Annotated in this window: 49 protein-coding genes and 2 riboswitches (1 of these 51 running past the window's edge); of the genes, 22 read left to right on the forward strand and 27 right to left on the reverse strand. The window is 35.6% G+C overall.

Annotation, left to right across the window (positions count from 1 at the left end; translation table 11 throughout):
• Positions 1-957 precede the first annotated feature (957 nt).
• Positions 958-3,081: a heavy metal translocating P-type ATPase gene (locus HMPREF2811_RS06960; RefSeq protein WP_071408760.1), complete on the forward strand. Its 2,124-nt coding sequence runs from the start codon at positions 958-960 to the stop codon at positions 3,079-3,081.
• A 2,001-nt stretch (positions 3,082-5,082) separates the two neighbouring features.
• Here the strand turns inward: HMPREF2811_RS06960 and HMPREF2811_RS06965 are convergent.
• Entirely contained in the window at positions 5,083-6,432 is a 1,350-nt protein-coding gene (locus HMPREF2811_RS06965) for a putative glycoside hydrolase (RefSeq protein WP_071408712.1), read from the reverse strand.
• Between the two features lie 10 nt (positions 6,433-6,442).
• On the reverse strand, positions 6,443-7,084 hold the full coding sequence (locus HMPREF2811_RS06970; RefSeq protein ID WP_071408713.1) for a YkyA family protein: 642 nt from the start codon (positions 7,082-7,084) through the stop codon (positions 6,443-6,445).
• Between the two features lie 117 nt (positions 7,085-7,201).
• Between HMPREF2811_RS06970 and lspA the strand changes: the two genes are divergently transcribed.
• From lspA to HMPREF2811_RS06990, 4 genes are read left to right on the forward strand one after another with little or no spacing between them, the layout of a single operon-like run.
• Entirely contained in the window at positions 7,202-7,675 is a 474-nt protein-coding gene (lspA, locus tag HMPREF2811_RS06975) for a signal peptidase II (protein WP_071408714.1), read from the forward strand.
• Positions 7,656-8,594 carry an RluA family pseudouridine synthase gene (locus tag HMPREF2811_RS06980; protein ID WP_071408715.1) on the forward strand — a complete coding sequence of 313 codons (939 nt, stop codon included), beginning with the start codon at positions 7,656-7,658 and terminating at the stop codon, positions 8,592-8,594. The genes lspA and HMPREF2811_RS06980 overlap by 20 nt, the downstream gene beginning before the upstream one ends.
• Before the next feature lie 12 nt (positions 8,595-8,606).
• Complete coding sequence (locus HMPREF2811_RS06985; RefSeq protein ID WP_071408716.1) at positions 8,607-9,323, forward strand: DUF2786 domain-containing protein; 717 nt, start codon at positions 8,607-8,609, stop codon at positions 9,321-9,323.
• Between the two features lies 1 nt (position 9,324).
• Entirely contained in the window at positions 9,325-9,933 is a 609-nt protein-coding gene (locus HMPREF2811_RS06990) for a hypothetical protein (RefSeq protein WP_071408717.1), read from the forward strand.
• A 246-nt stretch (positions 9,934-10,179) separates the two neighbouring features.
• Here the strand turns inward: HMPREF2811_RS06990 and nth are convergent, their stop codons facing one another.
• From nth to HMPREF2811_RS07020, 6 genes are all read right to left on the reverse strand, one after another.
• Positions 10,180-10,803 carry an endonuclease III gene (gene nth / locus HMPREF2811_RS06995; RefSeq protein WP_071408718.1) on the reverse strand — a complete coding sequence of 208 codons (624 nt, stop codon included), beginning with the start codon at positions 10,801-10,803 and terminating at the stop codon, positions 10,180-10,182.
• A gap of 172 nt (positions 10,804-10,975) precedes the next feature.
• On the reverse strand, positions 10,976-11,950 hold the full coding sequence (locus HMPREF2811_RS07000) for a Gfo/Idh/MocA family protein (protein ID WP_071408719.1): 975 nt from the start codon (positions 11,948-11,950) through the stop codon (positions 10,976-10,978).
• A gap of 247 nt (positions 11,951-12,197) precedes the next feature.
• The gene (locus HMPREF2811_RS07005; RefSeq protein WP_071408720.1) at positions 12,198-13,037 is read right to left on the reverse strand and encodes an SDR family oxidoreductase; all 840 of its coding nucleotides are present in this window, start codon (positions 13,035-13,037) and stop codon (positions 12,198-12,200) included.
• 15 nt (positions 13,038-13,052) lie between these two features.
• Positions 13,053-14,099: a mannonate dehydratase gene (uxuA, locus tag HMPREF2811_RS07010; RefSeq protein ID WP_071408721.1), complete on the reverse strand. Its 1,047-nt coding sequence runs from the start codon at positions 14,097-14,099 to the stop codon at positions 13,053-13,055.
• A 26-nt stretch (positions 14,100-14,125) separates the two neighbouring features.
• Complete coding sequence (locus HMPREF2811_RS07015) at positions 14,126-14,743, reverse strand: bifunctional 4-hydroxy-2-oxoglutarate aldolase/2-dehydro-3-deoxy-phosphogluconate aldolase (protein ID WP_141749278.1); 618 nt, start codon at positions 14,741-14,743, stop codon at positions 14,126-14,128.
• A 128-nt stretch (positions 14,744-14,871) separates the two neighbouring features.
• Positions 14,872-15,546, reverse strand: coding sequence for a FadR/GntR family transcriptional regulator (locus tag HMPREF2811_RS07020; protein ID WP_071408723.1), 675 nt, complete (start codon positions 15,544-15,546; stop codon positions 14,872-14,874).
• Positions 15,547-15,712: 166 nt separating this feature from the next.
• Between HMPREF2811_RS07020 and uxaC the strand changes: the two genes are divergently transcribed.
• On the forward strand, positions 15,713-17,134 hold the full coding sequence (uxaC, locus tag HMPREF2811_RS07025) for a glucuronate isomerase (RefSeq protein WP_071408724.1): 1,422 nt from the start codon (positions 15,713-15,715) through the stop codon (positions 17,132-17,134).
• A gap of 267 nt (positions 17,135-17,401) precedes the next feature.
• On the opposite strand, the gene HMPREF2811_RS07030 is transcribed toward uxaC, so the two are convergent.
• Positions 17,402-18,025, reverse strand: a complete 624-nt coding sequence (locus tag HMPREF2811_RS07030; protein ID WP_071408725.1) for a bifunctional 4-hydroxy-2-oxoglutarate aldolase/2-dehydro-3-deoxy-phosphogluconate aldolase — start codon at positions 18,023-18,025, stop codon at positions 17,402-17,404.
• A gap of 338 nt (positions 18,026-18,363) precedes the next feature.
• On the opposite strand from HMPREF2811_RS07030, the gene HMPREF2811_RS07035 reads away from it, so the two are divergent.
• The 5 genes from HMPREF2811_RS07035 to HMPREF2811_RS07055 all read left to right on the forward strand — a co-directional run bounded on the left by HMPREF2811_RS07035 (position 18,364) and on the right by HMPREF2811_RS07055 (position 23,401).
• Entirely contained in the window at positions 18,364-19,680 is a 1,317-nt protein-coding gene (locus tag HMPREF2811_RS07035; RefSeq protein WP_071408726.1) for an ABC transporter substrate-binding protein, read from the forward strand.
• Positions 19,681-19,769: 89 nt separating this feature from the next.
• Positions 19,770-20,654, forward strand: a complete 885-nt coding sequence (locus HMPREF2811_RS07040) for a carbohydrate ABC transporter permease (RefSeq protein WP_066126070.1) — start codon at positions 19,770-19,772, stop codon at positions 20,652-20,654.
• Positions 20,655-20,657: 3 nt separating this feature from the next.
• Complete coding sequence (locus HMPREF2811_RS07045; protein WP_084802039.1) at positions 20,658-21,512, forward strand: carbohydrate ABC transporter permease; 855 nt, start codon at positions 20,658-20,660, stop codon at positions 21,510-21,512.
• Positions 21,513-21,530: 18 nt separating this feature from the next.
• Positions 21,531-22,661, forward strand: a complete 1,131-nt coding sequence (locus HMPREF2811_RS07050) for an ABC transporter ATP-binding protein (RefSeq protein WP_071408727.1) — start codon at positions 21,531-21,533, stop codon at positions 22,659-22,661.
• A gap of 2 nt (positions 22,662-22,663) precedes the next feature.
• Positions 22,664-23,401, forward strand: a complete 738-nt coding sequence (locus HMPREF2811_RS07055; protein ID WP_071408728.1) for a glycerophosphodiester phosphodiesterase — start codon at positions 22,664-22,666, stop codon at positions 23,399-23,401.
• Between the two features lie 404 nt (positions 23,402-23,805).
• Here HMPREF2811_RS07055 and HMPREF2811_RS07060 read toward each other — a convergent pair whose 3' ends face one another.
• Positions 23,806-24,585, reverse strand: a complete 780-nt coding sequence (locus HMPREF2811_RS07060; RefSeq protein ID WP_071408729.1) for a DeoR/GlpR family DNA-binding transcription regulator — start codon at positions 24,583-24,585, stop codon at positions 23,806-23,808.
• Positions 24,586-24,781: 196 nt separating this feature from the next.
• Here HMPREF2811_RS07060 and ulaG point away from each other — a divergent pair, with 196 nt between their 5' ends.
• The 9 genes from ulaG to HMPREF2811_RS07105 all read left to right on the forward strand — a co-directional run bounded on the left by ulaG (position 24,782) and on the right by HMPREF2811_RS07105 (position 31,963).
• Positions 24,782-25,846, forward strand: coding sequence for an L-ascorbate 6-phosphate lactonase (gene ulaG / locus HMPREF2811_RS07065; RefSeq protein ID WP_071408730.1), 1,065 nt, complete (start codon positions 24,782-24,784; stop codon positions 25,844-25,846).
• A gap of 27 nt (positions 25,847-25,873) precedes the next feature.
• Positions 25,874-26,314 (forward strand): PTS sugar transporter subunit IIA, encoded by a 441-nt coding sequence (locus HMPREF2811_RS07070; RefSeq protein WP_071408731.1) that lies wholly within the window; start codon positions 25,874-25,876, stop codon positions 26,312-26,314.
• 7 nt (positions 26,315-26,321) lie between these two features.
• The gene (locus tag HMPREF2811_RS07075; protein ID WP_071408732.1) at positions 26,322-27,785 is read left to right on the forward strand and encodes a PTS ascorbate transporter subunit IIC; all 1,464 of its coding nucleotides are present in this window, start codon (positions 26,322-26,324) and stop codon (positions 27,783-27,785) included.
• 50 nt (positions 27,786-27,835) lie between these two features.
• Entirely contained in the window at positions 27,836-28,126 is a 291-nt protein-coding gene (locus HMPREF2811_RS07080) for a PTS sugar transporter subunit IIB (RefSeq protein WP_071408733.1), read from the forward strand.
• 66 nt (positions 28,127-28,192) lie between these two features.
• On the forward strand, positions 28,193-28,831 hold the full coding sequence (locus HMPREF2811_RS07085; RefSeq protein ID WP_071408734.1) for a 3-keto-L-gulonate-6-phosphate decarboxylase UlaD: 639 nt from the start codon (positions 28,193-28,195) through the stop codon (positions 28,829-28,831).
• A gap of 5 nt (positions 28,832-28,836) precedes the next feature.
• Positions 28,837-29,697 (forward strand): L-ribulose-5-phosphate 3-epimerase, encoded by an 861-nt coding sequence (locus HMPREF2811_RS07090; protein WP_071408735.1) that lies wholly within the window; start codon positions 28,837-28,839, stop codon positions 29,695-29,697.
• Entirely contained in the window at positions 29,687-30,397 is a 711-nt protein-coding gene (locus HMPREF2811_RS07095) for an L-ribulose-5-phosphate 4-epimerase (protein ID WP_141749277.1), read from the forward strand. The genes HMPREF2811_RS07090 and HMPREF2811_RS07095 overlap by 11 nt, the downstream gene beginning before the upstream one ends.
• A gap of 203 nt (positions 30,398-30,600) precedes the next feature.
• Positions 30,601-31,260 carry a nitroreductase family protein gene (locus HMPREF2811_RS07100; RefSeq protein ID WP_071408736.1) on the forward strand — a complete coding sequence of 220 codons (660 nt, stop codon included), beginning with the start codon at positions 30,601-30,603 and terminating at the stop codon, positions 31,258-31,260.
• A gap of 139 nt (positions 31,261-31,399) precedes the next feature.
• Positions 31,400-31,963 carry a DUF3267 domain-containing protein gene (locus HMPREF2811_RS07105; protein WP_071408737.1) on the forward strand — a complete coding sequence of 188 codons (564 nt, stop codon included), beginning with the start codon at positions 31,400-31,402 and terminating at the stop codon, positions 31,961-31,963.
• A gap of 863 nt (positions 31,964-32,826) precedes the next feature.
• Here the strand turns inward: HMPREF2811_RS07105 and HMPREF2811_RS07110 are convergent.
• From HMPREF2811_RS07110 to HMPREF2811_RS07130, 5 genes are all read right to left on the reverse strand, one after another.
• Positions 32,827-33,015, reverse strand: coding sequence for a hypothetical protein (locus tag HMPREF2811_RS07110; RefSeq protein ID WP_071408738.1), 189 nt, complete (start codon positions 33,013-33,015; stop codon positions 32,827-32,829).
• Positions 33,016-33,646: 631 nt separating this feature from the next.
• Positions 33,647-34,432 (reverse strand): ABC transporter ATP-binding protein, encoded by a 786-nt coding sequence (locus HMPREF2811_RS07115; protein WP_071408739.1) that lies wholly within the window; start codon positions 34,430-34,432, stop codon positions 33,647-33,649.
• Positions 34,432-36,324: an ABC transporter substrate binding protein gene (locus HMPREF2811_RS07120; protein WP_071408740.1), complete on the reverse strand. Its 1,893-nt coding sequence runs from the start codon at positions 36,322-36,324 to the stop codon at positions 34,432-34,434. The genes HMPREF2811_RS07115 and HMPREF2811_RS07120 overlap by 1 nt, the downstream gene beginning before the upstream one ends.
• Positions 36,325-36,732: 408 nt before the next feature.
• On the reverse strand, positions 36,733-38,613 hold the full coding sequence (locus tag HMPREF2811_RS07125; RefSeq protein WP_071408741.1) for an acyltransferase family protein: 1,881 nt from the start codon (positions 38,611-38,613) through the stop codon (positions 36,733-36,735).
• A gap of 142 nt (positions 38,614-38,755) precedes the next feature.
• The gene (locus tag HMPREF2811_RS07130; protein WP_071408742.1) at positions 38,756-39,379 is read right to left on the reverse strand and encodes a LysM peptidoglycan-binding domain-containing protein; all 624 of its coding nucleotides are present in this window, start codon (positions 39,377-39,379) and stop codon (positions 38,756-38,758) included.
• A 169-nt stretch (positions 39,380-39,548) separates the two neighbouring features.
• Between HMPREF2811_RS07130 and HMPREF2811_RS07135 the strand changes: the two genes are divergently transcribed.
• A complete protein-coding gene (locus HMPREF2811_RS07135; RefSeq protein WP_066125282.1) occupies positions 39,549-39,749 on the forward strand; it encodes a ferredoxin in 201 nt (66 codons plus the stop codon).
• Here the strand turns inward: HMPREF2811_RS07135 and HMPREF2811_RS07140 are convergent.
• Complete coding sequence (locus HMPREF2811_RS07140) at positions 39,724-40,341, reverse strand: ECF transporter S component (RefSeq protein WP_071408743.1); 618 nt, start codon at positions 40,339-40,341, stop codon at positions 39,724-39,726. The two genes, HMPREF2811_RS07135 and HMPREF2811_RS07140, sit on opposite strands and share 26 nt — an antisense overlap.
• Before the next feature lie 135 nt (positions 40,342-40,476).
• Positions 40,477-40,598: riboswitch (FMN riboswitch) on the reverse strand.
• Between the two features lie 100 nt (positions 40,599-40,698).
• Positions 40,699-42,141, reverse strand: coding sequence for an FAD/NAD(P)-binding protein (locus HMPREF2811_RS07145; RefSeq protein WP_071408744.1), 1,443 nt, complete (start codon positions 42,139-42,141; stop codon positions 40,699-40,701).
• A gap of 183 nt (positions 42,142-42,324) precedes the next feature.
• A riboswitch (glycine riboswitch) is annotated at positions 42,325-42,411 on the forward strand.
• A gap of 132 nt (positions 42,412-42,543) precedes the next feature.
• Between HMPREF2811_RS07145 and HMPREF2811_RS07150 the strand changes: the two genes are divergently transcribed.
• The gene (locus HMPREF2811_RS07150) at positions 42,544-43,917 is read left to right on the forward strand and encodes an alanine/glycine:cation symporter family protein (protein WP_071408745.1); all 1,374 of its coding nucleotides are present in this window, start codon (positions 42,544-42,546) and stop codon (positions 43,915-43,917) included.
• Positions 43,918-44,091: 174 nt separating this feature from the next.
• Here HMPREF2811_RS07150 and clpB read toward each other — a convergent pair whose 3' ends face one another.
• The 10 genes from clpB to pip form a co-directional block, all read right to left on the reverse strand.
• A complete protein-coding gene (gene clpB, locus HMPREF2811_RS07155; protein WP_071408746.1) occupies positions 44,092-46,701 on the reverse strand; it encodes an ATP-dependent chaperone ClpB in 2,610 nt (869 codons plus the stop codon).
• Positions 46,702-46,904: 203 nt separating this feature from the next.
• Positions 46,905-47,858 (reverse strand): ABC transporter permease, encoded by a 954-nt coding sequence (locus tag HMPREF2811_RS07160; RefSeq protein WP_071408747.1) that lies wholly within the window; start codon positions 47,856-47,858, stop codon positions 46,905-46,907.
• A 13-nt stretch (positions 47,859-47,871) separates the two neighbouring features.
• Positions 47,872-48,918 carry an ABC transporter permease gene (locus HMPREF2811_RS07165; RefSeq protein WP_071408748.1) on the reverse strand — a complete coding sequence of 349 codons (1,047 nt, stop codon included), beginning with the start codon at positions 48,916-48,918 and terminating at the stop codon, positions 47,872-47,874.
• Complete coding sequence (locus tag HMPREF2811_RS07170; protein ID WP_071408749.1) at positions 48,902-50,476, reverse strand: ABC transporter ATP-binding protein; 1,575 nt, start codon at positions 50,474-50,476, stop codon at positions 48,902-48,904. Before HMPREF2811_RS07170 ends, HMPREF2811_RS07165 begins: the two co-directional genes overlap by 17 nt.
• Before the next feature lie 184 nt (positions 50,477-50,660).
• Positions 50,661-51,794: a BMP family lipoprotein gene (locus HMPREF2811_RS07175; protein ID WP_084802048.1), complete on the reverse strand. Its 1,134-nt coding sequence runs from the start codon at positions 51,792-51,794 to the stop codon at positions 50,661-50,663.
• A 622-nt stretch (positions 51,795-52,416) separates the two neighbouring features.
• The gene (gene pepT / locus HMPREF2811_RS07180; protein ID WP_071408750.1) at positions 52,417-53,652 is read right to left on the reverse strand and encodes a peptidase T; all 1,236 of its coding nucleotides are present in this window, start codon (positions 53,650-53,652) and stop codon (positions 52,417-52,419) included.
• 13 nt (positions 53,653-53,665) lie between these two features.
• Positions 53,666-54,472, reverse strand: a complete 807-nt coding sequence (locus tag HMPREF2811_RS07185; RefSeq protein ID WP_071408751.1) for a Nif3-like dinuclear metal center hexameric protein — start codon at positions 54,470-54,472, stop codon at positions 53,666-53,668.
• A 1-nt stretch (position 54,473) separates the two neighbouring features.
• Complete coding sequence (locus HMPREF2811_RS07190; protein WP_071408752.1) at positions 54,474-55,184, reverse strand: tRNA (adenine(22)-N(1))-methyltransferase; 711 nt, start codon at positions 55,182-55,184, stop codon at positions 54,474-54,476.
• Positions 55,185-55,367: 183 nt separating this feature from the next.
• Positions 55,368-56,204 (reverse strand): VOC family protein, encoded by an 837-nt coding sequence (locus HMPREF2811_RS07195; protein ID WP_071408753.1) that lies wholly within the window; start codon positions 56,202-56,204, stop codon positions 55,368-55,370.
• 543 nt (positions 56,205-56,747) lie between these two features.
• Positions 56,748-57,671, reverse strand: the 3' portion of a protein-coding gene (gene pip / locus HMPREF2811_RS07200) for a prolyl aminopeptidase (RefSeq protein WP_071408754.1). 12 nt of this gene lie beyond the right edge of the window; 924 of the gene's 936 nt are visible here — the last part of the coding sequence; its start codon lies beyond the right edge, outside the window — the gene reads right to left on this strand; it ends in the stop codon at positions 56,748-56,750.

Genomic DNA, 57,671 nt, shown 5'->3' on the forward strand with positions numbered 1-57,671 from the left:
CCTTTCTTTTTACACAATTATATGGACTTTATATTTTAAAGCCTCAAAATATTTCAGCAACACTAGTATAATTGAAAATAATATTAACGGTTTACAAGTTCTACAGGAACTGAAATCCCTTGTTGCAAATGAATGATCAAATTTTTAAATCTTTAAGTTCTTTAATAATTGCAATGAGTGAAAAAACTTGACACTATCAGTTTACAATTGTAAACTAGAATTATATCTTGAAACGTAATAAAAATGAATGGCTCAAAATCAGTTCCAATTAATTCTTCTAAAGGGAAAAATAAGCGAGGTTCTGGATTTCAGGAAAACAATGAGTACAGTAAATAGATTATTATAAATAATATAATTAAATGGAAGCCAAGTATATTCAAAATTTTAATTGCCGCATAATCAAAATAGACATAGGTGAGAATATATATTTCTCTACGACATGAAAAAGAGAGTATTAATGAAGTGGCAATGAATTTATTCTAGCATATTTGCTACATAAAAGTAGGAATAACATTATCGAATATCATTGAAGAAGCCAAAACTAATCAAGCAGTTCTTAAAAATATATAAAAGATATTAAATGAAATGAAAACAGTGAGTTTGTCGTTGAAAAACTAAAAACGTTTTTGTTTCAGTCATCATATTTATTAGAGATAAAAATTTTACTGCACTATTGATTAGCTAAACAAGCAATTATTGATTCTGTATTAAGCGGAATATTATTTGACGATATAGCAGCTAAAAGGGAAAAACTACAAGAAAAGTTAAGAAACAACATTGGTAGGGGGTGGCATTAAGACCTATTATTTAGGAATATGACATAATAACCAAGCAATGAGATTAATATTCGGGGTTTTTAATGAACTTCCCGATAGTCAAAAAGATCTTTAAATATATATTATATGGAGGATTAACATGAAAAATAACCAACAACATCATCATAATCACAAAGAACACATGGGACACAATTTTAACGAACATGAACCACGTCATAAGCATGAAGAATATGATAATCATGCTCACCATGGTCATCATGAAGTGCCAGTAGAAGAGGGATTGCATGCTCACCATGGTCATCATGAAGTGCAAGTAGAAGAAGGATTGCATGCTCACCATGGTCATCATGACCATAGTGGGGGTGGACATGAACACCACCATCATGGAAATTTCAAAGAGCTCTTTTTAAAATCATTACCATTGGGAATTATTATTCTGATGCTGTCGCCTATGATGGGAGTTACGCTCCCATTTCAGTTCACTTTTCCATATTCAGATATTATTGTTTCTATATTATCCTCTATCTTGTTAATTTATGGCGGAAGACCATTTTATCAAGGTGCGTTAGAAGAATTTAAGCAAAAAGCACCCGGAATGATGTCACTGGTTTCTTTAGGGATATCTGTCTCCTATTTGTACAGTATTTACGCAGTAGTCGCTAAATATTTGACAGGGGAACACGTCATGGACTTTTTCTTTGAATTTGCGTCATTAATTTTGATTATGCTACTTGGACACTGGATTGAGATGAAAGCCATTGGGGAAGCTGGAGATGCTCAACAAGCACTTGCTGAATTATTACCAAAAGATGCGCACGTCGTACTTGACGATGACTCAATTGATACTCGGCCCGTTTCCGAATTAAAAGTAGGAGATATTGTTCGCGTACAGGCAGGGGAAAATGTGCCAGCAGACGGCATTATTAAGAGAGGAGAGTCCCGAGTTAATGAAGCTCTATTAACGGGAGAATCTAAGCCTATTGAAAAAAATGTGGGTGAAGAAGTTATAGGGGGCTCTACCAATGGTGAAGGTGTTTTATATGTAGAAGTACAGGAAACAGGAGATAAATCATTTATTTCTCAGGTTCAAGCGCTAATTGGACAAGCACAGAATCAACCTTCACGAGCTGAGAATATTGCCAACAAAGTGGCTGGTTGGTTATTTTACATTGCGGTCATTGCTGCAGTAATTGCTTTTATATATTGGATATTGACAACCGATGTACAAACTGCCATCATTTTTATGGTTACAACATTAGTGATCGCCTGTCCGCACGCTTTAGGTTTAGCGATTCCTTTGGTCGTTGCACGAAGCACTAGTTTAGGAGCTAGCCGAGGTTTGCTAGTTAAAGACCGAGAAGCATTGGAATTAGCTACAAACGCAGACGTTATGATTTTAGACAAAACCGGTACATTAACATCCGGTGAATTTAAAGTATTGAATGTTGACTTGTTAAGTGAGCATTATACTAAAGAGGAAGTTATAGCTCTTATGGCCGGAATCGAAGGCGGATCGAGTCATCCAATTGCTCAATCCATTATTAGACATGCCGAGCAACAAGGTGTAACACCTGTAGCGTTTGATTCCATTGATGTTATCTCAGGTGCTGGTGTGAAAGGTGAGGCCAATGGTCATCGCTATGAATTAATTAGTCAAAAAGCATTCGGGCAAAACTTAGATATTGATGTTCCTAAAGGGGCGACACTTAGTATATTGGTTGATAACGGACAAGCTATCGGTGCAGTAGCTTTGGGAGACGAATTGAAACCTTCGAGCAAGGAGCTCATTCAAGTCTTGAAAGAACAAGGAATTACCCCTCTGATGGCTACTGGCGATAATGAAAAAGCAGCGCAAGGAGCTGCTGAAGCTCTAGGAATTGAATATAAAGCGAATCAATCTCCACAAGATAAGTATGAATTGGTAGACAAATTTAAAAGACAAGGACAAACCGTTATTATGGTTGGTGATGGAGTTAACGATGCACCATCTCTTGCATTAGCAGATGTGGGAATCGCTGTTGGAGCTGGAACACAAGTAGCACTGGATTCAGCTGATGTTGTTCTAATGCAGTCAGACCCTGGCGATATCGAGTCATTTATTGAATTAGCTAATAATACAACTAGCAAAATGAAGCAAAACCTGGTTTGGGGAGCCGGCTATAACTTTCTTGCAATACCTATTGCAGCGGGTATCCTTGCACCATTTGGCATTACTCTAAGCCCAGCAGTCGGAGCAGTTTTGATGTCCTTGTCAACAGTTATCGTTGCAATTAATGCTATGACTTTAAAACTAGATAAAAAATAATTTTTATCAAGTGAAGTATGACTAAATAGTTACATCTTTAATAAGGAATAAAACTTTCTATAATTTTTAAGTAAAAAGCAGATGGGCTGGTATACATTCGATAAGGTTTGAATGTATATCAGCCCGTTTTGTTTCACATACTGATTAAAATGAATTAATTTCATGTCCAAAACATTGTATAAAATTAACAAGTACAATATTAACTTCATATTTTATCCTAATTACTTACTATTTGTGAAAGGTTCTTTCAAGGGAACAGTAAAGATCACACATCACTTTCAAAATATTATTGCTTGTAAAAGATTTTTTGAGGACTTAGATTTAATCTTAGATTGGTAAGTACTAGGTTACAAAGAATAAGAATCTTGGCTAGAAAAATCAAAGACCACCCAAGATAATTTCAACAAACAAGTTATTTAAAAGGTAGAAATCATTTAAAAGGTGAATTATTAAAAGCTTTAGAACAAGATTATAATAACGTGGACCTGGCATTTTCAATTGATATTATTGATTCATAACAATTCTGTGTAAATATCAATTTTATCTAAATATTATTCATGTTGCTTGTGAAATGAAATAAAGATTATAATTCAAAAAGGAATTTTATTCTGATTATTTTCATTCACATACCGTGTCTCGTTTTGAGACATTTCTTGGCTAATTATTAAGATTTTATCAAGATTTACGATTATTATTTCAAAATTTTATGAAAATGAAAATAACACTCAAAAAGGGCCGTTTTCGTGTCTCATTTTGAGACACCGTGAAAATTTATGAAAACAAAAAGTTGTCAATATTTATCACTTTTAGTACTTTTGTTATGTTTGGAATGCTTACATTGTTCACTTCCATTTCATATGAAAATATCTAGACTCATTTTGAAAAATGAAACTTTGTGAAAAAACTATTCAAAAACCACGTCACCTTTGTAAGCAGAGATTTTTATTTTATCTTCTGTTTCATACATGCGATTTGAAAGTGCCGTGCCATCCAAGTAAATCACGACCATCTCATTTTCTTTCACAATGGTGATTTTATGTTCATCAGTATGACGATTAATAGGAATCGCATTAACTGCATTATTATAGCTATCAACACCTAAAGCTCGATAAGTATAATGGCATATTTGGACTCAAAATCTAAGACAATATGATTATCTTTCGAAAAACTTACTGTGACTAATTTTGTATTATCATCTCACTAAGGGGGAAGCGATATAATGAATGTATAAAGGCCATATTTATCAAAATTATTTTTCTTACAATATGCTGTTCATGATCAAATCGAACCAAATCTGAATTGTCTATTGTCTCAGAAGCGAGATTATTAGGGCGTAGACAAGAGTAGACAATTCGATTATTTCGCACATCGTCTAATCCAACAATAACGAATAAAAACACCTTGTTTGATTGTTTTTTTCGTTTGAGCCAACGGGTATGGTGAACAAGTTATCAAAATAATCTCTAATTCGCAGTTGAATGTCACTCAGCCATTTGATTTATATCTAGGCCAAACCATTGTCTAATGTCTCAATTAAAAGCAGATGCTCAAGGAGGAAATCATATAAACGCTGATTCTTTTTTTAATCGTTTAATTTATATCACGGTATTTTTGATCTTAGGTCTGTTGGTTAGAAAACCAGCCGATTAACATACAACACCTTGGGTTAGAACGCTTAGTCGTATAATCGTTTTAGCTTTTTATGCGATAGGTATTATTTCGCTTCTAATATTCGCTATCTTTGCAAGCGAAGTTGATTTATTAAAAAGGTTATTAGCGCTGATATTCGCTAGCATTGTACTTTGGAATACTCTTAATACCTTAAGAAGTTTCAAAAATTAATTTTTTACCGATTGTCTTTCCATTGAGATAACATAAAACGCAAAAAAGACAATCTATTTACCTATATTTTAGCTAATACCATTCAATCTTTCCATACAAAATAAAAGAAGCTTTAGAAGAATAACAAAATCTTCTAGAGCTTCTTTTAACTATTCATTATTATTGTGGTTGACTCGTGGTGTCAGTGCTTTCTGTTTGTTCTGGCGCAGTAATTTCAGGTGCATAATCGACATTTTCGATATAGTCACCGGAAGCATTCCATAATAAGTACTCATAAACACCATTATCAGCTAAAGCATTAATTTGCGCTTGTACTTCTGCATCACCATAGAAAGAGTGGTCAGAGAAGTTTTGTAACCATGGTCGAGTCGTAACAGGGTTATTTACATGTTCTAATAATTGTTTTTCCGACAACATATACTCATTAATCAAGTCATACGGTTGTAGGTCAGGGTTTTCTAAACCAAAGAAACCGACATCCCAGTGTGAAGGGTAAACCATTGAAGAAATAACATCCACTTGGTCAGCAATTCCCGCAAAGTTTTGCCCGATCCCACGAACATCTTCCGAGTTATTAGCAATCGCCGTATAACCAAAGACGTCGGCACTGACATCCACACCATAGGGTGCTAATTTTTCTTTTGCATACGCCAGAAACTCTGTAATGGCCGCAATTCGTTCTTCACCTTTATCGTTTGGATCTTCGGAAATATAATTTTCAAAGCGTCCTTTAGGATAAGTTAGGTATTCTTCTTCATACATAAAGGCATCAGAGAAACGAACGTAGTCAAATTGAACCTCTTTAAAGCCCATTTTGGCGGCTTCAATCGCGACGGCCACGTTATAATCCCATGTTTCTTGTAAGAAAGGATTAGTAAAGTAATCTTCACCGTCCGGGGTCCAAATTTCACCATCTTCCGTTTGGAATGATAGTTCTGGATGTGAAGAAGCTAAAAAGTTGTCTTTAAAGGTTACAATACGAGCAATCGGATAAATATTATTTTGTTCAAAAGTTTTAAGCACTTCCTTATAATCGGCTAAACCGACGACGTTTTCATTAACCATCGGATTATCGGATTCTATGATTGGTAGAATTTGACCAGAGTCATCTTTAAAGTCTAACACCGCACTGTTTAATGCTGTCGAATTTAATTTATCGATGCTTTCTTGGAAATACTCAGTATTGACCACACAATCAATGGGCAAATAAATACCTTTAACGCCTTCTTTAGGATAGCTAATATTAATGCCACTATCATAGAAAAGCGAAGAGGGCAGGTCATCGGGACGTGTTAAAATATTGCTTTTATTAATAACGAGACCTTCATAACGATTTCCCTGATTTTGTTTACGGCGACTACTAAAGTCACTAATGGTCTGGGCGTCTAATTTACTTTCAACTGTCGGTAACTCTGTATAGGTCGGGGTTGATGTTTGATTTTGTACTTGATTACAACCACTTGCTAGAAGGATGGTCGCTGTAATGCTTAATAATCGTTTTGTATTCATGTTAACACCTCTATTTCGCTTCCTGTAAAGTAACAATCTTTACTTTAGTGTCGACTAATAATCCATTCAACGGCTCAAAGTGTTTCAATAAGGCATCTAAATAATAGAGATTGTCTTGTGACAAGGTATTAATATTATCAAATACTTTAAAGAAAGAATTATAATCCACATTAGGATTACCGATTGATTGAAACGTTTGGGCTTCTAAATCAAGATTAGGAAGATAATTATCCGTGTAAGTCGTTAAATCTGTTTGCAGATTGGTAATCATCGTTGCTAATTTATCAAAGTCACCAGCCGGCAAGTTCTGATTTTTTTTCGTACTTTCCAATTCCGGTACCAAGCTGTTTAACTCTTTCATCGCATCATTCATATTGTTTAAATGAGTCTTACGTTCAGAAATATTTTGCATCACCAAGATGTCATCTTGATTAAAATACTCTAAATTATTGTTGGCATTGGCTAAATCTTCTTCAAAATCGGATTGAAGGTTGTTTTCTAAATTTTGAACTTCATAAAGTTCATTTACGATTTTTGTCACTTGGTCTTGCATTAATCCAATTGTGTTACTCGCTCTTTCAAGAGAATTGTCACAGCCAGCCACAAATAGCGTTAAAACGACCGTTAGTAGAAAAGGTTTTATCTTCTTCATAAAGTCTCCTTAATAAAAAGTCTTAAATACATGACTTTTCACCTAAAATTAAGTATAATAAACGTTGTATGCTTATTATTATACCAAATATAAAAGCATTTTCACAAGGAGGATACCATGATAATTGGACTTTGCATTGCATTTTTTATTGTTATTATTGACCAATTAGTTAAATATTGGACAATCAACCAAATTGATTTACACAGTTCATTACCAGGGATACCCAAAGTATTTGATTTTTATTACTTACGTAACACAGGTGCGGGTTGGGGAATACTTTCTGGAAAAATGAATTTATTCTACGTTGCCACCATCTTAATCCTAATATATTTAGTATATTTACTTTATAAGACTACACCACAACAACGACTTAGTCAAATAGCATACGGTTTGTTGATTGGTGGTGCCTTAGGTAATTTTATCGATCGCTTATTAAATGGCTATGTCGTCGACATGTTCCGTTTATTATTTATTGATTTCCCTGTATTCAATGTCGCAGATATGGCATTGACATTTGGTGTCATCATTTTAATGATTGTTATTTTATTTGAATTAGAAAAAGAAGGAGCGCATGATGTCACAAACATTTAATTTACAAGGGGAAACAGGACGTTTAGATAAAGTCTTGACGGCCTTATTACCGAGCGAAAGCCGCTCAACGATTCAAAAACTAATTAAACAAGATTTAGTCCAAGTCAATGGGGAAATTGCGAAAGCTAATCTTAAATTAGAAGGTCACGAGACCATTACCATTGTCATCCCTGAAGTTGAAGAACCAGAGGAAGAAACGTTAAAAGCAGAAGACATTCCCTTAGATATTGTTTATGAAGATGAAGACTTAGTCGTCATTAATAAAGCAGCTGGTATGGTGGTTCATCCTTCAAAAGGGCATCATTCAGGCACGCTTGTTAATGCTTTACTATATTATTTGGGGCATAATTTAGCCTATCCAGATGATACTACACGTCCTGGATTAGTGCATCGCATTGATAAAGATACTTCTGGTTTAATAGTAGTCGCTAAAAACAATGCAGCGCATCATTTACTAAGTGAGCAATTAGCGGATCATTCAATGGGAAGAACCTATTATGCATTGGTTCATGGCACCATTAAAGAACCCGAAGGTACGATTGAAGTGCCCTTGAGACGTGATCCGAGTAATCGATTAAGATGGTCTGTTCAACCAGATGGCAAGTACGCTTTAACCCATTTTAAAGTTTTACAACGTTATACCGATTCAACACTCGTTGAATTACAGTTAGCAACAGGACGTACTCATCAAATTAGAGTTCATATGGAATATATTGGGCACCCATTAGTAGGGGACCCTGTTTACCGCATCGGTGTCGGTCAAATGCGAGGGGCGTTGACACGATTAACCGATGGACAATTATTACATGCCAAAGAAATTCATTTTAAACATCCTATTAGCGATCAATCAATGAGTTTTGAAGTTCCGTTGCCAGAGCATTTCGAAGACATATTAAGAACATTAACGCCCCTAGAGTAAGGAGGTATCGTTATGATTGCTAATGATAAGATTTTAGAAAAAATCCGCAATCTACTCGAATTAGCCGAAGATGGCGGCAATGACGAGGAAAGTCAGACGGCTTTGATTATGGCGCAAAAATTAATGCTGAAGCATAAGATTTCGCAAAATGAATTAAGCAAGTCAGACAAGCAAGAAATCGTCCTACGTTCATTATCGGTTTATAAGCGTTTATATTGGTGGGAAAAGTCATTAGCGATGGTCATTGCTGATAATTTTAGAGTGATGTTATACGTTCAAAGTAATCGTCTCCCTCACCAAGCTTCAACCGTACGTAAAATTGTCTTTATGGGGTTTCCAGAAGATACTGATTTAGCTTATGAAATATTTCATTTAGCGGCTGATAGCATGCGTTATCATGCGAGTAATCATTTAAAAGCGATTCAAAAGGAAAATAAAAATGTCGCTCTAGTAGAGTTGCGTAAAGCTTATTACAAAGGATTTATCGATGGTTTAGAAGAAAAATTTGCGGCCCAACGTGAAGAAATGCAAACTGAAAATGATGCCTATGCACTCGTGATTCAAGTGCCAGATGAAGTAAAAAAAGCCTTTCGCAACCAAGTAGGAGGCCAAAAATTATCTTATAAAGCGCCACGCTACACGAGAGCAGATGCCGCCTATTCGGAAGGGTATATTAAAGGGAATACCGTGAGTTTAAACCGCCAATATTTGGAGAATCATGAGTCATAATATGGATAATCATCAAATAGATGCCCGCCTAGGGATTCAGACTCATCAACTAATTGAACAAGAATTTGGCGATCACTTTTGGCACTATCATCGAACAGAATCAACCGATTATTATGTACTTGATCATCTCTTTCGTGAGTTTAAGTTTAGCGCAACCGATCAATTAGTGGATATGGGTAGTGGCACCGGTCGTGTATTGATTTATTCGACTTATAAATTGGAAATTCCAGTTGTGGGGGTTGAATTCATACCAGCTGCTTTTGATATTGCTCAGCGCAATATTTTGGCCTTTAATGAAAAAATGGGTCAACAATATCCCATCACGATTTTGAATCAACCGGTGGAAGAATATCAAATCTCAAGTCGTGATACAGTCTTTTACTTTTTCAATCCTTTTCAATTGGTCATTATGCGCCCGGTTATCTATGGTATTATGCAATCAGGAGTGGCCTTTCCAAGAAAAATAACCCTGATATATTATTATCCACTTGATAGCTGTATTCAATTTATTGAAGAGAAAACGGACTTTCAATTAAAAAAGACGATTTTATTACCCGGAAATCAACAAGATCCAAGAGAAAAAATCGTCATCTATCAAAATAATCTTTAAAAGTGTTCATTCTTTTATTTTCCTGAAAATAGGAAAGTAGAGAAGCTGCTAGATATAACCAAAATAAATATTTATGAGCGCAATGGGTGAGCGCCTCAAACGGCGTCTTAATGACTTGTTTGATGCCTACTCAACTGTCCACTCCCAACTTTGCGGTGATGAACAGACGAAGTGAAAATCATTTAATTTCTACTTCTTGCGCACCCTCATTTTACGTCTTTTACTAAAAGTAAGGGACGTGTTTTTTTAGTCAAATTCGTATAATTGAGGGTATAAGTGACATTGAGGATTACGCGGATGACAAATCTCTCGTCCAAAATAGATCATCGCTTGATGAGCTTTCAGCCATAATTCAGGTGGGAGTACATCGCATACTCTCTTTTCAACTTCTAAGGCAGTGGCTGACTTTTTAACAATGTCATGATGTTTACAAATGCGGGTGACATGGGTATCAACAGCAAATGCTGGGATGCCAAAGCCGACACTTAGTACAACATTGGCTGTTTTACGACCAACTCCAGATAAACTCATTAATTCTGCTCTCGTTTGTGGGACTTCGCCATTGAAATTCTCGACTAACTGTTTACCACATTCATGTAAAAAGCGGGCTTTATTGCGATAGAGTCCTAAAGTAGCGATATAGGGCTCGATTTCACTTGGGGGCACTGAAGCCATCGCTTCTGGTGTTGGAAAGCGTTCAAACAGGGCAGGGGTTACTTTATTGACTGCCACATCCGTTGTTTGAGCACTTAAAGTAACGGCTACCACTAATTCAAACGGATTGGTAAAATCTAAACTAGGTGGGACATCAGGATATAGGGCAATAATTTCTTCAATTACTTTTCTTGCGCGTTTTTTTGATAAAACCATTGTGACTCCTTTAAAAATTATCTTATCTTTTTTCTTTATATTTGAGGTATATTCTCATTTATTTTTGCACTTTATACATCATAAGTTATACAAAATAGTATAAAAAGGCAGGTGAGAATAAGGCCATTCACTTACCTATATTCTCACCCTTAGCACGTTTTGTCAATAATGCTTATTTTTCTTCAGGATACTTAAACCCATGTTGTGCTCGCACTGTATCCATTAAACGCATGACAACTAATGAATCCTCTAAGGATACAATGTCTGATTCAATTTTACCTTGTTCAATTAAATGAATCACTTCGCGTAGTTGGAAGTCAAAGCCACCATTATCAGCGGGTCTTTGATAAGTTTCGACTAATTGATTATCTTGATCATACAGACGCATCACATCAATATGATTAGAACCCTCAATTCTAAACATTCCTTTATCACCAATAATTAAGACATCGGTGTAGCGCATGGTTGCCATTGTCGTTAACATTTGAGCCATTCGGCCATCTGGATAGGTGAGGGTAATGGCGGTAGTACGATCAACTCCTTCATCGGTTAAATCCATTGAGGAGCTAACAGTGGCATAATCATTACCAAACATTTGCATCACAAAATGAACATTATAAACCCCTAAGTCTAACAAGGCACCGCCAGCTAAATCCGGACGATACATTCTTTCCTTATCTTCAAGTAATGCGCCGTGATTAGATTGAATTAAACGCGGCGTCCCAATCACACCTTCATCTAGCATTTGTTTTAATTTTAATTGCAGTGGCATAAAGCGACTCCAAATGGCTTCCATAAAGGTAACTTGTTTTTCATGGGCTAATTTGATTAGTTCAGCTAATTGATTGGCATTAATCGTAATAGCTTTTTCACAAAGAACGTGTTTACCATGATTCATCGCTAATTTACAATGTTCATAATGGAAGTTATGAGTTGTTGCGACATAGACTAATTCGACTTCAGGGTCTTCCACTAATTCTAAATAGGATCCATATGCCTTTTCAAAATCAAACTCATTAGCAAATGCCTGTGCTCGCGTTAAATCACGTGCGGCTACAGCATACGCTGTTGCTTTTTCTTCACAATTAATTGTATGTGCCATTTTACGCGCAATATTTCCCGCACCAATAATACCTACTTTTACCATCTTAAACCCCACCTTTAATTAATAATAACTCTATTATAAACGATTCATAATTAATAGTAAAAAAGAATGAAAGTGTTTTAATGAGGAAATGGTAATCACAACTGTCGTACTATTAATCATAAAAAGACTAATAATCAACTGTGAGAAGGGGAGTAGAAACCCTTGTACAATTGATTATTAGTCATAATTAAATATATTCCTTATAAAATTGTGCGTAGGAGGAAGGAATATGATTTAAATCAGTTTATTAAACACCGGAATAGGCAGCAAAACCACCATCAATCGGTAAAACGACACCATTAACAAAACTTGCTAAGTTTTCGTCGGCTAAGAAGAAAGTACCACCGACTAATTCTTCCGCTTCACCAAAGCGACCCATTGGCGTATTGGTTAAGATTTTGTTAGCACGTGCAGTTGGAGTGCCATCTTCATTAAATAATAAACCACGGTTTTGATTGGTTACTAAGAATCCTGGAGCAATCGCATTACAGCGAATGCCAACGTGAGAGAAGTGAACCGCTAACCATTGTGTGAAGTTAGAAATAGCCGCTTTAGCTCCCGAATAGGCTGGAATCTTAGTTAATGGAGTAAATGCATTCATACTAGAAATATTAATAATATTTGCGCCTTTACGTCCTACCATATCTTTAGCAAATACTTGAGTTGGTAACAAAGTACCTAAATAGTTTAAATTAAAGACGAATTCAATACCTGCTTTATCTAATTCGAAGAAAGATTTCGTTCCTTCAGGTAAATCTGTTTCATGGAATTCATTATCGGTCGTTGCTTTAGGATTATTACCACCAGCACCATTGATTAAAATATCAGTTGGTCCTAAATCATTTAAAACTGCTTGACGGACTTCTTCTAAGTTCGCTTGGTCTAATACATTGGTTTTATAAGCCTTAGCCACGCCTCCTTCAGCCACGATTTCGTCTACAAATTTTTGTGCTGCTTCTTCATTTAAGTCTAAAAGGGCAACACGAGCGCCTGCTTTAGCAAATTCTTTTGCTAAGAAACCACAAAGGACGCCACCAGCTCCGGTAATGACGACTGTTTTATCTTTAAAATCAATTGTTTTTGTCATATAAAAATTCCTTTCTTAGCCTTTAATTTTATCGATTGCTTCCCATAATCCTGATAAATAAGTCGCACCTAATGCACGATCATATAATCCATATCCAGGACGACCGGTTTCTCCCCAAATCATACGACCATGGTCAGGACGAATCGGTCCGTTCCAATTATGATCATGCAAAGCTTTTATGACTTCATACATGTCAATTGAACCATATTCAGAAGGGTGGGCTGTTTCTTTAAATGATTTGCCTTCTTCTAATTTAATGTTACGCGCATGCATGAAGTTTACACGTTGACGTTCTAAAGCATATCTTAAAATTTCAATTGGATCATTATCTGGTGTTGATGCGTATGAGCCGACACATAATGTCACACCATTGTATTCACTGTCATATAAGTCTAAGAAACGCTCAACGGCTGCTTTATTCGTAATAATTCTTGGTAAACCAAAAATAGAATAAGGTGGATCATCCGGGTGGATTGCCATTTTTACTTTGACTTCTTCCGCAACAGGCATAACACGTTTAATAAAGTAAGCTAAATTTTCCCATAGTTTTTCTTCGTCAACATCAGCATAAGCGTCCATTACAGCTTTCATGCTTTCTTTGGTATAAGAAGCATCCCATCCTGGTAAAGATAATTCACCATTAATAGGGTCCATTTTCTTAGAAACTTCTTCGTCAAAAATTAGGGCAGTCGAACCGTCTTCATAACGATAAGCTAAGTCTGTACGAGTCCAGTCGAATACTGGCATAAAGTTATAACAAACAACATTCACACCTTCAGCTGCTAAGTTACGAATCGTTTCAATATAGTTATCAATTAATTGGTCACGAGTGTCACGTCCTAATTTAATATCTTCGTGTACTGGCACGCTCTCAATAACGGACAATTTTAAACCATTTGCTTCAATTGTTTCTTTTAATTGTTTAATGCGTTCTCTTGACCAAACTTCACCAACCGGTACATCATAAATTGCTGATACAATCCCTCTCATCGTCGGAATTTGACGAATATTCTCTAATGTTACCGGATCGTCTTCTCCATACCATCTAAATGTCATTTCCATATTCATTCACCTCTATAATTATTTTTTTATTGACATGCTTTTACAAACTCTTGAGCTTTTGCGACAACACTTTCATAACCTTTTTCCTTCACATCAGCAGCTAGGGCAGAGCCAACACCGACTGCACAAGCACCGTTTTGCTTCCATGTTGCGATATTATCGATTGATACACCACCAGAAGGCATTAAATCAACATTAGGAATCGGTCCGTGCACATCTTTAATAAAGTTAGGCCCTAGAACTCCACCAGGGAAGCATTTGATAATTTTAGCACCGCCATTCATTGCTTGAACAATCTCGGTCACCGTGCCACAACCTGGGAAGTATAATACCTCTTCAGAGAGGGCGTAGCGTTGAATTTCTTTATCATAATGGGGACTGACTAAGAAATCGGCACCTGCTACTACCGCTTCTTTGGCTAAGTCAAGATTCATTACCGTCCCTGCGCCAATGACTACTTTATCATCTTCACTGAATTCTGCCTTTAGTTGTTTGATAACTTCAGAAGCGTCGGGGGTAGTATAAGTTATTTCCATATTATAAATACCACCTTTGATCGTGTGACGAGCAATCTCTAAAGCATCTTCAGCACTTTTACCGCGAATGACAGCAAATATATAATTGTCTTTCAATTTATCTAAAATCATTCAATCATTCTCCTTTTTCTGATGTTGGCTAAAAAAATAAACACATCAGACACAACTCAAAAGTCATCTGATGTATTTATCATATCATAATTTTTTAAATAGTCAATTGAAAACGGTATATTTTTTTAATCTTCTAAAGAAATTCTATTATGGGATAGATGAATGACCATCGCATCATAGGCTGCGCTTGGATTTCGATCTTGAATTGCTTTAAAAATATTACGATGCGCTCGAATTGTTTGGTCCATTATTTCATCACTGGTAAAATAGTCATCGTACAAGTTAATTGATTGGATAATAATCGGGATTAATTGTTGCATGGCTAAATTACCACTTGCTTCAGCTATTGCTGTATGGAATTGAATATCTAACTCACGATGTTTGGAGTCTTCTTTATGCTTACGGATTTCAGCTTCAGTTGCTAACATTAGTTTTTCTAAGATTTCGATTTCTTCATCAGTACAATGATTAGCCGCTAAGCTTGCCATCCTTGGTTCTAGTAGAAAACGTACTTCAAATAAATCACGCGTTAACTTTAAATAATCTTCTACATCCTCAAAACTTAAAGGGCTATCACTGGTATCGACAAGATTTTTAATATAAGTCCCAGATCCTTGACGTACTTCCACAATATTGCGTGAAACTAACATCCGAATGGCTTCACGCAGGGTACTACGCCCAACTTCTAATCCTTGTGCTAATGTATATTCATTCGGTAATTTATCGCCAATTTCGAATGCTTGTTCTTGGAAATAATCCATTAATCGTTGAGCCGTAATATCCGCTAAACTTTTTTTCATATCATCACCTCGTTCATCTTCTAATTCTACCACATTCATTTAAAAAATTAAATATTATCAAGATAGTCATCAGATGACTATTGAAAAGTTATCTGATGAGTGATACACTATAAGTATCAAATGAAAACGTTCATATGAATAATAATTAAATGCAGGAGGGACAATCATGGCGTTTATAAAAAAAGATTTTATGATTACAAGTGAAACAGGGCAGCATTTATATAAAAAATATGCAAAGGATTTGCCCATTTATGACTATCATTGTCATTTAAGTCCAGAATTAATTGCGACTGACTATCAATTTGAAGATATTACCGATGTTTGGTTATCTGGTGATCATTATAAATGGCGCGCCTTACGTGCCAATGGTGTGCCGGAAAGTCATATTACTGGTAAAGAAACGAGTGCTAAAGAGAAATTTATGGAATGGGCTCAAACCGTTCCTAATACCGTAGGGAATCCTTTATTCCATTGGACTGCTTTAGAGTTAAAACGATATTTTGATATTGACGATATTTTAACGGCTGACAATGGTGAGGAAATTTTCGATCAATTAAACAAACAAATTAAAGAAAAGAAAATGACGACTCGTTATTTTATTAATCAATCCAATGTCGCTCTAATTGGTACGACCGATAGTCCAGAAGATTCTTTAGAATTCCATCAACAAATTGCTGAGGATGATTCTTTCAAAACAAAAGTCGTCCCTTCATTTAGACCAGATAAAGCTTTAAAAGTGAACGATCCAGCGTTTAATGAATATGTGCAATTAATTGGTAAAGTAGCTGATAAAAAGGTTAATCATTATCAAGATTTTGTTGATGCTTTAGCTCAACGTATCGCATTCTTTGATTCAGTGGGAACTGTTGCTTCAGACCATGCTTTAGAAGAAGTCAATTATGTCGCAGCGACAAATGAAGAAATAGAGGCAATTTTTGCCAAAGGATTAAAAGGGGATACACTCACTGCACAAGAAGTGAACCAATATACTAGCCGTTTATTAGTCGATTTAGCAAAACTGTATGCGGATTATGATTGGGCGATGCAAATTCATTTTGGTGCTTTACGTAATAATAATACTAAAATGTTTGAAACATTAGGTCCTGATACTGGATTTGACTCTATTCGTGACTCAAGTAATGATGCAAGTGGATTAAACCGATTATTCGATGCAATGAATCAAAATAATGGATTACCTAAGATGATTATTTACCCATTGAATCCAACGCAGTTTGATGTTATCGGCAGTGCTTTAGCTAACTTCCAAAGTAATGATAAAGGCATCAAATCTAAATTACAATTAGGTTCTGGTTGGTGGTTTAATGATACCGAACGTGGTATGCGCGCTCAAATGGCTGCTTTATCTGATCAAGGACTTTTAATGAATTTTGTCGGTATGTTAACCGATTCAAGAAGTTTCTTATCATATCCACGTCATGAATACTTCCGTCGTATTTTGTGCCAATTTATCGGTGAACAAGTCGATGCAGGTAAAATTCCAAATGATGAATCATTATTAAAGACTTTAGTTCAAAATATTTGTTACTACAATGCCGTAAATTACTTCACCAAAAATACGGATAAATAATTAGCTGTCTTTGTTTAGATAAATGACGAGCTAACGAAAGTTTAACGAAGAGATAAGAGATAATATTGTGTTAAACGAATGCTTTTATCTTTTTATAAAATAGACCTCAATTAAAAAGACTCTCTCAATTATAGCGTACCTCACCACAGTACTGCTTTAATTAAGGGAGTCATTTTTTATTATTTGATTCAAATGAGTGAACACCACTTTTGCTATTGCAGTCTTCATCATAGAAAAAAATGAATGATTAACTGCTAAATAGTGATCTTAACTGTGACAAGCTGCTACAAAGGCTTTGGCTTTAGTAACCACACTTTCATAACCATGTTCTTTCACATCAGAGGCTAGGGCAGAACCAACCCCAACAGCACAGGCACCATTTTTCTTCCAGGTAGCAATATTATCTAATGAAACACCACCGGAAGGCATTAAATTAACTTCTGGAATCGGTCCATGAACATCTTTAATAAAATTAGGTCCTAAGACGCCACCAGGGAAGCATTTAATAATGTTAGCCCCACCGTTCATTGCTTGCACAATTTCAGTGACCGTTCCACACCCTGGGAAGTATTCGACTTTCGCCTCTTTAGCATAAGCTAAAATATCAGGGTCAAGATGAGGACTTACCATAAAATCAGCTCCGGCAGCTACTGATTCCTTCGCTAATGCCAAATCCATCACCGTTCCTGCACCAATCACCACACGACTATCGTCTTTAAATTCTTCTTTTAATTGTTTAATGACAGCAGATGCACCCGGTGTTGTATAGGTGATTTCCATATTAAAAATGCCACCTTTAATCGCATGACGGGCAATTTCCAGCGCATCATCGGCTGTTTTACCACGAATGACTGCGAAAATATAATTATCTTTCAATTGTTCTAATACCATCTAGACCACTCCTTTATTCATCTATATAAAAATTTTATCACAAGCAACCAATCGTGTAAATGTAAACCCTTTAAAATAGCAGTTATTAATATATTTTTGACAAGAATGACTTGTTTAGATGTTCATCAGTGATACGACTTTTACAGTAGTCACATAATGAGAAATGTAAACGCCAAATCAATTTTCTGAAAATAATGTAAAATAATTTTGGACATTGTAAATGATGCGTAAATTTCTGATGAGTTTTTAATAAAGTCAATTGACTTTCGCTATGGCAAATTAGATACTCAATAGCGGGTGCTACAGTACTCGAACTTTATTCTGGAGGTCTATAATAGATGAAAAAATGGATTAAAAAATTAGTTTTAGCGGCTTCATCAATGGCAATTTCAAGCGCAGTTTTACCAATCAATCAAACAGTGAACGCGGCTGAACCAACAAAAATTACATTCTGGCATGGAATGGGTGGTAGTGTAGGGGAAGCTTTACAAAAATTAGTAGACGAATACAATGCTTCTCAATCAGAAGTAATCGTCGATGCACAATATCAAGGTTCATATGATGAAACTTTAACCAAATTACGTTCTACAGCTTCTGGTTCAGAAGTAGGTGCTGACTTAGTTCAAGTATTTGAGGTTGGATCAACTTTTATGATTGATTCAGGATTAACGGTTCCAGTCCAACAATTTGTCGATGAATCTCAATTTGATTTATCTCAATTAGAGCCAAACTTATTAGCCTACTATACTATCGGTGGACAATTAAATTCAATGCCATTTAATTCTTCGACACCGTTAATGTACTACAACAAAGATTTATTTGAAAAAGCGGGTGTCGAAGTACCGACCACTTTAGAAGAAATTATTGAAATCGGCCCTAAATTACAAGAAGCGGGAGCCCCAATGCCAGCAACTGTTTCCATCTATGGTTGGTGGATTGATCAATGGTTTAACAAAATGGAAAAAGACATTTTCAATGAGGCCAATGGTCGTGGTGACAAACCTTCAACGGCAGTCGATTTTATCGATAATGGTGGGATGGAAAAAATCTTAACAATGTGGAAAAAAGGGGTAGACAGCGGTATGATGCCGAACGTCGGTCGTACTGGAGGACAACCAGAATTTATCGCCGGTCAATCTGCGATTACTTTTGGTTCAACTGCTAGTTTACGTCAAATCTTAACTGAAGTTAACGGACGTTTTGAAGTGGGCGTTGCTTATTATCCTGGTATTGATGCGGAAGATAAAGGTGGCGTTTCAATCGGTGGGGCTTCATTATGGATGATTGAATCAGGAGATGACGCTCGTAAAGCAGCAACGTGGGACTTTATCCAATACTTAGTATCTGCGCCAGCTCAAGCTCAATGGAATGTTGACACAGGTTACTTCCCCGTTAATGTTGGTGCTCATGATGAACAAGTCTTCAAGGACAATTTAGCAGAATATCCGCAATTCCAAACCGCTATCGATCAATTACATGATGCTAAACCAGAAGACCAAGGCGCATTATCAGGTGTAGCCCAAGAAGCCCGTCAAATCTTTGAAAATGAAGTTGAAAAAGTATTTAACGGTGAATTAGAGCCAGCAGCGGCAGCTCAATCAATGGCAGACCAAATTAATAGCGCAATCGAAAACTATAACAAAGCAAATCAATAGTCAGCTAAGTTTGGGAAAGTTATCAATCGGGATAAAGGCAGCTCGCTTTTGATCTCGATTGACTTTCTTTTTATAGATTGGAGTACAAGATGAATCAAGATGTAGTAATTATAAAAGAAGAACAAACATTCTTCGACAAAATTAAAGGGTACCTTTATTTATCGCCGGCCATCATTATTTTGAGTCTATTTATGTTTTGGCCCTTTATCCAAACCTTATATCGCTCGATGTTTTTAACCAATAATATGGGTGCTAATGTCGAATATTTAGGATTTGGCAATTATACTGAACTATTGAGTAGTGATAGTTTTTGGAATAGTGTCAAAACCTCCTTTGTATTTGTTGTAATCGTTGTAGTAGTGGGGGTGACGCTCGGGTTTTTTACGGCCTTATTATGTCAAAAATCATTTCCTGGTGTTAAATTCTTTTCTACTTCCTATGCGATGCCGATGGCGATTGCTTCTGCCGGAATGGCGATGATTTTCCAAGTCATGTTAAATCCGACTGTAGGGATTATCAATCGTCTCTTAGGTACTTATATTAATTATTTAACTAAACCTGAGACAGCTTTATTAGTTATCGGAGTATTGACGGGGTGGTTAAATAGTGGCATGAATTTTCTCTATTTTTCTTCTGGTTTAGCATCGATTGATGATGCCTTATATGAAAGTGGGCAAGTAGATGGCGCCAATGGTTTTCAGCAGTTTTTATATATTACCATTCCGTCATTAAAACCGACATTGTTTTTTGTGATTGTGACCAATATCATCAATGCCTTCCAAGGTTTTGGTCAGATTAATATTTTAACTAAAGGTGGTCCTGGACAAGCGACTAATGTCATTGTCTATGATATTTATCGTAATGCCTTTATGAACTATCGCTATGGATTTGCTTCAGCAGAGTCGGTTATTTTATTTATCATCGTCATGTTGTTAACCATCGTGATGTTCAAATTACGTCGAAAGGAGCAGTAATCCATGAGCAATAAAGCTTTTAATGAAAATGAATTATTTTGGAGTCGTTTTTGGATGGGGTTACGATTAGTATTAAATATTGTTGTCTGGCTAATTGTCATGTTTCCCTTATTATATGGCTTTTCAATGGCCGTTAAACCAGCCGGAGAATTATACGATCCTACTTCCATTTGGTTTCCTAAAAGTCCAACCTTATCCAATTTCGTTGATGTTTTTCGGACGGCACCCATTGGTACTTATATTCGTAATTCCATGATCGTAGCAACGAGTATTACTATTTTACAAATTATCACCTCAGCATTAGCAGCTTTTGCTTTTCGTTTTTTAGAATTTAAGGGCAGAGGTATTTTGTACGCTTTAATCTTATCGACGATGATGATTCCCGGTGAATCGGTCATCATTTCACAATTTTTGATGGTCTCATCATGGGGTTGGACCGACTCACTGAAAGTTTTAATTATACCCTTTATGATTTCAGCCTTTAATATCTTTTTATGTGTGCAAGCTTTACAAAATTTCCCTTATGAAATTTATGAAGCAGCCAAGGTTGATGGTTGTCCTGATTTACGCTTTGTCTTTAGGATCTTAATTCCATTAATTAAACCGACACTTGGTGCAATGGCGGTTCAATCTTTCTTAGGTGGTTGGAATATGTATATGTGGCCATTATTAGTGACCAATCAAGATAGAAATCGTACCGTACAAATTGGTATCTCCATGTTAAATAGTGCCGATTCACAATCATTAGTCTTAATGGTTGCCGGTGTTGTTTTATGTATGATACCAAGTTTAGTAATCTTTATTGTTGGTTCACGCAATATGGTGAAAGGTTTAACAGCAGGTGCTGTTAAAGGTTAGAAAAGGGGATTGAATGAAATGGCAAATGTTAAGTTAAAGAAAGTAGCCAAAATTTATGAAGATGGCTATAAAGCAGTTAAAAATATTGATTTAGATATTCAAGATGGCGAATTTATTGTCTTTGTAGGACCTTCAGGGTGTGGAAAATCAACTACTTTGAGAATGATTGCCGGCTTAGAGCGTATTTCAGAAGGGGAATTATTCATTGATGATGTATTAGTCAATAATATGTCGCCCAAAGCACGTGATATCGCGATGGTCTTCCAATCTTATGCACTGTATCCACATATGACCAATCGTGATAATATCGCTTTTTCCATGAAGCTTTCCGGTGTATCTAAAAAAGAACGCTATCGTCGCGCCGAAGAAGTCGCCAAAATCTTACAATTAGAACCCGTTCTCGATAAAAAGCCTGGCGCTTTATCAGGTGGCCAACGTCAACGAGTAGCATTAGGACGAGCAATGGTGCGTAATCCCAAAGTGTTTTTATTAGATGAACCTTTATCTAACTTGGATGCGAAATTACGTGTGTCGATGCGTGCTGAAATCGTGGCTTTACATCGCGAATTAAAAAACACCTTTATCTATGTGACCCACGACCAAACCGAAGCCATGACCATGGGGGATCGAATTGCGGTGATGTCGGTTGGGAATGTCGAACAATTTGACACACCAGCTAATTTATATCATAATCCTGCAAATGTTTTTGTGGCTGAATTTATTGGTAGTCCGCAAATGAATATGCTATCATCTAAATTAGTCATGCAGAATGGTAAACCAGCATTTGCTTTATCGGATCGCACGATTGAACTACCAAATGAAATCGCCGAACGGTTAATTGTGCCAGTTGGTAATCAAGAAATATTAGTCGGCATTCGTCCTGAAAACATTAAATATAAAAAGATGAATGACGAACCTTCTGTGTTCACCGTAACGGCTAATAATGTCGAACAAATTGGTTCCGATACCTATGTTTACTTTGAATTACCAGATGGTATCCGTCAATGCGCTGCACGTTTTAATCCGCCACGCATTATTTCATATGGTCAAGCGGTTCATGTAAAAATGGATTTAACAAAATTAAGTCTCTTTGATAAAGCAACGGGTAAAACCATTCTCTCACCAAAAGAATTAGCAGAGGAGTTGTAAAAATGACATTTGTAATCGCACACCGGGGTTATAGTGAGCTATACCCAGAAAACACCCTATTAGCCTTTAAAAAATCGGCTGAACATGAGGCTTATGGCATTGAATTAGATGTTCATTTAACTAAAGATGAACAAGTGGTCATTTGTCATGATGAAAAAATTGACCGGACCTCGAATGGAACAGGCTATTTAAAAGATCTAACTTTAGAAGAAATTCAACAATTTACTTTCACTAATGGTTTAGAGATTCCTGAAGGAACGACCCATGAAGATATTACCGCACCTACTTTAGATGCTTTTTTTGAATGGTTAATTGAAACACCTTTAATGGTCAATATCGAAATCAAAAATAATATTTTCGTTTATCCTGGCATCGTCGATAAAACTCTTGCCTTAATTGAAAAATATAGCGTTGAAGATCGTGTCATTATTTCATCTTTCAATCATCATACTATCCGAGAAGTGAAAGAAAAAGCACCGCACATTGCTTGCGGATTCTTATCAGACACTGCCTTATTAGAGCCTGGTAACTATTGTGCTCAATATGGTGTTGAATATTATCATCCCGTTTTCGTTAGCTTAACGAAGGAAGATTTTATAAACTTGGCTGATAAAGGCATTAAAACCAATGTCTGGACCGTCAATGAACAAGCGCATCTTGAAATGATGGTAGCGCACAAGGTCAATGCGGTCATTACCAATTGCGTAGAATTAGCCAATAAAGTGGTAGCTCACGCTTAATAGTTTGGTCGTATCTGCGGCTCAAAGTACCTCCATTATTTAGGAGAATAGGTATTTAAGCAATCAATATTTATAGCCATAAAAATAACGTGTCTCACATAAAGAGTGGGGCGCGTTAATTTTTAAAATTATAGTTTATTTTACAAGAATGGACAATACCTTTAAACAGGTTATATGCTTCCATTATTAACCAGCTTCAACTGCGACAGAGTCAACATACGAAGCAATACTTAGTCAATTTTTTTACTTCTGGTCAACTCCCAGGTGTGCTTAGGTGGAAGGTAAATCAAAAATCAATCAATTTATTACTTCTTGCCAAATCCTATTTTTCAAAAGTCGATAGTAAAAGCGACATCCAATCAACTTCCTGTTCAGCTTCACCTAATTTCAGCAAAATTACCTTTTTAAATTGGCAATTGAATGACTTGAATGCCTTGTTGTTCAAACCTTTCAATAATGGCTGGATTTGCATATGAATCGGTGATGAGGATATCAATGACATCCGTTGGCGCAACAAAGAAATTCGCATCATAACCAATTTTTCGATAATCTGCAACGACAATGACTTTTTTTGTTGTATTTTGAATAAAAAGGGCATTAACGGCTAATTCATGAATGTTCACTGTCGATATGCCTCGTTCAGGACTGATACCCGAACAACCTAAAACTAATACATCCGCTTGAAAATTCATTAATGAAGCTAATGCTAAATCACCCACCAAAGCTTCTTTCGGGAAGCGGATTTCACCACCTGTTAAAATAACGGAGGTATTAGGATTATTTTTCATGTCAATGACATGGGCATTATTGGTTACGACTACTAATGACTTATCAATTAAATGATTCAAGGTCATTAAAGCGGTACTACTACTATTGACAAAAAGTGTCATATTATTTTCAACGTAAGAACTAGCTTGTTTAGCAATTTTATATTTGATTGCTTCGATATGTTCATTATTGGTATTACCTTCAAAGTGGGGTTTCTCCAGTATTTTTGCTTTTCCATGTAGACGATTTATTTTCCCCATCGTTTCCAATTCAGTTAAGTCTCGGCGAATGGTCATAGGCGAGACTGCTAATCGTTTAGCTAGCTGATTCACACTCAATACTAAATCGGGACTTGCTTGTAATAATTGCAAAATATTATAACGTCTTTCCTCAACAACTTCTTTTGACTGTTTCATCTCGTTCACCTCTTTTTCAAACATATTATAATCAAAACAAACATTAAAATAAAGTATAATTCCTTAACAAACGATTAAACGAACATAAAATGCATAAAATTATCTTATTCAAACATTTAACTGGGTTGTCAGCTTAAATTGTATCGTTTATTATTAAATTAATGAAAGCGTTATAAACGTTCAAGGAGGAATTTAAATGAACATTCAAGATGTAACAAAAGAAAGTTGGTTAAAAAGTACTTTTCCAGAATGGGGTACTTGGTTAAATGAAGAAATTCAAGAAGCTGAAGTTCCCGCTGGTTCATTTTCCATGTGGTGGTTAGGTTGTACAGGTATTTGGCTAAAATCTCATGAAGGCACCAATATTTTATGTGATTTATGGACAGGTACTGGTAAGAGAACTCATGGGGCAGGGGATATGAAAAAAGGACACCAAATGATGCGAATGAGTGGTGTCAAACAATTACAACCGAATTTACGTAATCAGCCATTCGTATTAGATCCTTTTGAAATTCAAAACGTAGATGCCCTTGTTGTCACTCATATCCATTCAGATCATTTAGATATTAATACAGCAGCTGCAGTAGCTAAAAATTGTCCAGATGCTAAATTTGTTGGACCTCAAGCAGTAGTAGACACCTGGGTAAAATGGGGTGTACCTGAAGCTAGAACCATCGTGGTAAAACCTAATGACGAATTGATGATCAAAGACATTAAAATTACCGCTTTAGAATCATTCGACCGTACTGCTTTAGTGACTTGGGACGGTGATCCTGAATATGAATTAAAAGGTAAAATGCCACAAGATATGGATCATATCGCCGTTAATTATCTATTTACTACATCAGGTGGTAGTGTTTATCATGCTGGTGATTCACATTTTTGTAATATGTTCGCCAAACATGGAAATGAACATAAAATTGATGTTTGTTTAGGTGCTTTTGGTGAAAACCCACGTGGTATTACCGACAAACTAACATCAGTGGATATTTTAAGAATGGCAGAAAACTTAAATGCCAAAGTCGTTATTCCAGTGCATCATGATATTTGGACAAACTTTATGGCAGATCCTCAAGAAATTGTTCAAATTTGGAAAATGAAAAAAGACCGCTTAGATTATCAATTCAATCCGTATATTTGGCAAGTAGGTGGACGTTTTAACTACCCACAAGATTTAGGAAAACTTGAATTTATGTTTAACCGTGGATTTAAAGACGCCTTCCACTATGAAAATGATACACCATTCCCATCATTCTTATAATTTGACATAACCGTAGGAGGATTCTTTATGTTAGAAAATATCGTTGAAAAAGGCTTGTATTCCTTTCACCATCAATTTGAAAGTTGGGAAGATGCCATTAAAGCAGCCTGCCGACCTTTAGAAGAAAAAGGGATTATTTCGACCGACTATTCACAATATATTATTAATAATGTTCACGAATTTGGACCTTATATCGTGATTGCACCGGAAATCTGCATTCCTCATGCTCAAGAAGGTAAAGGTGTTTATCAAACTGAAATTGGCTTTATGAAAACAGAAGTACCGGTAGATTTTGGATCTAACTGTGACTATACAGCCCGCCTGTTCTTTGTTTTAGCTTCAATAAATAATGACCAACATCTTGAAAATTTAACTCAATTGGTCACTTTATTGGAAGATGAGTCTTTAGTTGAAAAACTGCTGTCAGCAAAAAACGCAGAAGATTTATTATCACTCACAAGAAAGTAGGATTTATATGGAGATCATTATTAATCTTTGGAAATTTTTCCAAATTAACATTTTAACCAACCCAGCATTCTTCGTTGGTTTTCTAGTGCTAATTGGTTACTTATTGATGAATAAGAAATGGTATGATGCGTTAGCTGGGTTTATTAAAGCCGTTGTTGGTTATTTAATATTAAACGTTGCGGCTGGTGGTTTAGTCTCTAACTTCCGTCCGATATTAGCGGGCTTAAAAGAACGTTTTGACTTACAGGCTGCGGTCATTGATCCATATTTTGGTCAATCTGCTGCGCAAAGTGCCGTTGAAGAAGCAGGTCGTTCATTTAGTTTAATGTTAATGGTCTTATTAGTCGCTTTTATTGTCAATATTATCTTAGTTATCTTTAGAAAATGGACCAAAGTACGGACTGTTTTTATTACTGGACACATCATGGTTCAACAATCTTCAACGGCCTTATGGTTAGTGCTATTTGCCTTTCCGCAATTACAAGATACGCAAATTTTAATCATCTTAGGTGTAGTCTTAGGGGTTTATTGGTCAGTTTCTTCAAATTTAACAGTAGAAGCGACTCAAGATTTGACTGGTGGAGCCGGCTTAGCTATTGGGCATCAACAAATGTTTGGTGTTTGGTTAACAGATAAAATAGCCCCTTTCTTTAAATCAAAAGATGGAAAAGGTATTGATGAAATTGAATTACCAGGTTTCTTATCGATTTTTAAAGAAAGTATTGTCGCAACTTCTATCTTAATGTTTGTCTTCTTTGGTTTAATTATGGGCATCTTGGGTAAAGACTTAATGATGACCATCGATACGGCATATGGTAGTTCAGGTGGTGCACAAAACTATGTATTCTATATTTTACAAAAATCATTAACCTTCACGGTTTATTTACAAATCTTACAACTCGGTGTTCGGATGTTCGTATCAGAATTATCAGAATCATTCCAAGGTATTTCTGATAAATTATTACCTGGATCAATGCCAGCCATTGACTGTGCAGCCGTTTATGGGTTCGGGCCAGAAAATGCGGTCACCATCGGTTTCTTGTTCGGAACATTAGGACAATTTATTGCGATTATGGGATTATTAGTATTTAAGAGTCCAGTTTTAGTTATTACCGGTTTCGTGCCAGTATTCTTTGATAATGCTACCTTCGCAGTTTATGCAAACCATAAAGGTGGCTTTAGAGCTGCGACCATCATTCCATTTTTATCCGGAATTATTCAAGTATTAGGGGGAGCCTTTGCCGCTTCAGTCTTCCAATTAGCAAAATATGGTGGCTGGCATGGTAACTTCGACTGGGATACCATCTGGGTTGGATTTGGCTTGATGATGAAATATGGTGGTTTTATTGGCGTGGCAGCCATTCTATTAATCTTATTAGCAATACCTCAATTACAATATATGAAAAATAAAGAGCATTATTTCACCGTAGCTGAAGATTATGAAGGCTATTTAGAGGCAACTCAACAGTAATTAAACATAATGAATTGTCATTATAAAATATAAAAATGGAGATGATAAAAATGATCAAAGTATTAGCAGCATGTGGCAGTGGTATGGGATCAAGCCAAATTATAAAAATGAAACTAGCCAATGTTTTTAGAAAGAAAAATATTCCGGTTGAAATCCACCATTGTGCCGTATCAGAAGCGAAGTCGCTTGCCAAACAATATGATATCGTATTTGTTTCTAAAGCATTATTGGATGTTTTTAGTGGTTTAGATTTACCTAAAACTCATGTGATAGGTTTACAAAATCTATTATCTGAAAAAGAAATCACCGAACAATTAGAAGCCATTCAGCTTACAGTATAATTTAAAAAACGAAAGAGGGACGTGGTGAAGAGCCCGTCCTTTTTAACGAAGAAAGGGGAAGATAAAATGAGTATTCCAAATTTACAAGTCGCGTTGGATCATTCCAATATTAAAGATGCCATTAAAGATGCGGTAGCAGTAGGACAAGAAGTCGACATTATTGAAGCAGGTACCGTTTTGATGTTAGAAGTAGGGAGTGAAGTCGTTGGCGTTTTACGCGAGTTATTTCCTAATAAAACAATCGTAGCCGATACAAAATGTGCCGATGCCGGTGGTACGGTAGCGAAAAACTGTGCTAATCGTGGAGCAGACTGGATGACATGTATCTGTTCAGCAACCATCGCTACTATGAAAGCAGCGGCCAAAGAAGTAAAAGAAATACAAGTTGAATTATATGGGGACTGGACTTATGAGCATGCACAACAATGGTTAGATGCGGGTATTAATCAGGCAATCTATCACCAAAGTCGTGATGCATTATTAGCAGGGGAAACTTGGGGCGAAAAAGATTTAAACAAAGTTAAAAAATTAGTTGAAATGGGCTTCAAAGTAAGTGTCACCGGCGGTTTAAATATCGATACTTTAAAATTATTTGAAGGCATTGATGTATATACCTTTATTGCAGGACGTGGCATCACTCAAGCTGAAGATCCAGCGGTGGCTGCACGAGCATTTAAAGACGAAATACGTCGTATTTGGGGGTAATATCAATGGCTACTTTAGGAATTTATGAAAAAGCATTACCTAAAGACATCAGTTGGCTAGAACGATTGCAACTTGCCAAAGAGTTAGGATTCGATTTTGTAGAGATGTCAATTGATGAAACTGATGAACGATTAGCTCGACTTGATTGGACTTTAGATCAAATTTGTGAAATCCGTGCTGCAATTGATCAAACAGGTATCTTCATTCCATCAATTTGTTTAAGCGGTCATCGACGATTTCCGCTTGGTTCACATGATAAAAATACCCGTGAAAAAGCATTAGACATTATGCAAAAAGCCATTAATCTGGCAGGTAAATTAGGCGTTAGAACGATACAATTAGCCGGATACGACGTTTACTATGAAGAAAAAGATGTGCTAACTAGTGCTTATTTTATTGAAAATCTCAAGAAATCGGTTTGCATGGCAGCTGAAAAACAAGTAATGTTGTCTATCGAGATTATGGATGATCCCTATATTAACTCACTCACCAAATTTAAACAAATAAATCGAGCAGTGCCTTCACCGTGGTTACAAGTTTATCCAGATATTGGCAATCTTTCCGCATGGCCAGAAAATAATGTGATTGAAGAATTAACATTAGGCTTAGCATCTATCACGGCTATCCATCTTAAAGACACTAAAAATGTTACCGCTGATTCACCGGGCGTCTTTAAAAATGTCCCATTTGGTGAAGGGGATGTGGATTTTTTAGGTTGCTTAAAAACTTTGGAACGTCTCGGCTATCAAGGTGCTTTTGTTATTGAAATGTGGAGTGAAACCGATTCAGAACCAACAGCACGTATTCAAGAGGCCAAAGAATATCTTTTACCACTTTTAGAGGAAGCGGGGTACTATTTTGACTAAAGAAATAATTAGAGAAATGAAAGAACGCGTCTTTCAAGCAAACTTACAATTACCAAACTGGGGATTAGTAAAATTAACTTGGGGTAATGTCAGTGAAATTAATCGTGAACTAGGTGTCATTGTTATTAAACCGAGTGGTGTGGATTATCAAGCGATGACGGCAGATCAAATGGTGGTGGTCGATTTAGATGGTAACCCATTAGAGAAAGGTTATCGACCTTCATCTGATTTACCAACTCATGTCTATTTATACAAGCATTTCGCGAATATTAAGGCTGTAGTCCATACTCATAGTACCAATGCGGTCGCCTGGGCACAAGCCGGACGTTCTTTGCCTGTATATGGAACAACGCACGCTGATACTTTTTATGGCGAAGTGCCGATTACGCGTCATCTAACAAGTGAAGAAGTCACAGAAGCTTACGAATGGAATACTGGTAAAGTCATTGTGGAAACCTTTGAAAATCAAAACCTTGATCCCTTAGCTATTCCAGCAGTGTTAGTCAATGGTCATGGTCCTTTTACATGGGGAACCACTACGCAAAAAGCCATCGAAAACAGCTTAGTTTTAGACGAATGTTGTCAAATGGCACAGATAACTGAAGCCGTTCGTTCAAACGCAGAAAAATTACCTCAATGTGTGCTTGATAAACATTATTATCGCAAACACGGTGCTAATGCGTATTATGGACAAAATTAAATCAAAATATTAAACGTAAATAAAATACAAAAACAAAAAAACAACAAGGTTTTACACATAGTTTATACTAGGAGACTGGATAGAATTAATAATCTATCTGGTCTCATATTTATTTTAATATATTAGTTAAGTTTCTCACAAATCCATTGAACATCCATTAGCTTAGTGATAAAATTAATTTATAATAAAAGGAGAGGGTTTACATGAGAGAAAAATTTTTAGCAAAAGATTATGTTAATAATGACTATAAAGATATCGTATTTAATCGTCGTTCATGCCGTCGATTTGACCCTAGTCAAAGTATTAGTCGTGATGAAATCGTCGAAATGTTAGATGAAGCGACAATTACACCATCCGCATGTAACTTACAATCATGGCACTTTGTCATCGTTGATAATGAAGAAGCTCGTAACAAAGTCAAAGCAATCACGATGCCGTTTAACTATCCTCAATTAGAAACAGCACCAGTTACAATCTTTATATTAGGCGATACTCACTCACATAAAGTTTATCGCGAAGTTTGGACCAAAGTATATGAAGAGGGCAAAATTACCAAAGAGAAATTAGACGCCATCTTCAATACATTTTTACCGTTATATGAAAAAGCTGATCGCGACTTTTTAATTAAAGATGCTACCTTAGACAGTTCAATGTTAGCAATGCAATTATTATTGGTTGCTAGAGCGCACGGATATGAAGCGAATGCATGGGCTGGCTATAATTCAAAAGACTTAGTTGCAACTTTAGAACTTGATAGCGAACGTTTCGTACCTATTATGGCCATTTCAATTGGTAAACCAGGCGAAGAACCACTTGAGTCAACACGTTATGATGTGAATTCTAAAATTAACTTTTTAGCTTAAAATTTGAGACCATTAGAAGCAGGAGAGAGTGCTTTTAATGGTTTTTTAGTTCAAATAATTAATCAAAAGTATCGTTAAATTGCTTAAAAAAGGGTGATAATTTGATATAATAAAATAAAAATAGCTAGGAGAATGCTTAATGAAGAAATGGAAAGAAATTAATTTGGTTGATGACCAGAAAACGCTAAAGAAATTAAGTCGTTATTCACTCGTTATTCTTATTGCATCTGTCATAATATTGCAAGTGATCATCGGCATTATGCAAGCTTTTTACCAGTTTAGTAAAGCGCCAATTCCATTAGATATTAAGCATATTTTTATTGAACTGATTAGTTTTGTGGCTCTTTTTATGATTATCTTACTCATTCACGAAGCGATTCATGGCATCTTCTTTAAACTATTTGATCCATATGCTACAGTTAAGTTCGGTTATCAAACCGGAATGGTGTACACATCAAGTCCCGGCAGTCGCTATACACGCACTCAATTTATAGTTATTGCATTAATGCCTTGTTTAATCATTAGTTTGGCGTTAATCGCATTATTTCCAATTGTAGTACCTCATTCATCATTATTTGATATATTAACGGCGACTCATCTATCTACATGTATCGGGGATTTTTATTTAATAAATCAATTGTTAAAAGCACCACAAGATGTGAAGGTCGAAGATACTGAAAAAGGCATTATTTTGTATTTATAAATTAGGAGCAGCTTATGTCTGTATATGTATCAAACTTTTAAGTATTCTATTAAAATGAAGAGAGAATATGAAGAATTAATGATAAATTATTATTTAAGATGCAAGTTATTGATCCTTCATTAAAATTAATATCCCTTATTTAACGTCGTTTCATGGGTAATCTTCCACCTTAATATTTGAAAAGAGCTTAAAACGCAAATTAATGAATCAGTTGCAACAAACAGTACGATGTATTAGATATATAGACCACATTATTACAACATAAGAACGAGTGGGGAGTCATGCAGAAAAATAATATATCTGGGTTAACATAATATACATTACATTTCGGTAGTGATAATTTATAACTTAATTTATAAATATCATTTATAGTTGCTTTTTTACTTCGATTCAATGAAAGCCATAATTCAATCTCATTCATACAATCACAATCATTGCATTCATTTATATACGTCGTTTGTGGTAGCTGGTTAATATTATTAAATGAACTGTTCCATCAGTAATTTGAATTTCAGCTGACTAAACAAATTTAATCTACATCGCATATCAACGCTCATTACACATCTTTATCGATGCCATTTAATAATCCAAATGATATAATTTGTTCCTACAACTGTCGTCATATTTGAATTTATTTTTGTGATTTTTTTATGTTGCGATAAATTTAGATTCAATCATTTATCATTTGATTATTGTTAAGATCTGTGATGCCTCATTTAATACTTCAGATAGCATTTACAACTGTTCCAAAATTCTATGAGCTATCATTATCTATAAAATTTTGTTGATACCAGTTCATCTTTAAAATTAGACATAAAAATAATACCGGTCAGAAATTAAGTCTCTGCCCGGTATTTGTAATATTATTTAAATAATCTGTCAAACCAATTTGCTTTTCTTACAATAATCGACGTGTTTTCATTTGGTGTATAAACTTTACGATTTTCCTGAACCTCTTCGGTATTTAAGAAACTTACTGGTTTGTATTTACAACTTCTAGCCATTGTTTGGATAATTAATTTGGGTTGTTTTTTCACTGTATTTTGTTCCATGATCCTTTTCCTTTCAAAAAAACATCTAATGCAACCTACAGTTATATTGTAACATATTTCACTATATTTCACAATAAAGATTAGATTTAAAACACCTTAATTCATTTTCATAAAATGATGATTAACCTTATAATGTATGCGCTTATACGAGTGTTTTCAAAGTATATATTAATCAGATTTTCATTATTAATTAAATGTTTTTTCACAATCTGATTAACAATGCTAACTTTCTTATTATTTCTAAATAATCAATTAAAAACGATGATTCTTAATAAGGAAATGATTAGAAACTCCATTTAACCAATGAGTAAAAGCTAGCATGTCTTATTTACCGCCCTGTTCATCATTTGACTTTTTTATCCAGGATTAACGATATTTTTTGTCAATAATGTTCCGTTTTAAAATAGATACTATCATTTTTTTCTTAAAATAAATACTAAGCCAGTATCGTAATATTTAGTATTAATAGGGCTAGGCAAACACTTAAAGTTCCGTTTGGTTCAATCAGTCCAGTGGTTAAATGGCATCAAATAAGTATCATATGGCAGATTTTAAAGACATATTTGATCCCTACTTTGCTAGAAAGGAAGATAGACCATCAATCGATAGCCCACTCCCTCTTATATAGTCATTATTTAGCATCTTCGATGACCAGATTTTCTAATGTTTGGTATAAATCGCCTGCGGTCAATGAGGCCAACTCTGTCTTTTGATAAATACGACTAATTTGTCCACGATGCATCACAATTAAACGATCGCAATAATCAAGCGCATCTTGCAAATGGTGAGTAATCATTAAAGTCGTCAAATCATAATTTTTGATCATCAATTGCGTCATCGCCATCACTTGCTTGGCAGTTCTAGGATCCAATGCGGCTGTATGTTCGTCCAATAATAATAATTCTGGTTTTTGGATTGTCGCCATAATCAGTGATACCGCTTGTCTTTGACCACCCGATAAATTTTCCATGGGGACGTCTAAACGGTTTTCTAAATCTAGTTTAAAGGCTGCTAGTTCCTTCAACATTTTTTGATAATTTTCTTTAGTTAGTGAGCGAGAAAAGCCTCGTTGTTCACCTCGTTTTTGAGCTAGCATTAAATTTTCAAAGACGGTCATTCGTGGTGCGGTGCCCATCTGAGGATTTTGAAAGACACGCCCTATTTTTTTAGCAATATCACGCTTCTTCATTTTCCGGATGGCGACTCCTTCAATTAAGATTTCACCACTATCAATAGGCAATTGACCGGTTAAACAGTTCATCAAAGTAGATTTACCGGCTCCATTAGTCCCAATGACGCCAATCACTTCGCCTGCATTAATCTTTAAATTAATATTATTTAGACCTACTACTTGTTCACCAGTTTGACGTTGAAAATGTTTCGATACTTGATTTAATTCAATAGTTGCTTGACTCATTATTGAGCACCACCTTTCTTAAGACGTTTGAATCGTTTAGAAATTGAAGGTAAAGCTAAGAAAATTGCTAAAACGGTAGCGGAAATTAATTTAAAATCATTGGCATTAAATCCTAATTGCAATACATAAACAAGGATTAAACGATAAATAACCGCTCCAGCCACAATCGATAACAGTCTTAATGGTAAAGTTAAATTTTTGAGTAACACTTCGCCGATAACAATCGATGATAAAGCCACTACCACGGTTCCAACCCCCATTGAAATATCCGCATAACCATTGTCTTGCGCAATTAAAGCGCCACTTAAACCGATAATCCCATTAGCTAATACTAAAGCAAAACGTTTCATACGTGCGGTTGAAATACCTAGCGCGTCTGCCATTATTTCATTATCACCGGTTGCAATTACAGCTTGTCCAAAGTCAGTTTTAAAGAATAAAGCTAATAGAAGAATAACAATCCCAACTGTCGCCAGACCAATGAGTGTTCTTTGTAAAATATCAGAAGCGAATAGGCTCGATAAGGTATCATAAATAGTCGATAAACCTCTAAATGAAACATTGGGTTTGCCCATAATTCTCAGATTGATCGAATAAAAACCTGTTAAAGTAATAATACCAGCTAATAAGGACGGTATATCAAACAAGGTCATTAATAGTCCTGTGACATAACCTGCCACCATCCCTCCAAATACTGCTACTAGTGTTGCGATCAATGGATGAACGCCACTAGACGCTAATGCAACTGCTACTGATGCACCCATGGTAAATGAGACTTCACTCGTTAAATCAGCAAATCGCAAAATACGGAATGTTATATATAAACCAATCCCCATAATGCCCCATAAAATTCCTTGAGTCATCGCATTAAAATAAATTGAAAAATGATTATTTGTTGTGGCAGTTGTGTTAACTTCATTTTCTGCAATCATACTTTCTTCTTGTTCATCAATCGTAATGCCTAATTTTTCAGCCGTTTCATAATTATAAACGGGTTGTTTATTTGTTACCGATTGAATCGGCATTTCAGCTGGATTTTGACCTTTTAGGATGTCAATCCCCATCGCTGCTGATTGTATCCCAATGGATTTTTGATTAATAGCGATGGCTGCTAAAGCGCCTTTTTCGACAAAACTGTCAATTGTCGTAAATACCGGAATGCCTGCTTTATCGGTTACATCTAATAAAGTATCAATCGAACTAGCGATGGAATTATCAGCACCAATAAAAATAGCATCCACTTGCTTAGCTAAATTTTCTGCGACTAATTGCATATCTAGTGTAGAATCAATTCCTGTAATGATTGTTTCTATATTATATTTTTCTGCTACGACTTCAGCTTTTTTCAATTCTGCTAAGGAATTGTCTTCACTCGTTGTATAAAGCATACCTAAAGTTTTTAAATCGGGTTGTAATTGAACGATTAAATCAAATTGTTCCTCAAACTGAACAGCGTCACTAACACCGGTAATGTTGCCACCTGGCTGGTCCAATGAATCAACTAATGAGGCTGCAAGCGGATCGGTAATACCTGCTAATACAATAGGAATCTCTGTAGTTGCATCGGCTACTGCTTGAGCAACGGGTGTTGTTACTGAAAAAATTAAATCAGGTTGATTATGAATGACCGTATCCGCAATCGAACCAAGTAAATTCATATCCCCTTCTGCATTATGAAATTCAATGGTTAAATTATCGCCTTCTTGATACCCGCCTTCCGCCAGACCTTCTTTAATCCCCAACACAATTTGATCCAATGAAGGATGACTTACTAATTGAATAATAGCAACTTTAGCTTCCTCTTTTGCTGAAGCGATTTGAATATTAATGGATAATGACATCATAACTGTTAAAGCTAACAGTGTTGCAAATAACTTATAAAGTTTACGCATCTTTTTTCCTCATTTCTTATAAAATAAAAAGCTCGACACTGGCCCCACATACTATGGGACCCTTGTCGAGCATAAAAAAATACCACATAGTATGTAATATCAGTACATCTACGTGGTAAACTCTTGAAAATCGCCACATAGATACAGAACAGTCTAAACTGGGCTGTATCCGTGGAGTATGTTTTCCAAGTCTACAACCTATCTATGCCAACTTTGCCAGCGATTTGATTTTGTTGAAAAAATTGAAAACATACTCTGTAGCTCCTCTCCTAAATGTTATCTTAATAATAACACCGGATTGAAATCGTGTCAATGGTATTTTCATTATATTTTAATTTTATGATAAAGGATTTAATTTCATATACAAAAGAAAGCTCGTTACTACTTATGGGTTTACCATTCTAACAACTAAGGCTGGTTCGCTTCAATGGTTTCTTTTAGAATACGTGCGTATTGATCGCGTCCGCCAAAATCAGGATGAATGCCATCATCAATAATCCACTCTCGATGATTTTTAACTTGAGATTCCCAATCAATAATTTTTAAATTCGGATATTGACTGGCTAGCTCATAGATTACTTGATTGGTACTTGCCTCCCATTGTAAAAATTCTCCATAAACGGTTACCCAATACACTTCACGGTCTGGCCCAAGTAAGTCCATTAATTCTTGTCCAAAGCTAATATCAAAGTAGCCATTGGTACCTAAGGCAATTACCACGCGATTAGCCATCGTTCCATTAGCAATCATCTGTCTAAATAAATCTGCTACTTCATAGGCTTGACGTGATTCTTCAGCTTCAATGTATGCATTTGGAAATGCTGCTTGAACTTCTTTTACTGAACCTAATAAAACGGAATCTCCAATTAAAGTAATCGGTTGTTGGGTCACATCTGCACTGTCCTGATTGACTGTCGTTGTTTCCGGTTCAGCTTCAGATTCAGCATCAGATTCAGCGGTTGTTGCAACCGTTGTTTCGGATTCATTAACCATGTCAATCGTCGTTTCTGCTGATTGATTTTCCTTAGCTTTCTCCCTTTGTTTTGCTAACAACTCACTATTAGCTGCCAAATCAGCTTCTAATTTACTCTTAGAATCATCCGGTTTAGATGATGCGATTAAAAGTAAACCTAACCCTAAGGCAGATACGCCATAAAGTACATTACGCGTCATTTTTACATATTGCTGAAACGCAGCTTCATCTTTAAACCATTGACTAACGAAATTCAATTTATTATTAATTAAACGATATGAAAACTCAGCTAATAAGATAAAGATTAAAAATTGTATTGTTAAACTAATGAAACTTGGTTTAATTTTTAGCGAGTTGGATATAAACATGACCGCATAATGCCATAGGTATAACTCATATCCTCTAGATCCAATATAAGTTAACACTGGATTATCAAGCAGACGTCCAAATGGTAAATGATTTTGAATGGCCAAAATTAAAAGGATACCAAATAAAAACGTCATCATTGAAAGCCCGATATAATAGGTAGAAGGATATTGACCATCCATCAAGAATACCGCCAAAATTGTGACCGCTAAAATTGCACCAAATGTTAAATACAAACGATTAACACTAAACTCTTCTACAAATCGTGTAATTTTGCTAGATCGCACTAGACCTAACCACACACCCAGTAAAATCGCGGAAATACGCGTCGCGGTGTGATAATATAAAATCGAGATATCAACTCCCTTATAATAACCAAAGGCCATACAAAGCATCGAAATACCCGTCAGCATTAAAAATAATACTCGATAATCATTCCCTCGTGCTTTAGCTTTTTGATAAATGACAAATACCCATGGCCAAACGAGATAAAATTGCAATTCAATCGCTAAAGACCATAAATGTGTAAAGGGTGAAGCACTGGTGACTCGATCAAAATAAGATGCATTTTGAGAAATTTGCCAAAAGTTATTATAGCCTAGAAAAGCACTCATCACTTCCGGTGTTCGTCCATTTAATAATCTTGGTAAAAATAAATAACAAAATAATGAAATAATTCCAATAAACAAGAATAATGGCGGAAAGATTCTTTTTACTCTTGATTGATAAAACCTTTGAATCGAATATTGATCTCGATGCCACTTTTTGGTATCTAAACTTGATAATAAATATCCAGATAAAATAAATAACAGTGGAACTCCTAAATAACCACCTTTAACAACTCTTGGGAAAAAATGATATAAAATAACCAGTAAAATTGATAATCCTCTTAAACCATCGAGACCCGTAATTCTTTTAGTTACTGCAACTTGCTTTTTCTCTAAATCCATAAGACACTCTCCCTCATATGACAAAATTAAGTCTATCATATTATTATGAATTTTCAATGAACTAATGCTAAAAAAATATATAAAAATATAATAAAAAAACTGGGACTATTAGCCCCAGAAAATTTAAATTATATTAAAAGAATTAAGGAATCACCAAAGTATTTCCTGGATAAATTGGTGAGTCAGTCGTAACCCCATTGGCTGCTGCTAAAGCATTCACGTCTACCCCATAAGTTCTAGCGATACCATACCAAGTTTCGCCAGCTGCAACTGTATGAGTTTGACCACTTGGTTGTGCTTCCGTCACAGTTTCTGTCACTGGTGGTTCCGTTACTTGCGCCACTTCTGCCGTTGTCTCATTAACATCAACTGGTGCGACTGTCTCTTCTTCGCCCTCATTGTTTCCATTTTGCACAAAGGTTCCACTAGTCGTCGTTTCTTCTTCTGCTTTTGATTCGGTCGTCGCTTCTGATTTACGCGTAATCATCACGCTAGTAGCAGTTTGAGGGGTATTATTATTTGTAGGCGTATTAGCTTTAACAAACCAATATAATAAAAATGGTGTTAATACAGTTAAAAATAAAATCCCTAATAAAACTCTAGACATATTCGATGCTTCTTTGACAGGTTGGTTTCTAGAGGTTCTTGAATACTTTCTTTGTTTTAAATTCTCATCAGAACCAAAGCGATTGTTCCAAGGCGCCTTTGCTTTGTCAACCGTTTCATTGGGTTCTGGACGGCGTGAATTTTCATTATCCGTTGTCATTACAATTCCTCCTATTTATGTTACAATTATGAACATAAGTATGCGTTCTGTTTGATGATATACTAAATATACATCACATGATATAATAACATTACTATACCATATCTGTAAGCATTTTACACCTATTTGATACTAAATTGTAATATTATTTTAAGAAAAGGAGCCCATTATGACACAATTACACGTTATTCCAGAGAAATGTATTGCTTGTGGCAAGTGTTTTTTAAATTTCCCCGAAGTATTTGATTGTAATGATGAAGGGATTGCATTTGTAAAAAAAGAAAGCTCACCTCAGCAACAAGCTGCAAGTGAGCGTGCTATTCATGATTGTCCTACAAAAGCCATTAAATGGTTACCTTCGAAGAATTAATCGGTAAATGATAATCTTCATATTCAATATTTCGTTTTGAAATTTCTGGCCAAATTTTTTCAACGACAATTAATTGCCCCACTGATAGAATGACCCCTTTTATAAAATTAAATGGGATAATAACACTTAATAAATAGGCCGTAATATTCGGAATAGGGAAATTCATGACCGTCACATAAATGGGTAAGGCAACAAAATAGTTAAATAATCCCATTGAAAGGACTAAACCTAAAATGAGTGTTAAACTCATAAATATTTTACGAACAGTTGGTTTAAAACCATCAGCATGTTTTAAAATAAAATGTGTCGGTAAGAACATCGCCATACTAGCAAGAAAACTCATCATGGTGCCAATAGGAAGCCCTGCTTCCCCACCTTTCATCATATAGTTAACTGAATCCCTTATTAATGCGACAGCTACTGCGCCAAAAGGTCCTTTAATCATCATACCGATTAAGACCATTAAATCACTAAAGTCAACTTTTAAAAATGGTGCGGCCGGTAAAATCGGAAAATCAAACATCCGCAACACGATTGCCCATGCACCTAAAATCGCCAACATTACTAACGAAAACAAATTTTTGTTTTTCATTTTTTTCTCTCCTTTTTGTCTCTATGTGAGCTAAAAGGGATTGGTTACGTTATTCAAATAAAAAGACGTGCAGTATACTTGCTATTGTAAAATCTTCAGCAAATACACTACACGTTTAAAAAACATGAATGACGTATCCATCTTCTCCCATCCAGACTTTACTGTCGGTACTGGAATTACACCAGTTCAACTAATGACACCATTAGCTCGTGGACTTTACCACCGGTCGGGAATTACACCCTGCCCTGAAGACTTTTATTTTATTAACTTAATTATAAAGCATTTTCAAAAAATTGTCAAATTACTTCAAAATCAAAATTTCAATTTATTTGAAAAGATATTTCGTCTTGATTATCTTTAGTTAAAGTAAATACTCTGCAATAATCTTTCAGAAAACTCTTGAATTTTAATCGTAGAATTATTTTGATAAACAACCCCTTCGATTAACATACCGTGAGCATGTAAAGTATCAATTTCGCCAAATTTAGGGGAAATAATATTGCCTGTTTCAATATTGATTGATAATCCACCAAAATCATCAATCTGAACATATTCATGATTCACTAAATGATATAATAAGGAATCTTTTGTTAAATCTGCTTTGTTTTTCAATACCATTCCTGTCGTATTAATGACCCAATCTACCTTTTGATGATCTGGATTTTCTAACACCAATGCAAAACCGTCATTATCGATTGTTTCGATATCGGATACTTCATCAAAAATGATCACTCTTTCTTGATTAACAGCTTCGATAATCTCTTCTGCTGATGAAGGTGGTACTGGGTTTCTTAATTTAACAATTAATTTATGGTATTTGGCTGCATATTGTTCACGATCTGTTTGACGCATGGCGCGCCATCCTGTGGTTAATAAATTGGTAACTTGTAAAGCAATCGCTTGTAATTTACCAACTCTTTCGGCGTTAGCTATTGTTAACCTCAATCCCCTAACACCCGTTGCAAAATACTGAACGATAATTTCATCTAGATCGAAACCATAATGTTTCATTTCATTTAACAATAATTCTTGGAAATCTTCGAAATACAAATACCCTGAACGTTGCTCAATCAATTGACCCATTTTTTCTTCAGTCAAATAGTGAAATTCAGGAACTTGATCATCGCCTCTTACAGTTGGAAAATATCCGCTTTTTGAAAAGACAAAAATTTTCTCAACGTTTGTTTCATGAATTAAATATTTAATCATATCAATACTGGTTAATCCTGTACCAATGACAGCTACATGATCTTGAGCCGTGAATTTATCTTTAATTTGAGTTAAAGGATACGGATTATGGATGTATTGTTTTTGTCCTAATAACTGATAATGATCGATAACCGGTAATTCTCCACAACAAAGATGGACGCGGTCAAATAAGTTTACTTGTCCATTATCGTCTTCGATGACCCATTGTCCCTTTTGATAATCCACTGTTTTAACCATATGGTGATGAACAGTTACCTGCAATGCTTGGATCAGTTCATTGGTTTTTTCTAGATTATAATCACCATACCATGAACGGGCTGTATAGACATCTGGTTGATAATCAGGATTGTTTTGTAACCAATGATAATACTCTTCCATATTTTCATAATCAAAGCTGATTTCATAACTTCGTGAATTAATTAATGCGCCCAAGTAATCTTCACTAAAAGGAATCCCTTTTCCGATTCGCTCATTAATATCATAAGCATGGATATCAATTTCCAATGAAGGCTCCTGACTCTTTATTTTTTGATAGGCTCGTAAGACGCCCGAGCCACTAATACCTAATCCAATAATCGCTACTCTTTCCATTAATAGCCTCCTAATATTTTTTCTCATAGATTTTTAATTTCTCATTGACTTTTTCTTCAAAATAGCCTAAGCTATCATTATATTATCAATACCGGTTGATATTTAGCAGAAGAGCGTGGATTCGATCATCCCCACCGAAGGAGCAAAACTCTCAGGTACTTAGCAATAAGTAAGACTGTTAAATGACGGAACTCTGGAGAGACCATTAATTTGGCGCCGAAGGGGCAAGGCTTTGCTCAATCTCTCAGGCAAAAGGACAGAGAAATTGTTTTGATGGTTTATTTGTTATACCTATTATATTATAACATGATACCATAACAACTTCTTACCAATTCCGGAGTAATAGAGAAATCTATTACTCTTTTTTATTGATAATAACATTATAAAATAGGAGTGGTATGAATGGTAGTAGATTTATTTCAAATGATTGATGATTTTATTTGGGGACCTCCCCTTTTAATCTTATTAGTAGGAACAGGTATTTATTTAACATTCGTTTTAAGAGGAATACAATTTAATCAATTGTTCCATAGTTTGCGTTTAATCTTTAAAAATGAAACAGATTCAGATGGCGATATTTCCAGTTTTGCTGCTCTTTGTACAGCATTAGCAGGTACAGTGGGAACAGGTAATATTGTTGGCGTAGCGACCGCCATTGCTATCGGTGGACTTGGTGCTTTATTTTGGATGTGGTTTGCAGCACTGTTTGGGATGGCAACCAAATATTCAGAGGGTCTGTTAGCTGTTAAATTTCGTGTTAAAGATGAACAGCAACATATTTTTGGCGGACCGATGTATTATATTTTAAACGGTATGGGACAGAAATATCGTCCATTAGCGACGATGTTCGCCTTTAGTGGTATCTTAGTAGCGCTTTTTGGTATTGGAACTTTCACACAAGTCAATGCCATTACAGAAGCGCTCCACAATCAATTTGCGCTACCAAACTTGCTTACGGGTTTTATTTTAGCCTTGTTAGTCATGCTAATTGTCTTTGGTGGTATTACGATTATTTCAAAAGTCGCCAGTTTTATCGTCCCTTTTATGGCTCTTTTGTATATTGTAGCATGTCTTTTTGTCATTATAGCCAATTGGCAGTTATTAGATGATAGCTTATCACTTGTTATTCAATCTGCTTTCACTAAAACGGCCGCTACGGGTGGATTTGTCGGTTCTACTATGAAAGCTGCCATTCAGAACGGTATTGCTCGTGGTGTGTTTTCAAACGAATCGGGATTAGGTAGTTCGCCGATTGCCAGTGCTGCAGCAAAATCAAACTCTGCGGTTGAGCAAGGTTTAGTTTCAATGACAGGAACGTTTATCGACACAATCATTATTTGTAACTTAACAGGTATTGTCTTAATTATTACCGGTGCTTGGCAAACAGAGTTCCGTGGAGCCAGTATGACACAATATGCATTTAATGCTTATTTTAGTGAATACGGTACCTTCATTTTGACCATTAGTTTATCTTTATTTGCCTTTACTACCATTTTAGGATGGAATTACTACGGTGAACGTTGTTTTGAATTTTTATTTGGTTTGAAATATATTCGCTATTATCATCTATTTTTTGTTTCCATGGTCTTTATCGGTTCGTTTTTAAATTTAGACTTAGTATGGATTATTGCTGATATCGTCAATGGGTTAATGGCCATTCCCAATCTTATTTCACTGATTGCCTTATCGCCGATTATCATCAAAGAAACTCGAGCTTATGTTAAAGCAAAACAATATAATAATGTAACTCGATTAGAACCAATAAAGTATTATTAAATAAAAGACGCAAACAACTTACATAACCTGCCATAGAGGTTGTGATGCAAGCTGTTTGCGTCAAGTTTTTATACGAATTCCTAAGTTAATCGTTTAATTTTTAAGATTTAACTAGGAATCAATTTTTCTTCAATGAGTCACTATAATATTTATTTACAAGGATTAGACTCTTGTTTAGTTTTCTGTAACAACTGTGTCTTTAGCTTGGAAATTCAATTGATTATCAATCAAGTCGACAGTAACCAATTGACCTGGCAAAATATCGCCTTTAATAATTAAACGAGCGAGTGGTGTTTCAATTTCTCGTGTAATAAATCTCATCAATGGACGTGCACCATAAATCGGATCATAACCATTGCGTGCAATCCATTCAATCGCTTCTTTAGTCACAGTTAAATGAATATCTTGATAAGCTAAACGTTCTTTTAATTGTATCAATAATTTTTCGACAATAGCGCCCATATGATCCATTGATAATGGTGTAAACATAATGGTATCATCAATCCGATTTAAGAACTCTGGTTTGAAGTGTGTTCTTAACAATTGACGAACTTGGCTCGCAGTTTCTTCAGCGATTTGACCATTTTCATCAACACCTTCTAACAATAATGGTGAACCGATATTACTTGTCATAATTAAGACAGTGTTTTTAAAGTCTACAGTCCGTCCTTTTGAATCTGTTAAACGACCATCATCCAATACTTGTAATAAAATATTAAAGACATCTGGATGGGCTTTTTCAATTTCATCTAATAAGACAATTGAGTACGGACTACGTCTAACTGCCTCCGTTAATTGTCCGCCTTCTTCATAACCAATATATCCTGGAGGCGCTCCAACTAATCGGCTGACCGTATGTTTTTCCATATATTCAGACATATCGATACGTACGATGTGGTGTTCATCGTCAAATAATACCTCAGCTAAAGCTTTCGCTAATTCCGTTTTACCGACACCTGTAGGTCCTAAGAATAAAAATGAACCAATTGGTCGATTAGGATTTTGTAAACCGGCACGGCTTCTTAATACCGCTTCTGAGACTTTTGTCACCGCTTCATCTTGACCGATTACTCGTTGGTGTAATGTTTCATCTAATTTTAATAATTTTTCTCTTTCACCTTCAACTAATCTCGTAACGGGAATACCTGTTAGACGACCGACAACTTTAGCAATTTCCTCATCAGTAACACTTTCTTGTGTTAGACGTTCTGTTTGCCCTAATTGTTTCGCTTCTAATTCTTTCAGTTCTTTTTCTAATGCAGGTATACGACCATGTCTTAATTCAGCTGCTTTTTCTAATTGATACTCGGACTCTGCTTCTTCTAATTGACGTCTTAAATCATCAATTTCTTGACGTTTATCACGTAATTCATTCATCGCTTCTTTTTCTACTTCCCAACGCATCTTTAATTCATTGGCTGTTTCACGAAGTTCAGCTAATTCTTCTTGTAAAGATTCTAAACGTTTTTTACTTGCATCATCCGTTTCTTTTTTAAGCGCGGCTTCTTCAATTTCTAATTGCATTAAACGACGATTAACAGTATCCATTTCTGTTGGCATCGAATTAATTTCAACACGAATCGTCGCACAAGCCTCATCGACTAAGTCAATCGCTTTATCTGGTAAGAAACGATCGGTAATATAACGATTAGATAAAGTTGCCGCAGCGACTAAAGCATTATCATGAATATTAACACCGTGGTGGATTTCAAAACGTTCTTTTAATCCACGCAAAATACTAATGGTGTCTTCCACCGTTGGTTCTTGGACTAACACTCTTTGGAAACGACGTTCCAATGCTTTATCTTTTTCAATGTTTTCACGATATTCATCTAAAGTGGTAGCTCCGATACAATGGATTTCACCACGAGCTAACATTGGTTTTAGAATATTACCGGCATCCATTGCTCCTTCGGACTTACCGGCACCGACAATCGTATGAATTTCATCTATGAACAGGATAATATTACCTTCCGATTTCGTTACTTCTTTTAATACCGCTTTTAATCGTTCTTCGAACTCACCACGATATTTTGCACCCGCAATTAATGAACCCATATCTAATGAGTAAACTTGTTTCCCTTTTAAATTATCTGGTACATCTTTACGTACAATACGATGGGCTAATCCTTCAACAATGGCTGTTTTACCAACACCTGGTTCACCGATTAATACCGGATTATTTTTAGTCTTTCTTGATAAAATTCGTATCACATCACGAATTTCTTCATCACGACCAATTACTGGATCTAATTTATTTTGTTTTACTGCCTCATTTAAATTAGTGGCATATTTTTCTAAAGATTCATAAGTTTGTTCTTGGTTTTGTGAAGTCACAGACTCGCCTCCTCTTAAATTATCAATTCTTGCTTTCATCTTGGCTTCGGTGACATTGTTTGAAATTAAATATTCTGTTAATGGATTGTTTTTTTGGTCAAATAGTGCTAACACTACCATTTCAGTCGATAAATATTGATCTTGTTGATCCTGTGCTAATTGATTAGCTTTTTGGAATAACATCGATAAGCGTTGACTAATTTGCTGTCCATACTGAACATTACTTCCTGTTATCGACGGCAACTTATCAATTTCTTGTTCGATTTTTCTTTGAAAATCATCCATATTTAATTGGAATTCATGGTATAAATTATAAGCAAAACTATCGGGTTGAACAAAAATGCGCCATAAATGTGGAATATCAATTTCTTGATGTTTTCTTGTCATCGCAATTTGTTGTGCTTGTGCCAAAGCTTCTTGCATGGCTGTTGTCATTTTTTCAATCATTCAATAACACCCCTTTGGTCAAATATAGTCAGTGAATTTTTCCTATAAAAGTAGCTCTCTTTAAGAGCTTAACTATATTATATACCTTTGGTTAAGAAAGGTCAAGGATTTTTTGACCATTTTTGACTATATTTTTAAATTAAAAAAAGGGACAAAAGTAGTCATGAACTGACCTAAACTTTTGTCCACTTATTTAAAAGATATTATTTAGATTTAATATAAGTCGTACCGTTAGCTGCTGGTCCTTTAGAGTTTCCAACAAACCCAACTAATACAAAGATGGTGATGACATAAGGCGCAATTTGTAAATAAACTGAAGGGATGTTTTTAATAAATGGTATTTGTGAACCTACTACCGCTAAACTTTGAGCAAAACCAAAGAAAATAGCGGCCAACATCGCACCAATAGGATTCCATTTACCGAAAATCATTGCTGCCATTGACATGAAACCTTGTCCAGTAATCGTCGTGATAGCGAATTGTGAGTTAATTGATTGTGCCATAATCGCTCCACCTAAACCGCCCATTAAACCAGATAATAAGACGCCTAGATAACGCATTTTGTATACATTAATACCTAAAGTATCAGCTGCTTGAGGATGTTCCCCAACTGAACGTAATCTTAAACCAAAACTCGTTTTAAACACGATAAACCAACAAATAATCGCTACAACAATCCCAACAAACGCTGGTTGAGAAGTTTGACTAAAGAAAATCTTCCCTACCACTGGAATTTTTGAAAGGAGTGGTACACTCCAATAACCAAATTTTTGTTTAATAAAATCAGTTTGCCCTGCTCCATCAAACATAACACGAGTTAAGAAAACACCTAAAGATGGTGCTACTAAGTTTAATACAGTACCTGAAATAATGTGATCAGCACGTAAAGAAACCGTTGCGACCGCATGAATAGATGAGAATAATATACCAATTAAACCACCAAACAAAGTGGCAATCCAAGGTGTCCAACTTCCAAAAGTTTGAGCAAATTGAAGGTTAAAGATAATCGCACTAAACGCACCGATTACCATAATTCCTTCTAACCCAACGTTGACAATCCCACTACGTTCCGAGAAAACGCCACCTAAAGCTGTATAAATTAGAGGTGCTGAATAAACAAGAGTGGACGAAACAATTAATGCTAACATATTTACCATGCTACTCTACCCCCTAATTATTTGTTTTCTTACGATCTAAGAAGAACGTAATGATATATTGTGAACCGATAAAGAAGATGATGGATGCAATTGCGATATTAACAATTTCAGATGGTACTTTGGCAGCTAATGGCATTAATGTACCCCCTGTTTTTAATCCACCAAATAAAATGGCAGCAAATAAAGTTCCTATAGGGTGGTTGCCACCTAATAATGAAACGGCCATCCCATCGAATCCTATAGCGGGTGCTACACCGTTCATCAAGAAGATATTACGGAATTCACCTAAACCGTTCATTACGCCACCTATACCAGCTAAACCACCCGATATTACCATTGCTAATATAATATTACGTTTCGCATTCATCCCAGCATATTGAGCGGCAAAACGGTTTTTACCAACTGTCTTTAATTCGAAACCTAAAGTCGTTCTTTCCATAAAAATCCAAACTAGAATAACAGCAACAATGGCTAAGAAAATCCCTGTATGCAAGGTTGATCCTTTTGTCAATTCACTTAACCAAGGTGCACGTAATGTGGCATTGTCACCAATTTGAGGCGTTACATCCCCTTTATCAGTTAATACATTTCGTACCAAATAGTCACTAACATAAACTGATATATAGTTTAACATAATAGTCACAATCACTTCACTGGTATTAAAGTAAGCTTTTAATACCCCGGCAATCGCAGCCCAAAAGGCACCTGCAATCATTCCGGCAATGATGGCTAATGGTAAGACAATCATTCTAGGTGCATCCGGTAAGGCTAAAGCCACCCAAATAGAAGCTAGCCATCCAGCTAATGCTTGACCAGAAAGACCAATATTAAAGAATCCTGCTGTATAGGCTACTGAAAAACCTAACCCGGTAAATATTAAGGGAGTGGCTGCTCTTAATGATTGTCCAATATTAAAGGGTGAACCCGCTGCACCTGTCCAAAGTGCTTTATAACCAGCAATCGCATCAAATTTGAAAGCCCACATGATTAACGCTCCAAAGAAAAGTCCGATGACGACAGTTAATATGGGAACTAAAATACTTTTAAACTGTTTGTTCATTGTTTACACCGCCTTCTTCACGCAATCTTAATACTTCTTCATAGCTTGTTCCTGCCATCATTAAACCAATCTCTTGTTCATTGGTCTCTTTCGCATTTAAGGTTGCGATAATTTTACCATCATACATGACAATAATGCGATCTGAAACATTTAAAATTTCATCTAGTTCAAAACTCATTAATAAAACAGCTTTATTTTGATCACGTTGTTGAATTAATGCTTTATGAATATATTCAATCGCCCCTACGTCTAATCCACGCGTTGGATTGGCGGCAATGAGTAAATCCGGTTTTAAATCTAATTCACGAGCAATGATTGCTTTTTGTTGGTTTCCACCTGATAAGGCACGAGCTGGAACTTTTTCAGAAGCCGCACGAACATCATATTCTTTCATTAAACGCAATGCTTTTTGATTGATTTCTTTAAAGTTTAAGAAGCCGCCTTGTGAATAAGGTTTTTTATAATATTCTTGTAACACGAAATTATCTTCTAATTTGGTTTCTAAAGAGAGGCCATATTTATGACGGTCTTCAGGAATATGAGCCATGCCCATCTCAGTGATTTCACGGGTTGATTTATAGTTAATTTCTTCCCCTTTAAAATGAACTGCTCCAGAATCAATTGGCATTAATCCAGTTAAAGCTAACACGAGTTCTGTTTGACCATTGCCATCAATACCGGCAATTCCGACAATTTCTCCTTTACGGACAGTGAAAGATAAATTACGAACGGCATCTAATCCTCGTTCATTTTTTACCACTAAGTTTTCAACTGCTAGCATCACTTCGCTAGGATTAGCTTCAGTTTTTTCAGTTCTAAAATTAACGGAACGGCCGACCATCATATCGGCTAATTCTTTAGAGGTTGTTGTAGCTACATCGACAGTATCAATGGATTCACCACGACGAATTACTGTACAACGATCAGCCACCTTTTTGATTTCGTCCAATTTATGAGTAATTATAATGATTGACTTACCTTCATCAGCTAAAGCTCTTAAAGTTAACATCAAATCATCAATTTCTTGCGGTGTTAATACAGCTGTTGGTTCGTCAAAAATCAGAATATCTGCACCACGATATAATGTTTTAATAATTTCTGCACGTTGTTGCATCCCCACACTAATGGTTTCTACTTTAGCATCAGGATCAATTGACAAACCATAACGTTTCGATAACTCTAAAATTTCTTCTTTTGCGGATTGCTTATCAATAATTCCTAATTTTTGGGGTTCACTACCAAGAATGATATTTTCAACAATTGAGAAGTCTTCAATTAACATGAAATGTTGGTGAACCATTCCAATTCCTAATCGATTAGCCGCTGTTGGATCGACAATTTCTACGGGTTTATTATGCATGTATATTTGACCGGATGTTGGTTGTAACAAACCGCTCAACATATTCATTAATGTTGACTTACCAGCACCATTTTCACCTAATAATGCATGAATTTCACCTTTACGCAATTCTAAATTAATATTTTTATTTGCATAAAAGTCACCAAATTGTTTGGTAATATCACGCATCTCAATAACTGGATAGCTAACTTCAGTCATTTGGCAACCTCACTTTCTGATAGTAATAATAATTTACATCATCTATATTTTAATATAATTATTAAATAATGGCTATACTTTTTATGAAAAAATAAAGGGCATTCGCTTGAATGCCCTACTGTTTAACTATGAATAAATTGAAAATTATTCAGCAGTTGTGTCTTAAATGGCTGTTTACTTCTGATTACTCAGCAGTTGTTTCTTCAACAGTTGTTTCTTCTGTATCTTCAGTTGCAGTTTCTTCTTCAGTCGCTTCTTCTGAATCTTCAGATTCTGTATCATCAGTCATTTCTACTTCTTGACCTGGTGCTTCTGGAACTTTAATGTCGCCAGCGATAATTTTATCTGAATATTCTTTAACTGCTGCTAAAACTTCTTCTGATAATTGACCATCTGTTAAACCAACACCACCGTCTTCTAAACCGTAAACTTTATTACCAGCTTCGAAATTACCAGCTTTTGTTTGTTCAGCAAATGATTTAACTGCTGCACCAACTTGTTTTAAGGTTGATGTTAATGTTAAATGACGTTCTTCACCATCAATTTCAACAATACCTTCAGCTTCTTGGTCACGGTCAACACCGATGACATAGATTTCACGTGAAGGATCTGCTGTTACAATATCTTTAGCTTCTGAGAACACACCATTACCAGTATCTCCTGAAGCGTGGAAGATAATATCAACGTCGCTCGCGTACATCGCTGCTGCAATTTGTTTACCTTTAGCAGCATCACCGAAGCTACCTGCATATTCGATAACAACTTCAACATCTGGGTTAACGGCTTCAACACCAGCTACAAAACCAGCTTCAAAGCGGTCGATTACGAACCCTTCTTGTCCACCTACGAAACCAACTTTATTAGTCTTAGTTGTCATTGCTGCTGCCACACCTGCTAAGAATGATGCTTCGTGGTCTTTAAATGTTAATGATGCAACGTTTGGTAAGTCAATTACTGAGTCAACAATTGCGAAATGTTTTTCTGGTTGTTGTTCAGCCATTTCTTTCATTGCAGTTTCTAATTTGAATCCAATACCAAAAATTAAGTCAAAGTTAGATTGAACAGCTGTATTTAAATGTGTTACGAAATCTGAATCACTATTTGATTGTAAATATTCGTAACCATTCACACCACGTTCTAATCCGTTAGCTTCACCAAACTCAACCATACCTTCCCATGCGCTTTGGTTGAATGAACCATCGTCCACCCCACCGATATCAGTAATCATCACTGTTGAGAAATCTTCCTCTGCTAAAACTGGTGTAGCAAAAGATGCTACTAATAATGCTGACGATGCTAAACTCACAAATTTTTTCATCGAATCCCTCCAAAAGATTGTGTTATCGAAACCTTGTTTCATCTTCATTATAATTGAAGCCCTCTAAAATTGCAACAACAAAATATTTTTGAAAACGATTAAAGACGAACTTTATTTTCCGTTTATTTTATATTCAGTAATGAAATCGAATGAAAAACGAATGTTCTTATTTAAATTTATAAAAAATATAATTATTTCTTGACAATGCATTTTATCTATGAAAAATTGATATATCATCATAATTTGATTCTAGAGAGATCCAAAAAAACAAAAAGAGATTAAGAAGAAACTTTAATTATTTCTTTCCTAATCTCTACAATTTGAATTTATCATATTGGCAATTGAATCTAATGAACGTTGAGGCCAGGCGAAAACTTGATAAATTTAGTCAAGTTTATTGTGAGATAATTAAAAGCGCAGTGGTTGAGTAGGTCTCAAACAAGTCCTTATGACGCAGTTTGAGACCACTCAACTGTGCGGGGGGTGGACCTACGAAGCGGAAATCATTCGATTTTCTACTTCTGGTCAACTCCCTACTGTGCGGGGGTGGCCGACGAAGCGAAAATTATTCAATTTTGTGCTTCTGGTCAACTCCCAACATTAGAGCAAAAACAATTATTTACTACTTGGCATTTAATTCTACGATTTTAATAATCACTTCTGTCGCTTTGACCATTGATTCTACTGCAACAAATTCATAACGACCGTGCATATTTTCGCCACCAGCAAAAATATTAGGTGTCGGGATACCCATAAAACTAATTTTAGAACCGTCTGTACCACCACGAATCGGCTCAATGACAGCAGGAATATCTAATGCAGCGAAAGCCTCTTTAGCTAAGTCAACCGGACGCATATCTTTTTCGATAACTTCAGCCATATTATAATATTGATCCTTAATATCAACTTCAATGACTTCATAAGGATAGCGTTGGTTAATATCTTTGACTAATTGTTCAACAAACGCTTTACGTTCTTCAAATTTTTCACGATCATGATCTCGAATAATCAATGATAAAAGACCTTCATCGACAGTCGCTTCCATATTGGTAATATGATAGAAGCCTTCGCGACCTTCTGTTTGTTCAGGTACTTCTTTTTCAGGTAAACCATTCATAAATTCATTGATAATACCAATGGAATTGATCATTTTACCTTTAGCAGTACCAGGATGGATATTTTTTCCTGTGACCTTTAGCGTTACCCCAGCCGCATTAAAACTTTCGTATTCTAACTCCCCAACAGGACCGCCATCCATCGTATAAGCAAAGTCAACTGCAAAACCTTCCGCGTCAAAATGATCTGCTCCACGTCCAATTTCTTCATCCGGACCGAATGCTACTCTCACTTTTCCATGTTTAATTTCTGGATGAGCAATTAAATATTCTAAGGCTGTTACGATTTCAGCAATCCCAGCTTTATCGTCAGCTCCTAATAAAGTTGTGCCGTCAGTCGTAATAAGCGTTTGGCCTTTATATGGTGCTAAATTTGGAAAATCTTTGACTGACATTACAATTTTTTCATCTTCGTTTAAAACGATATCTTTACCGTCATAATTTTCATGAATTTGTGGTTGAACATTGACTGAATTAAAGTCAGCGGTGTCCACATGCGCGATAAAACCAATTGCTGGCAATGGTTCATCCGTATTAGCAGGTAACGTTGCCGTAACAAAAGCATTGGTAGGACTTAATTCTACATCTTCTAGACCTAATTGTTCTAATTCAATCACTAATAATTTTAATAAATCAAATTGAATCGCAGTTGAAGGAATAGTATCACTGCTTTCATCTGAGCGCGTATTAATTTTTGTGTACTTTAAAAGACGTTCTTTTGTTTGATTAAAAATATCGACCATAATTTAAACACTCCTATTCATATCTAAAAGGATTAATATTCAAATCAGTAGCTTGCACTGTAACCGGCCACTGTTTTTCATTTACTAATAATTGTATCACTTCGGCTACCTTTTTGGCAAAAATACTTTCTGTATAATGACCAACATCTACGGTCATCATTGAAATATCTTCTAAAGCCTGAGCTGTATGATAAGTAATATCACCGGTTAAGAAGACATCGACTTCTTGGTTGGCTACTGCTTCCATTAAACTCGAACCACTTCCACCAATAATCGCAATCGTTTGATAAGTTTCTTGAGGTGTTTTCTCAATAATAGGTAATTCATTTCGCTGATAAGTTTTCTTTAATAAATTTATTAAAGCTGGTCGGCTCAAAGGGGTAGCCAATTGACCGATACGACCTAAACCCGGTAATTCGTCGGTGGCCTTCACATCCAATTCTGTAATATTGATTAAACCTAATTGCTCAGCTAACCAATCATTCATACCATTATGGGCAATGTCTAAATTAGTATGCATCGCAAACACTTTAATATCATGTTTAATTAATTTTTCATAAAGTTGATTGGTAGATGACGATAAATCAAATCGTTGAATAGGTTTAAACAATAAAGGATGATGCGCGATAATCGTATCTACCCCAAGCTTAATCGCTTCGTCAACAACTGCATGACGAACATCTAAAGTGGTCATGATTTTGTTGACTGGTGCTTGTGGATCACCAAAATGTAAACCAATTGGGTCCCAATCTTCTGCCAAAGTGGGTGGATACAATTCATTCAAAGCATCGATTAAAATTTGAAATGTCACTTGTGTCATTTTAATTTAGCACTTCCTTAATTTGATTAATTTCCTCTTGCATTAATTGCACTTTAGGATGATCTGCCCCAGCTTTTTTAACGATTGATTGGTAGGTCGTCTCCAGTAATGACAGTTCCTTTTGCCATTTTTGATAAAAGGCAGCTGTTGGATCTTCTAAATTATATTTTCCAAATTGCAACTCATTAACCGTTAATATTTGCTTATGATAGTGATTTTTTTTAACAACCATAATTTCATATTCACGATGATGATCTTCTACCACCGTTTCATTAAGAAAGACAAACCCATTTTGATTGAGCCATTTTCTTAATTGATAGCTCGCCATATTAGGCTGTAAAACTAAAACCGTGTTTTCACGAATGACGGCCTTGTTTTCATCTAAAATATTACGAATTAAACTGCCACCCATTCCACAAATCGTAATAGCATTAATTTGATCTGCTTCAGTGATAACCGCCAAGCCATCCCCTTTACGAACATCAATGACTTCAGTAAGTCCTCTGGTTGCGACTTCGGCTTTAGCTGATTGAAAAGGACCTTCTACTACTTCGCCAGCAATCGCAAATTCAAGTTGCTTATTTAATGCTAAATGACAAGGCAAATACGCATGGTCACTGCCGATATCCGCTAAGCGAATCGCATCTTTTTGATAATGAACTAAAAATTCACATACTTTCGCTAATCTTGGTGATAATTTTTCAGAATTCATTTAAAATCCCCTTTTACTTTACTTACTTATTTATTGTATCAAATCGATTGCTTCAATAAAACATTTTACTCTTTATTTTATAACAATAAATAAAAAATGATCACCGTCTTAAAACAAGTCATCCATAGTATCACCTGCTCTAATTAGTAATCATTTTAAAGTTATATATAAACGTTCGTATTCTTATTGATAGTCTTGGCGAACAAGTATATGAATCCCATTATTATCCTTAATAAAATATTCTTTGGCTGATTGATTAACGATATATTCTGGATGAGTCTCGGTCGCTTCAATGAAACGGCGCCAGTCAGTCTCATCTTGAATCTTCACTATAAAGTGATTCAAACCTGGTGTATGAATGTCATGAATTTTATTCAATGTACCCGCCCATTTATTTGCAGCAATATGATGATGGTAGTCACCATTAGCTAACCAAGTCGCCTGATCTCTCATTGAAAACTTTTCGTCCATATCTAACATTTCTTTGAAAAAAACTTGACTTGCAAGCGAATTTTCGACTGATAAGTGAACGTGTCCCATTTTGGTACCTTTCGGCATCAAATAAGGATTTTTATCTTCTGCTATAGCTAATACGCCTTCAACATCCATCTCTTCAGTAATGCCAATAATCTTATCGCCTTGATAATTCCATACTGATTTAGGACGATCGTGATAAATTTCAATACCATTACCTTCAAGGTCTGCTAAATAAATAGCCTCACTATAGCCATGATTCGAAGCCCCTTGTATTGGTGCTTGAGCTTTGAGAATATGCAATAAAGCATCACCTAAATCTTTACGTGAAGGAACTAAAATCGCCAAATGATATAAACCATAGTAATGGCCTTTAGGTAAGTTAGTAGCAACTAAAGTAACAAGTGGTTCTTCGTTACCTTTGATCCCTAATTCAACTTTATTATCCTCTTCTTTTAATACCGATAAACCAATAATATGTTGGTAAAAATTTTTCTGTGCTTGTAAGTGTTTGGTGTTTAATACAACTGCTCCTAATCCTATCATTCAAATGCTCCTTTTAATGTGAATAGTTATATTAAAACAGATTAGTCTTTCCATGTCAATTAATACTAACTAGAAATAAAAAGTATTTTATGAGTGACTGCCACTACACAAGTTTCACTTAATATTATCGATTTTACTATCGCTTAACACCCTAACTTATTTTAAGTGTTAGATACAATAAGACATTAAAAAGAGGCTAAGCAAAATATTAAGACATTTAGCCTAGCCATCATTTGTTTATTAAAATTGCCGTTGTTGAGTGGCATCAAATTTTGTCTTAGGAAGTGGACCAGAAGTAGAAAATGAAATAATCTTCGCCTCGTCAGTTCACCCCCACTCAACCCCTGCGCTTTGAATTAAATAGTTATTCCTGAACAGAATTTAAAAATTTTTTGCTCAGCCTCTTGATGCCTACACATTGTGTGGGATTATCACACGAAGCTAATAGCACTTATTTTATACTGCTGACCCACTTCTAATAATCAACTATTATGACGGTGGATTCTTACATGAACATCCTATGCATTAATTCGTCATTTATTATTATGCTAATTTATCCATAATGCTTACCAGTTGAGTGAACATCGCATCATCATAAGGTGTATGGGAACCTAAGGCAACGATATGCAATTTAGCTTTTGGACAATGCCGTTGTAATTCATAGGCACCACTTAAGCGACAATCGACATCATAGCGACCATGTACAATATCCATCGGAATGTCTTGCAGCTTATCTACTCGATTCAACAAATAATTATCTTCTTCCCAAAACATCTTATGAGCAAAATAATGTGATTCTAATAAACCGATTGAACGATCACCTTTCGTAACGGGTTGTCTTAAATCTTTAGGATTTTGGACTAATTTAACAATAGCTGTTTCCCATTGACTCCATTCATAACACGCTTCGTCTCTGACCGATTCATCCGAATCAAGCATACGTTGATAGTACGCGGTTACTAAATCAACCTGTTCAGCTTCAGGAATATAATTTTTAAAACGTTCAAATTCTTCAGGATAAAAGTAGCCTGCCCCTTCTTGAAAAAGCCAATCAACATCACTTTGACGGCCTAAGAAAATACCTCTCAATATTAAATGTTGAACTTGTTGCGGATAATGAATCGCATAAGCTAAGGCCAAAGTAGTCCCATAACTGCCACCAAATACATACCATTGTTCTATTTGTAAGTATTGTCTAATTTTTTCAATATCAGCGACACTATCGAGCACGGTATTGTTTTCTAAACTCAAAAAAGGTTGACTTTGTCCGGTCCCTCTTTGATCAAATAAAATAATACGATATTTTTCCGGATTAAAGAAGCGACGTGAAGGTTCACCAACTGATCCTCCAGGTCCTCCATGGAGAAATAAAACCGGTTGACCCTCTGGATTACCACATTCCTCAATATAAAGAGTATGCGTCTCATCCACCTCTAAATAATAAACTTGATTGATTTTTGTATTCAA

This window comes from Globicatella sp. HMSC072A10 (assembly GCF_001811625.1).
GTDB lineage: Bacteria > Bacillota > Bacilli > Lactobacillales > Aerococcaceae > Globicatella > Globicatella sanguinis.

Excerpts from the sequence above, each read along its gene's own strand:
- nth (WP_071408718.1), bottom strand. The coding sequence starts at position 10,803 with ATGGTTTTATCAAAAAAACGCGCAAGAAAAGTAATTGAAGAAATTATT.
- HMPREF2811_RS07060 (WP_071408729.1), bottom strand. The coding sequence starts at position 24,585 with ATGAAACAGTCAAAAGAAGTTGTTGAGGAAAGACGTTATAATATTTTG.
- HMPREF2811_RS07085 (WP_071408734.1), top strand. The coding sequence starts at position 28,193 with ATGAGTATTCCAAATTTACAAGTCGCGTTGGATCATTCCAATATTAAA.
- HMPREF2811_RS07195 (WP_071408753.1), bottom strand. The coding sequence starts at position 56,204 with ATGATAGGATTAGGAGCAGTTGTATTAAACACCAAACACTTACAAGCA.
- clpB (WP_071408746.1), bottom strand. The coding sequence starts at position 46,701 with ATGATTGAAAAAATGACAACAGCCATGCAAGAAGCTTTGGCACAAGCA.
- HMPREF2811_RS07185 (WP_071408751.1), bottom strand. The coding sequence starts at position 54,472 with ATGACACAAGTGACATTTCAAATTTTAATCGATGCTTTGAATGAATTG.
- HMPREF2811_RS07175 (WP_084802048.1), bottom strand. The coding sequence starts at position 51,794 with ATGAAAAAATTTGTGAGTTTAGCATCGTCAGCATTATTAGTAGCATCT.
- HMPREF2811_RS07000 (WP_071408719.1), bottom strand. The coding sequence starts at position 11,950 with ATGGTAAAAGTAGGTATTATTGGTGCGGGAAATATTGCGCGTAAAATG.
- HMPREF2811_RS07160 (WP_071408747.1), bottom strand. The coding sequence starts at position 47,858 with ATGGTAAATATGTTAGCATTAATTGTTTCGTCCACTCTTGTTTATTCA.
- HMPREF2811_RS07170 (WP_071408749.1), bottom strand. The coding sequence starts at position 50,476 with ATGACTGAAGTTAGCTATCCAGTTATTGAGATGCGTGATATTACCAAA.
- HMPREF2811_RS07055 (WP_071408728.1), top strand. The coding sequence starts at position 22,664 with ATGACATTTGTAATCGCACACCGGGGTTATAGTGAGCTATACCCAGAA.
- HMPREF2811_RS07005 (WP_071408720.1), bottom strand. The coding sequence starts at position 13,037 with ATGACAAAAACAATTGATTTTAAAGATAAAACAGTCGTCATTACCGGA.
- HMPREF2811_RS06965 (WP_071408712.1), bottom strand. The coding sequence starts at position 6,432 with ATGAATACAAAACGATTATTAAGCATTACAGCGACCATCCTTCTAGCA.
- HMPREF2811_RS07045 (WP_084802039.1), top strand. The coding sequence starts at position 20,658 with ATGAGCAATAAAGCTTTTAATGAAAATGAATTATTTTGGAGTCGTTTT.
- HMPREF2811_RS07190 (WP_071408752.1), bottom strand. The coding sequence starts at position 55,184 with ATGAATTCTGAAAAATTATCACCAAGATTAGCGAAAGTATGTGAATTT.
- HMPREF2811_RS07090 (WP_071408735.1), top strand. The coding sequence starts at position 28,837 with ATGGCTACTTTAGGAATTTATGAAAAAGCATTACCTAAAGACATCAGT.
- uxaC (WP_071408724.1), top strand. The coding sequence starts at position 15,713 with ATGGCGTTTATAAAAAAAGATTTTATGATTACAAGTGAAACAGGGCAG.
- pepT (WP_071408750.1), bottom strand. The coding sequence starts at position 53,652 with ATGGTCGATATTTTTAATCAAACAAAAGAACGTCTTTTAAAGTACACA.
- HMPREF2811_RS07105 (WP_071408737.1), top strand. The coding sequence starts at position 31,400 with ATGAAGAAATGGAAAGAAATTAATTTGGTTGATGACCAGAAAACGCTA.
- HMPREF2811_RS06970 (WP_071408713.1), bottom strand. The coding sequence starts at position 7,084 with ATGAAGAAGATAAAACCTTTTCTACTAACGGTCGTTTTAACGCTATTT.
- ulaG (WP_071408730.1), top strand. The coding sequence starts at position 24,782 with ATGAACATTCAAGATGTAACAAAAGAAAGTTGGTTAAAAAGTACTTTT.
- HMPREF2811_RS07140 (WP_071408743.1), bottom strand. The coding sequence starts at position 40,341 with ATGAAAAACAAAAATTTGTTTTCGTTAGTAATGTTGGCGATTTTAGGT.
- HMPREF2811_RS07040 (WP_066126070.1), top strand. The coding sequence starts at position 19,770 with ATGAATCAAGATGTAGTAATTATAAAAGAAGAACAAACATTCTTCGAC.
- HMPREF2811_RS07130 (WP_071408742.1), bottom strand. The coding sequence starts at position 39,379 with ATGACAACGGATAATGAAAATTCACGCCGTCCAGAACCCAATGAAACG.
- HMPREF2811_RS07050 (WP_071408727.1), top strand. The coding sequence starts at position 21,531 with ATGGCAAATGTTAAGTTAAAGAAAGTAGCCAAAATTTATGAAGATGGC.
- HMPREF2811_RS06985 (WP_071408716.1), top strand. The coding sequence starts at position 8,607 with ATGATTGCTAATGATAAGATTTTAGAAAAAATCCGCAATCTACTCGAA.
- HMPREF2811_RS07080 (WP_071408733.1), top strand. The coding sequence starts at position 27,836 with ATGATCAAAGTATTAGCAGCATGTGGCAGTGGTATGGGATCAAGCCAA.
- HMPREF2811_RS06980 (WP_071408715.1), top strand. The coding sequence starts at position 7,656 with ATGATGTCACAAACATTTAATTTACAAGGGGAAACAGGACGTTTAGAT.
- HMPREF2811_RS07100 (WP_071408736.1), top strand. The coding sequence starts at position 30,601 with ATGAGAGAAAAATTTTTAGCAAAAGATTATGTTAATAATGACTATAAA.
- HMPREF2811_RS07165 (WP_071408748.1), bottom strand. The coding sequence starts at position 48,918 with ATGAACAAACAGTTTAAAAGTATTTTAGTTCCCATATTAACTGTCGTC.
- HMPREF2811_RS07020 (WP_071408723.1), bottom strand. The coding sequence starts at position 15,546 with ATGAAAAAAAGTTTAGCGGATATTACGGCTCAACGATTAATGGATTAT.
- lspA (WP_071408714.1), top strand. The coding sequence starts at position 7,202 with ATGATAATTGGACTTTGCATTGCATTTTTTATTGTTATTATTGACCAA.
- HMPREF2811_RS07110 (WP_071408738.1), bottom strand. The coding sequence starts at position 33,015 with ATGGAACAAAATACAGTGAAAAAACAACCCAAATTAATTATCCAAACA.
- uxuA (WP_071408721.1), bottom strand. The coding sequence starts at position 14,099 with ATGGAAATGACATTTAGATGGTATGGAGAAGACGATCCGGTAACATTA.
- HMPREF2811_RS07135 (WP_066125282.1), top strand. The coding sequence starts at position 39,549 with ATGACACAATTACACGTTATTCCAGAGAAATGTATTGCTTGTGGCAAG.
- HMPREF2811_RS06960 (WP_071408760.1), top strand. The coding sequence starts at position 958 with ATGGGACACAATTTTAACGAACATGAACCACGTCATAAGCATGAAGAA.
- HMPREF2811_RS07120 (WP_071408740.1), bottom strand. The coding sequence starts at position 36,324 with ATGCGTAAACTTTATAAGTTATTTGCAACACTGTTAGCTTTAACAGTT.
- HMPREF2811_RS06990 (WP_071408717.1), top strand. The coding sequence starts at position 9,325 with ATGGATAATCATCAAATAGATGCCCGCCTAGGGATTCAGACTCATCAA.
- HMPREF2811_RS07035 (WP_071408726.1), top strand. The coding sequence starts at position 18,364 with ATGAAAAAATGGATTAAAAAATTAGTTTTAGCGGCTTCATCAATGGCA.
- HMPREF2811_RS07115 (WP_071408739.1), bottom strand. The coding sequence starts at position 34,432 with ATGAGTCAAGCAACTATTGAATTAAATCAAGTATCGAAACATTTTCAA.
- HMPREF2811_RS07030 (WP_071408725.1), bottom strand. The coding sequence starts at position 18,025 with ATGGTATTAGAACAATTGAAAGATAATTATATTTTCGCAGTCATTCGT.
- HMPREF2811_RS07145 (WP_071408744.1), bottom strand. The coding sequence starts at position 42,141 with ATGGAAAGAGTAGCGATTATTGGATTAGGTATTAGTGGCTCGGGCGTC.
- HMPREF2811_RS07150 (WP_071408745.1), top strand. The coding sequence starts at position 42,544 with ATGGTAGTAGATTTATTTCAAATGATTGATGATTTTATTTGGGGACCT.
- HMPREF2811_RS07125 (WP_071408741.1), bottom strand. The coding sequence starts at position 38,613 with ATGGATTTAGAGAAAAAGCAAGTTGCAGTAACTAAAAGAATTACGGGT.
- HMPREF2811_RS07070 (WP_071408731.1), top strand. The coding sequence starts at position 25,874 with ATGTTAGAAAATATCGTTGAAAAAGGCTTGTATTCCTTTCACCATCAA.
- HMPREF2811_RS07075 (WP_071408732.1), top strand. The coding sequence starts at position 26,322 with ATGGAGATCATTATTAATCTTTGGAAATTTTTCCAAATTAACATTTTA.